At 41.2% G+C, this 57,671-nt stretch carries 59 protein-coding genes and 1 pseudogene (1 of these 60 running past the window's edge); 41 read left to right on the top strand and 19 right to left on the bottom strand.

What is annotated here, in order from left to right:
- Positions 1–383, bottom strand: the 5' portion of a protein-coding gene (locus F8R90_RS24525) for a hypothetical protein (protein WP_196512854.1). The gene continues 226 nt to the left of window position 1, outside the view; only the first 383 of its 609 coding nucleotides appear in the window; the start codon lies at positions 381–383; the stop codon falls past the left edge of the window.
- Positions 384–613: 230 nt separating this feature from the next.
- Between F8R90_RS24525 and F8R90_RS24520 the strand changes: the two genes are divergently transcribed.
- The 7 genes from F8R90_RS24520 (at position 614) to F8R90_RS24495 (ending at position 6,781) form a co-directional block, all read left to right on the top strand.
- Positions 614–1,564, top strand: coding sequence for an ABC transporter ATP-binding protein (locus F8R90_RS24520; RefSeq protein ID WP_196512883.1), 951 nt, complete (start codon positions 614–616; stop codon positions 1,562–1,564).
- A 44-nt stretch (positions 1,565–1,608) separates the two neighbouring features.
- Positions 1,609–3,363 carry an ABC transporter permease subunit gene (locus F8R90_RS24515; protein WP_196512853.1) on the top strand — a complete coding sequence of 585 codons (1,755 nt, stop codon included), beginning with the start codon at positions 1,609–1,611 and terminating at the stop codon, positions 3,361–3,363.
- 156 nt (positions 3,364–3,519) lie between these two features.
- Positions 3,520–4,002 carry a pentapeptide repeat-containing protein gene (locus F8R90_RS24510; RefSeq protein WP_196512852.1) on the top strand — a complete coding sequence of 161 codons (483 nt, stop codon included), beginning with the start codon at positions 3,520–3,522 and terminating at the stop codon, positions 4,000–4,002.
- Positions 4,003–4,067: 65 nt separating this feature from the next.
- Positions 4,068–5,231 carry a formate-dependent phosphoribosylglycinamide formyltransferase gene (gene purT / locus F8R90_RS24505; protein ID WP_196512851.1) on the top strand — a complete coding sequence of 388 codons (1,164 nt, stop codon included), beginning with the start codon at positions 4,068–4,070 and terminating at the stop codon, positions 5,229–5,231.
- A gap of 260 nt (positions 5,232–5,491) precedes the next feature.
- Entirely contained in the window at positions 5,492–6,043 is a 552-nt protein-coding gene (locus F8R90_RS24500; protein WP_230966781.1) for a hypothetical protein, read from the top strand.
- A gap of 27 nt (positions 6,044–6,070) precedes the next feature.
- Positions 6,071–6,334: a hypothetical protein gene (locus F8R90_RS33120; RefSeq protein ID WP_230966779.1), complete on the top strand. Its 264-nt coding sequence runs from the start codon at positions 6,071–6,073 to the stop codon at positions 6,332–6,334.
- 57 nt (positions 6,335–6,391) lie between these two features.
- Positions 6,392–6,781, top strand: coding sequence for a hypothetical protein (locus F8R90_RS24495; protein WP_230966777.1), 390 nt, complete (start codon positions 6,392–6,394; stop codon positions 6,779–6,781).
- A 19-nt stretch (positions 6,782–6,800) separates the two neighbouring features.
- Here the strand turns inward: F8R90_RS24495 and crtH are convergent, their stop codons facing one another.
- Complete coding sequence (gene crtH / locus F8R90_RS24490; RefSeq protein WP_196512850.1) at positions 6,801–8,294, bottom strand: carotenoid isomerase; 1,494 nt, start codon at positions 8,292–8,294, stop codon at positions 6,801–6,803.
- A 278-nt stretch (positions 8,295–8,572) separates the two neighbouring features.
- On the opposite strand from crtH, the gene upp reads away from it, so the two are divergent.
- From upp to F8R90_RS24475, 3 genes are all read left to right on the top strand, one after another.
- Complete coding sequence (gene upp / locus F8R90_RS24485; RefSeq protein WP_190890985.1) at positions 8,573–9,223, top strand: uracil phosphoribosyltransferase; 651 nt, start codon at positions 8,573–8,575, stop codon at positions 9,221–9,223.
- 75 nt (positions 9,224–9,298) lie between these two features.
- Positions 9,299–9,652: a hypothetical protein gene (locus tag F8R90_RS24480; protein WP_190891464.1), complete on the top strand. Its 354-nt coding sequence runs from the start codon at positions 9,299–9,301 to the stop codon at positions 9,650–9,652.
- 127 nt (positions 9,653–9,779) lie between these two features.
- Positions 9,780–10,040, top strand: coding sequence for a YggT family protein (locus F8R90_RS24475; RefSeq protein ID WP_190890983.1), 261 nt, complete (start codon positions 9,780–9,782; stop codon positions 10,038–10,040).
- A 254-nt stretch (positions 10,041–10,294) separates the two neighbouring features.
- Here F8R90_RS24475 and F8R90_RS24470 read toward each other — a convergent pair whose 3' ends face one another.
- Positions 10,295–10,726, bottom strand: a complete 432-nt coding sequence (locus tag F8R90_RS24470; protein ID WP_190890980.1) for a biotin carboxylase — start codon at positions 10,724–10,726, stop codon at positions 10,295–10,297.
- A gap of 140 nt (positions 10,727–10,866) precedes the next feature.
- On the opposite strand from F8R90_RS24470, the gene F8R90_RS24465 reads away from it, so the two are divergent.
- Entirely contained in the window at positions 10,867–11,502 is a 636-nt protein-coding gene (locus F8R90_RS24465; RefSeq protein WP_196512849.1) for a hypothetical protein, read from the top strand.
- Between the two features lie 172 nt (positions 11,503–11,674).
- On the opposite strand, the gene F8R90_RS24460 is transcribed toward F8R90_RS24465, so the two are convergent.
- Together F8R90_RS24460 and F8R90_RS24455 are read right to left on the bottom strand one after the other, a co-directional pair.
- Positions 11,675–12,904, bottom strand: a complete 1,230-nt coding sequence (locus F8R90_RS24460; protein ID WP_196512848.1) for an alpha/beta hydrolase — start codon at positions 12,902–12,904, stop codon at positions 11,675–11,677.
- A 107-nt stretch (positions 12,905–13,011) separates the two neighbouring features.
- Positions 13,012–13,896, bottom strand: coding sequence for a shikimate dehydrogenase (locus F8R90_RS24455; protein WP_196512847.1), 885 nt, complete (start codon positions 13,894–13,896; stop codon positions 13,012–13,014).
- An 86-nt stretch (positions 13,897–13,982) separates the two neighbouring features.
- Between F8R90_RS24455 and F8R90_RS24450 the strand changes: the two genes are divergently transcribed.
- Positions 13,983–14,921, top strand: a complete 939-nt coding sequence (locus F8R90_RS24450; protein ID WP_196512846.1) for an alpha/beta fold hydrolase — start codon at positions 13,983–13,985, stop codon at positions 14,919–14,921.
- A gap of 325 nt (positions 14,922–15,246) precedes the next feature.
- Here the strand turns inward: F8R90_RS24450 and F8R90_RS24445 are convergent, their stop codons facing one another.
- The 3 genes from F8R90_RS24445 to F8R90_RS24435 all read right to left on the bottom strand — a co-directional run bounded on the left by F8R90_RS24445 (position 15,247) and on the right by F8R90_RS24435 (position 18,358).
- A complete protein-coding gene (locus F8R90_RS24445; RefSeq protein ID WP_196512845.1) occupies positions 15,247–15,897 on the bottom strand; it encodes a sigma-70 family RNA polymerase sigma factor in 651 nt (216 codons plus the stop codon).
- Positions 15,898–16,116: 219 nt separating this feature from the next.
- A complete protein-coding gene (locus tag F8R90_RS24440) occupies positions 16,117–17,493 on the bottom strand; it encodes a DUF2330 domain-containing protein (protein ID WP_196512844.1) in 1,377 nt (458 codons plus the stop codon).
- A gap of 28 nt (positions 17,494–17,521) precedes the next feature.
- Positions 17,522–18,358 (bottom strand): RnfABCDGE type electron transport complex subunit D, encoded by an 837-nt coding sequence (locus F8R90_RS24435; protein WP_196512843.1) that lies wholly within the window; start codon positions 18,356–18,358, stop codon positions 17,522–17,524.
- A 206-nt stretch (positions 18,359–18,564) separates the two neighbouring features.
- On the opposite strand from F8R90_RS24435, the gene F8R90_RS24430 reads away from it, so the two are divergent.
- From F8R90_RS24430 to F8R90_RS24420, 3 genes are read left to right on the top strand one after another with little or no spacing between them, the layout of a single operon-like run.
- Complete coding sequence (locus tag F8R90_RS24430) at positions 18,565–19,245, top strand: polysaccharide deacetylase family protein (protein ID WP_196512842.1); 681 nt, start codon at positions 18,565–18,567, stop codon at positions 19,243–19,245.
- A 54-nt stretch (positions 19,246–19,299) separates the two neighbouring features.
- Complete coding sequence (locus F8R90_RS24425) at positions 19,300–20,211, top strand: HipA-like protein (protein ID WP_196512841.1); 912 nt, start codon at positions 19,300–19,302, stop codon at positions 20,209–20,211.
- Entirely contained in the window at positions 20,208–20,972 is a 765-nt protein-coding gene (locus F8R90_RS24420; RefSeq protein ID WP_196512840.1) for an HIRAN domain-containing protein, read from the top strand. Before F8R90_RS24425 ends, F8R90_RS24420 begins: the two co-directional genes overlap by 4 nt.
- On the opposite strand, the gene F8R90_RS24415 is transcribed toward F8R90_RS24420, so the two are convergent.
- Positions 20,969–21,946 (bottom strand): carbohydrate kinase family protein, encoded by a 978-nt coding sequence (locus F8R90_RS24415; RefSeq protein WP_196512839.1) that lies wholly within the window; start codon positions 21,944–21,946, stop codon positions 20,969–20,971. The two genes, F8R90_RS24420 and F8R90_RS24415, sit on opposite strands and share 4 nt — an antisense overlap.
- Positions 21,947–22,311: 365 nt before the next feature.
- On the opposite strand from F8R90_RS24415, the gene F8R90_RS24410 reads away from it, so the two are divergent.
- The 4 genes from F8R90_RS24410 (at position 22,312) to rfbB (ending at position 25,890) form a co-directional block, all read left to right on the top strand.
- The gene (locus F8R90_RS24410) at positions 22,312–22,575 is read left to right on the top strand and encodes a helix-turn-helix domain-containing protein (protein ID WP_012410583.1); all 264 of its coding nucleotides are present in this window, start codon (positions 22,312–22,314) and stop codon (positions 22,573–22,575) included.
- A gap of 392 nt (positions 22,576–22,967) precedes the next feature.
- Positions 22,968–23,669: a DUF6391 domain-containing protein gene (locus F8R90_RS24405; protein WP_196512838.1), complete on the top strand. Its 702-nt coding sequence runs from the start codon at positions 22,968–22,970 to the stop codon at positions 23,667–23,669.
- 111 nt (positions 23,670–23,780) lie between these two features.
- The gene (locus F8R90_RS24400; protein ID WP_196512837.1) at positions 23,781–24,776 is read left to right on the top strand and encodes a glycosyltransferase; all 996 of its coding nucleotides are present in this window, start codon (positions 23,781–23,783) and stop codon (positions 24,774–24,776) included.
- Between the two features lie 52 nt (positions 24,777–24,828).
- A complete protein-coding gene (gene rfbB / locus F8R90_RS24395) occupies positions 24,829–25,890 on the top strand; it encodes a dTDP-glucose 4,6-dehydratase (protein ID WP_196512836.1) in 1,062 nt (353 codons plus the stop codon).
- Positions 25,891–25,939: 49 nt separating this feature from the next.
- Here the strand turns inward: rfbB and F8R90_RS24390 are convergent, their stop codons facing one another.
- Positions 25,940–26,260, bottom strand: coding sequence for an addiction module antidote protein (locus F8R90_RS24390; protein WP_196512835.1), 321 nt, complete (start codon positions 26,258–26,260; stop codon positions 25,940–25,942).
- A gap of 245 nt (positions 26,261–26,505) precedes the next feature.
- Between F8R90_RS24390 and F8R90_RS24385 the strand changes: the two genes are divergently transcribed.
- A complete protein-coding gene (locus tag F8R90_RS24385; RefSeq protein ID WP_196512834.1) occupies positions 26,506–27,699 on the top strand; it encodes a serine/threonine protein kinase in 1,194 nt (397 codons plus the stop codon).
- A 35-nt stretch (positions 27,700–27,734) separates the two neighbouring features.
- Here F8R90_RS24385 and msrA read toward each other — a convergent pair whose 3' ends face one another.
- A complete protein-coding gene (msrA, locus tag F8R90_RS24380) occupies positions 27,735–28,403 on the bottom strand; it encodes a peptide-methionine (S)-S-oxide reductase MsrA (protein WP_196512833.1) in 669 nt (222 codons plus the stop codon).
- 174 nt (positions 28,404–28,577) lie between these two features.
- On the opposite strand from msrA, the pseudogene F8R90_RS24375 reads away from it, so the two are divergent.
- Positions 28,578–29,012 (top strand): annotated as a pseudogene (locus F8R90_RS24375) (YidH family protein); the annotation flags it as partial.
- 124 nt (positions 29,013–29,136) lie between these two features.
- Here F8R90_RS24375 and F8R90_RS24370 read toward each other — a convergent pair.
- Positions 29,137–31,314 carry a recombinase family protein gene (locus F8R90_RS24370; RefSeq protein ID WP_196512831.1) on the bottom strand — a complete coding sequence of 726 codons (2,178 nt, stop codon included), beginning with the start codon at positions 31,312–31,314 and terminating at the stop codon, positions 29,137–29,139.
- A gap of 87 nt (positions 31,315–31,401) precedes the next feature.
- Here F8R90_RS24370 and F8R90_RS24365 point away from each other — a divergent pair, with 87 nt between their 5' ends.
- Both F8R90_RS24365 and mltA read left to right on the top strand, forming a co-directional pair.
- Complete coding sequence (locus F8R90_RS24365) at positions 31,402–32,748, top strand: proton extrusion protein PcxA (protein WP_442946758.1); 1,347 nt, start codon at positions 31,402–31,404, stop codon at positions 32,746–32,748.
- 106 nt (positions 32,749–32,854) lie between these two features.
- The gene (mltA, locus tag F8R90_RS24360) at positions 32,855–34,147 is read left to right on the top strand and encodes a murein transglycosylase A (RefSeq protein ID WP_196512829.1); all 1,293 of its coding nucleotides are present in this window, start codon (positions 32,855–32,857) and stop codon (positions 34,145–34,147) included.
- A gap of 130 nt (positions 34,148–34,277) precedes the next feature.
- On the opposite strand, the gene F8R90_RS24355 is transcribed toward mltA, so the two are convergent.
- Entirely contained in the window at positions 34,278–34,511 is a 234-nt protein-coding gene (locus F8R90_RS24355) for a DUF3134 domain-containing protein (protein ID WP_190890926.1), read from the bottom strand.
- A gap of 184 nt (positions 34,512–34,695) precedes the next feature.
- Positions 34,696–35,124 (bottom strand): hypothetical protein, encoded by a 429-nt coding sequence (locus F8R90_RS24350; protein ID WP_190890924.1) that lies wholly within the window; start codon positions 35,122–35,124, stop codon positions 34,696–34,698.
- 963 nt (positions 35,125–36,087) lie between these two features.
- On the opposite strand from F8R90_RS24350, the gene F8R90_RS24345 reads away from it, so the two are divergent.
- The 9 genes from F8R90_RS24345 to F8R90_RS24305 all read left to right on the top strand — a co-directional run bounded on the left by F8R90_RS24345 (position 36,088) and on the right by F8R90_RS24305 (position 45,926).
- Positions 36,088–36,708, top strand: coding sequence for a hypothetical protein (locus tag F8R90_RS24345; protein WP_190890921.1), 621 nt, complete (start codon positions 36,088–36,090; stop codon positions 36,706–36,708).
- 14 nt (positions 36,709–36,722) lie between these two features.
- Positions 36,723–37,094 carry a hypothetical protein gene (locus tag F8R90_RS24340; protein ID WP_190890919.1) on the top strand — a complete coding sequence of 124 codons (372 nt, stop codon included), beginning with the start codon at positions 36,723–36,725 and terminating at the stop codon, positions 37,092–37,094.
- Complete coding sequence (locus F8R90_RS24335; RefSeq protein WP_196512828.1) at positions 37,048–39,795, top strand: hypothetical protein; 2,748 nt, start codon at positions 37,048–37,050, stop codon at positions 39,793–39,795. The genes F8R90_RS24340 and F8R90_RS24335 overlap by 47 nt, the downstream gene beginning before the upstream one ends.
- Before the next feature lie 114 nt (positions 39,796–39,909).
- Complete coding sequence (locus F8R90_RS24330) at positions 39,910–40,725, top strand: hypothetical protein (protein ID WP_190890915.1); 816 nt, start codon at positions 39,910–39,912, stop codon at positions 40,723–40,725.
- A gap of 127 nt (positions 40,726–40,852) precedes the next feature.
- The gene (locus F8R90_RS24325) at positions 40,853–41,914 is read left to right on the top strand and encodes a hypothetical protein (protein WP_196512827.1); all 1,062 of its coding nucleotides are present in this window, start codon (positions 40,853–40,855) and stop codon (positions 41,912–41,914) included.
- 112 nt (positions 41,915–42,026) lie between these two features.
- Positions 42,027–42,848 (top strand): hypothetical protein, encoded by an 822-nt coding sequence (locus F8R90_RS24320; protein WP_196512826.1) that lies wholly within the window; start codon positions 42,027–42,029, stop codon positions 42,846–42,848.
- A gap of 54 nt (positions 42,849–42,902) precedes the next feature.
- Positions 42,903–43,607 carry a hypothetical protein gene (locus tag F8R90_RS24315; protein ID WP_196512825.1) on the top strand — a complete coding sequence of 235 codons (705 nt, stop codon included), beginning with the start codon at positions 42,903–42,905 and terminating at the stop codon, positions 43,605–43,607.
- Positions 43,604–45,235 carry a TrbI/VirB10 family protein gene (locus tag F8R90_RS24310; protein ID WP_196512824.1) on the top strand — a complete coding sequence of 544 codons (1,632 nt, stop codon included), beginning with the start codon at positions 43,604–43,606 and terminating at the stop codon, positions 45,233–45,235. Before F8R90_RS24315 ends, F8R90_RS24310 begins: the two co-directional genes overlap by 4 nt.
- A 118-nt stretch (positions 45,236–45,353) precedes the next feature.
- On the top strand, positions 45,354–45,926 hold the full coding sequence (locus F8R90_RS24305) for a hypothetical protein (protein ID WP_190890905.1): 573 nt from the start codon (positions 45,354–45,356) through the stop codon (positions 45,924–45,926).
- 253 nt (positions 45,927–46,179) lie between these two features.
- Here F8R90_RS24305 and F8R90_RS24300 read toward each other — a convergent pair whose 3' ends face one another.
- On the bottom strand, positions 46,180–46,410 hold the full coding sequence (locus tag F8R90_RS24300) for a hypothetical protein (RefSeq protein WP_196512823.1): 231 nt from the start codon (positions 46,408–46,410) through the stop codon (positions 46,180–46,182).
- A 194-nt stretch (positions 46,411–46,604) separates the two neighbouring features.
- Between F8R90_RS24300 and F8R90_RS24295 the strand changes: the two genes are divergently transcribed.
- A complete protein-coding gene (locus F8R90_RS24295) occupies positions 46,605–46,844 on the top strand; it encodes a hypothetical protein (RefSeq protein WP_196512822.1) in 240 nt (79 codons plus the stop codon).
- 63 nt (positions 46,845–46,907) lie between these two features.
- Entirely contained in the window at positions 46,908–47,165 is a 258-nt protein-coding gene (locus F8R90_RS24290) for a hypothetical protein (protein ID WP_196512821.1), read from the top strand.
- A gap of 53 nt (positions 47,166–47,218) precedes the next feature.
- On the opposite strand, the gene plsY is transcribed toward F8R90_RS24290, so the two are convergent.
- The 4 genes from plsY to F8R90_RS24270 form a co-directional block, all read right to left on the bottom strand.
- On the bottom strand, positions 47,219–47,899 hold the full coding sequence (gene plsY / locus F8R90_RS24285) for a glycerol-3-phosphate 1-O-acyltransferase PlsY (RefSeq protein ID WP_196512820.1): 681 nt from the start codon (positions 47,897–47,899) through the stop codon (positions 47,219–47,221).
- A gap of 84 nt (positions 47,900–47,983) precedes the next feature.
- Positions 47,984–49,258, bottom strand: a complete 1,275-nt coding sequence (locus F8R90_RS24280) for a DUF3086 domain-containing protein (protein WP_196512819.1) — start codon at positions 49,256–49,258, stop codon at positions 47,984–47,986.
- A gap of 137 nt (positions 49,259–49,395) precedes the next feature.
- The gene (locus F8R90_RS24275; RefSeq protein ID WP_190890895.1) at positions 49,396–49,812 is read right to left on the bottom strand and encodes a DUF3119 family protein; all 417 of its coding nucleotides are present in this window, start codon (positions 49,810–49,812) and stop codon (positions 49,396–49,398) included.
- A 116-nt stretch (positions 49,813–49,928) separates the two neighbouring features.
- A complete protein-coding gene (locus F8R90_RS24270; RefSeq protein ID WP_190890893.1) occupies positions 49,929–50,723 on the bottom strand; it encodes an MlaE family lipid ABC transporter permease subunit in 795 nt (264 codons plus the stop codon).
- Between the two features lie 447 nt (positions 50,724–51,170).
- Between F8R90_RS24270 and F8R90_RS24265 the strand changes: the two genes are divergently transcribed.
- From F8R90_RS24265 to F8R90_RS24235, 7 genes are all read left to right on the top strand, one after another.
- On the top strand, positions 51,171–51,467 hold the full coding sequence (locus F8R90_RS24265) for a hypothetical protein (protein ID WP_190890891.1): 297 nt from the start codon (positions 51,171–51,173) through the stop codon (positions 51,465–51,467).
- 545 nt (positions 51,468–52,012) lie between these two features.
- Complete coding sequence (sppA, locus tag F8R90_RS24260) at positions 52,013–52,834, top strand: signal peptide peptidase SppA (RefSeq protein ID WP_196512818.1); 822 nt, start codon at positions 52,013–52,015, stop codon at positions 52,832–52,834.
- Between the two features lie 201 nt (positions 52,835–53,035).
- Positions 53,036–53,449, top strand: a complete 414-nt coding sequence (gene aroH / locus F8R90_RS24255; RefSeq protein WP_196512817.1) for a chorismate mutase — start codon at positions 53,036–53,038, stop codon at positions 53,447–53,449.
- A 71-nt stretch (positions 53,450–53,520) separates the two neighbouring features.
- A complete protein-coding gene (locus F8R90_RS24250; protein WP_230966775.1) occupies positions 53,521–54,075 on the top strand; it encodes an opioid growth factor receptor-related protein in 555 nt (184 codons plus the stop codon).
- A 302-nt stretch (positions 54,076–54,377) separates the two neighbouring features.
- Entirely contained in the window at positions 54,378–55,358 is a 981-nt protein-coding gene (locus F8R90_RS24245; protein ID WP_196512816.1) for an ABC transporter substrate-binding protein, read from the top strand.
- Between the two features lie 9 nt (positions 55,359–55,367).
- Positions 55,368–57,155 (top strand): diguanylate cyclase domain-containing protein, encoded by a 1,788-nt coding sequence (locus F8R90_RS24240; protein ID WP_196512815.1) that lies wholly within the window; start codon positions 55,368–55,370, stop codon positions 57,153–57,155.
- A 204-nt stretch (positions 57,156–57,359) separates the two neighbouring features.
- On the top strand, positions 57,360–57,671 hold a 312-nt coding region (locus F8R90_RS24235; RefSeq protein ID WP_196508892.1), incomplete at its 3' end, for an IS5 family transposase.

Below are 57,671 nucleotides of genomic sequence, written 5' to 3'. Positions count from 1 at the left end.
TGTGATCCTACTTTAGTTCCTAATTGATTAGCCAGTTCAGATACACTCACTCCAGTCGCAGCAGCTAAAACTAATACTCGTGCAGATTCGCTTCTTGTATCAATGCCATAAAGGGCAAAAAGAGCTGATGCTAATCTTAAACTGGAATACAGAGTGATCGTAATGTCAGTGGGTATTCCGGCTAGTCCTATAAATCCACTGAAAATGCCGTTGCCTACCGACCAAGCAGTTGACTCTAATATCATCAGGTTTGCAATATTATCTCTATTACCTACCCAATAAAAATTGTTGGCAAAAGATAGTCCCCATTGCCTACCATCTTCAATAGCATAGGCAATAGCTTGCCCAATAGCAGGCATATTCATAATCGATTCAAAATCCATACAGCTTTTACCTGATTAACTAAGAAGACCTAGAGATTTCTAGCTTTAGTATTCCCCGTAGCAAAACTTAATATTTGGTATTATTTAAAGCTTTGATGAAGTGGTGTAAATAATGCCCATGACTCAAAGCAGCTTTAGATAAAGTCAGTTTCAATTTCCGAAACCAGCCTGACATAAGTTGTAGAAAAAGGTTACGTTAAGTGTTAATCACAAGCCGCACCCCAGCAGCGATGGTAAAAGAATTAGCAATTTGCACCCGTGGACTAACTAAGCAATTTGACCGACATGTTGCTGTCAATGATGTTGATTTAGAAATCCAGGCGGGAGAAGTATACGGACTGATTGGGCCGAATGGCGCGGGTAAAACAACTCTTATCCGAATGTTGGCAACTGCTGAGGAACCAACTACGGGTGAGATTTATATTAATGGCGATCGCCTACTCCGTGACAAGAGTAATCCCAAACTTAAGCGTCGTCTAGGCTACTTACCTGATGACTACCCATTGTATGAAGATTTGACAGTCTGGGACTACCTAGATTATTTTGCACGTCTGTATCGTTTGCGAGAACCACGCCGCACTCAACGCCTGCATGAAGTTTTAGAATTAATCCAACTTGGAAATAAACGTAATAGCCAGATTTCTACTCTGTCGCGGGGGATGAAACAGCGCTTAAGTTTAGCGCGAACCATTATCCACGAACCGATTTTACTACTACTAGATGAGCCTGTTTCTGGACTTGACCCCATTGCCAGGATGCACTTCCGTGAAATTATCAAGGCTTTGCAAGAAGCTGGGATGACTGTAATTATTTCTTCCCATGTTCTTAGTGATTTAGCGGAACTGTGCACTTCTGTGGGAATTATGGAACTTGGCTTTTTAGTAGAAAGTACTTCCCTAAAGCAACTTTATCAACGTCTTTCCCACCAGCAAATTGTGATATCAACTCTGGGGAACCTAGAAGCACTATTAAGGGAATTGAAACATCATCATTTAGTAGAAGAGTGGGAGGTGATATCAGGAAAAAACAGTATAAGGGTGAATTTTTCGGGCAAAGATGAAGATAGTGCTGAGTTGTTGCGATCGCTCATTAAAGCAGGGATTCCCCTGACTGATTTTCACTGCACACAAGAAGACTTAGAAACTATTTTCTTAAAATTAGGTCACAAGCAAGCATCTTAATTCGTCAATAAATATCACTCCCCATTTTTGGAGAATTTTTTGCTATGACGCTCAATTTAATAGACAAAATTGGCGATTGGAATCCGCAACTATTGCGGGAACTCAAAGGACGGCTGAAATTTTTTAATGTAGCGATCGCAGTTGCAACATCCTTATTACTGCAACTGGTAGTTTTTTTATATCAGTTCCGCGATTTTCCTAGTGATGAATACTCTCTTACTGGCGAATACTGTCGTTTGCGTAAAGTATATCAATGGCGGCAAAAAGAGATTTACCAACAATCATCTCCATCTAAAATTAATGATTTCAATGATTTAATCTCAAATAATTTTTGCCCACAAAATGAAATTGATTGGCAGTCGTGGTGGCGAGACCATTGGGAATATATATTCCTATCGTTTAGTGTAATTTTTGTATTTACACTATTAGTTGCAGGGACTTATTTATTAATCAACGACTTAGCCAAAGAAGAAACTCGCGGTACGCTGAATTTCATCCGTCTCAGTCCCCAATCAGAAACAAGTATATTGGCTGGCAAGTTGCTAGGAGTCCCGATTTTAATTTATCTCGTTATCTTAGCAGCAATTCCTTTACATTTGTGGGCTGGGCGTTCTGCCAAAATTACCTTTAGTTACATTTTGAGTTACTACGCAATTCTTGCTGCTAGCTGTATTTTATTCTACAGTGCTGCATTACTCTTTGGCTTAGTTAGTCGTTTGTTCAGCGGTTTTCAGCCTTGGTTAGGTAGTGGTGCAGTATTGCTTTTCTTGTTCACAACGATATTGATGGCATCGTCTTATAACAACGGTTTAAATAATTCAACTGCTTGGTTAAGAACTTTCGCTCCTTGGGATACAGTAAATTATCTTTTTCCTAACTTGTTACATGTCTCCAATGGTTCTCCCATGAAAAACTTGGAGTTTTTCTATTTACCATTAGGAAAAAATATTGTTAGTGTTGTTGGCTTCTATCTATTGAACTTGGGATTGTGCAGTTACGGAATTTTGCAAGCTCTCAAACGTTGCTTCCGTAATCCTCAAGCCTCAATAATCAGCAAAAAGCAAAGTTATTTACTAGTAGCATTTTGCCAGTTGATGCTCTGGGGATTTGCTCTACAACTTGGTAAAAATAATCATAGATGGGTTGAACAGGTTGGAGAAAATTACATTTTGCTGGCACTGTACAACTTGGTGTTGATTTTAAGTTTAATTGCTGTTCTTTCGCCTCATCGTCAAGATGTACAAGATTGGGCAAGATATCGACATCAGGAAGTTTCTAGCCACAAGAGTGTTTGGCAGGATCTAATTGTGGCTGAAAAAAGTCCTGCACTTGTGGCGATCGCAATTAATCTTACAATTGCTACTATCCCCTGGCTAGTTTGGATTTCATTTACATCTGTTTTTGATGCAAACGATGGCCAAAATGATATTTACAGGTTGAAAGTAATTTTAGCTATAGCTTTGTCTATTAGCTTAATGATGATTTACGCTACCATCGCCCAATTGATACTTTTGCTGAAAACTCCTAAGCGTTCTTTTTGGGCAATTGGGACTTTAGGTACAGTAAGCTTCCTACCACCGATGATTCTAGAATTTATTGGTATCTCGTCGTGGAAACATCCTACTGTCTGGTTATTCTCAACTTTTCCTTGGGCAGCTATAGAATACGCTGGGACGACAACAATTTTTATGGCACTCCTTGCTGAGTTGAGTGTTCTAGCGTTGTTAAACTTCCAGTTAACAAGGCAGGTGAGATTAGCAGGTGAGTCTGCGACGAAAGCATTATTGGCAGGACGTTAGGTAAGTAGTTATCTCTAAATTTAGAACCCCGATTACTTTGAAAAATCGGGGTTATTGTTTTTCATTAATGATTTAGGACTGCTATCTTATCTATTATTTACTGACATCATCTGTTCAATTTTTAATCTTTTTAAGTATCACTACAATCATAAAATCATGTTAAATCACCGTACTCACGACCTACGCCACACAGCCATTCAGTTTTTAGAACAAAGTCCTCCACAGCGTCTGCAAATTCTTAAACAATTGGGTATAGCTCGTTATGACTTTTTAACCAAGATACGACTAAATGAAGCAAATATCATTTGTATGATGCGATTTTTTAAATATCCAAGTCAGCTAAAATTTCCTAATCTTATAGGAGCAGATTTATCTGGTTTAATTTTAGATGGCGTAAATTTCATCCGAGGAAACTTATCAGGAGCAAATTTACAAGGTAGCAGTTTAGTCAATGCAGACCTATTATTTGCAAATTTTACGAAAGCCGACTTGAGAAATGCAGATTTACGAGGTACAACTCTGAACGAGACTATTTGGTTAGAGACTTTAGTAAATAACTGTCATCTTGGCATAGGTACTGGTTTAAATCATCTGCAACGTCAAGATTTACAACTACGCGGAGCTAGATTTAATTCTTAAGAAGATGGTAATTAAAACACACAAAATTATAAAATTATTAAATTGAGATTGACCTGGATAAGTTAATGAGTATTAAGTTGCCCCAAAAATTGATGTTGCTGGGTTCAGGAGAACTAGGCAAAGAATTTGCGATCGCGGCTCAACGTCTTGGTAATTATGTGGTTGCAGTTGACCGCTATGCGAATGCTCCGGCGATGCAAGTTGCTGATGCTTATGAAGTTATTTCTATGCTCAGTGCTGATGATTTAGAAGCTGTAGTGACAAAACACCAGCCAGATATTATCATACCAGAAATCGAAGCAATTAGAACAGAAAAACTGCTCGAATTTGAACAGCGAGGAATTACAGTTATACCGACTGCGGCTGCTACTAACTATACAATGAACCGCGACAGAATTCGGGAACTGGCACATCAACAATTAGGCATCAGAACGGCTAAATATGGTTATGCAACAACTCTAGAAGAATTAATTGCAGTTTCTGATGAAATTGGGTTTGGTAATGTTGTTAAACCTGTGATGTCATCTTCTGGTAAAGGTCAGTCTGTAGTGCAGGATAAGGGTGAAGTTGAGAAGGCTTGGAATTATGCGATCGCTAATTCTAGAGGAGACAGTCAAAAGGTCATCGTAGAAGAATTTATTAACTTTGAAATTGAGATAACTTTACTGACAATTAAACAATGGAATGCACCGACAATTTTTTGTTCTCCTATTGGTCATCGCCAAGAAAGAGGCGATTATCAAGAATCGTGGCAACCTGCACTAATTTCTGAAGACAAAATATTAAAAGCTCAAGAAATAGCCATAAAAGTTACTGATGCATTAGGAGGAGCCGGAATTTTTGGCGTTGAGTTTTTCATTACTAAAGATGAAGTGATTTTTTCTGAACTTTCTCCCAGACCTCACGATACGGGAATGGTAACATTAATCTCACAAAATCTCAATGAATTTGAACTACATTTAAGAGCTATTTTAGGCTTGCCAATTCCTCATATAGAACAGCTAGGAGCATCAGCCAGTGCAGTAATTTTAGCTTCAGAAAAATCTGATTCTATTGCTTTTGGTGGTGTAGCTGATGCTTTGTCAGAAAAAGATGTAGATATTAGATTATTTGGTAAACCTAATGCTCATCCATATCGGCGAATGGGCGTAGCTTTAGCGAAGGGTGTGAATGTCCAAGAGGCTAGGGAAAAAGCTACTAGAGCCGCAAATAAAATCATAATTATTTAATTTGTGGTGAAGTCCAGATGATTGCGATCGCGAGCAAAATGCCAATTAGCGATCGCAGCAGCTTTGACATTGGAGCCAAACAGGAACAAACTTAAAAAACTAGGTAAAAACTGAGTAAAAACCAGCTACATTTCCAAATGTGTTCTTTATCTATGTCTATGAGAGTTTTCCATATCCAGAAATTCAGCTTATGGAAATTTTGTATAGTAGCCTGTACTATCAGTTTCAGCATCAGCGGTTGTACGCCTCAAAAAAGAGCAATGCTGCGAGTAACTGCCGAGAATTTTCGCGATCGCGCGGCTGATGCTATTACATCGGTGAAGAAAATCTATCAACTTGATGATTTACCTAGAGATGATAATTTAGTGATTGAAAGATTACTAAATGATCCCAGTATTAAATTTGGAATTCCTAGAGAAGTAAATAGAATTATTACAGGAGAAAGTCAGCAAAATATCCAGTCATCAGATGTTGATCAGGTACTCGATGACTTGAAAGCAGAATATGACACAGCAACAGAGGTATTTAACAAGCTTGAAACAATTGATTATGAAAGTGCAAGGATAGTTGCTAAAACTGCCCAGCCAGCACGATGTTTAACAGTAAAAATGCTACTTTTAGCCAAAAGAATTCAGGAAAGTCCACCAAGACCAAGTGATCCACAACGAGTACTCATCAGCTTTGAATTAAAGCGTCTCGGTGAACAGTATAGAAATTTAAGTATATCCTCACAATCAGAAGCAGAAGAAATTAAGCGCCAAGTTGCTAAACAGATAGATGAGTGGCGAAAAGTTAATTTTTCTGAACAATAAAGTTTAAATGAATCTATCTCTAAACTTTTGGTAGCAGCTGACACTGGAAGACAACTCTCAGAACTTATTGATGACTACCCTAATCTTAACTTTGAAGTTATTGCTGCTAGAGTTACTCAGATTGTTGGCGTAGCTAGCAGTTTTACTGATAACGACTACAGTTCAACATTCACCAAGATTAACACTCTTGAAAAAGAAGTTAACCAAGATCAAGTGTTGAAAGAATTTATGAAAGAAATATCTCTTAGAAACAGACATATGCAACCATCTAACTCTCAATTATGCCAATAAATTTTAGAGCGCAACTAGCCATGAAAAATTTTCACAATTTAACTGAATATATAAATCATGGCAAACGATAAAATTTTAGATGATTTTGCAGAAATAATTTCTCAGTTTCAAGCAATCTCTGGTAATCAAATCAACTTAGAACAATTCAATAATACAGAAGAAAAATTACGAGATATTCTGTCTCAGCTTCAATTTGAACTTTTAAACGCGCAACAAAAAAGAAACTGGGAGGAAGTAAACAAGTTGGAGTTGGCGCTTACAGAATGCCAACTTACTCTCAATAGGGTAACAGCAGCCATTATAAATGTTAGTATCGTCGGAATTAATCAAAAAAATTTAGCTGAGATGCAAAAAATCTTACAAGAAATTGACACTGCACGTAAAACTCAGGTAAACATAGATTTTGCTATCCGCTTACTAGGCTTTTTACGGAGGCTGTTCCTGTAATTACCTTGATTGATGTAAGTTAAAATCCTAAATCTACGGCAATACGGTGAGCACAAGCAAATCCAGAAAAAGCCACTGCATTCAACCCTTGACCAGGAAAAGTACTATCGCCTACACAATAAAGTCCTGGAATAGCTGTGCGATTAAAGGGCATACTTAATAACCCCCGCAACTTGCGCCGGGGAATTGGCCCATATGTGCCATCCTGACGACCCAAAAAGCGGCGGTGGGTGCGCGGTGTGCCTACCTCCAAATAATCCAATCCGGCATCTAAGCCTGGAAAAATCTTCTCTAGTCGGTCAATAATTCGCCAAGCCGCCTCTTCTTTCTTCGCTTCGTACTCACTCGGAGAAAGCTTTTGCCAATCCTCAATCAAGTGAGGCGTGAAGGCATGAATGATGTGATATCCACTTGGTGCTAAATCTGGGTCAAGCAATGTGGGAATCGAAACAAAAACTGTGCCTTCTGCTGCTGTCATCCTTTCCCAATCTTCCAGCAAAATATGGTGACACTCTGTCCCCGCAGGTAAAACTGACTCCTTTACCCCGATGTGTAAACTCAAGAAGCTTGGAGATTTTTGATAATTTTGTTGCCACTTTTTCTCATTATGTGGCATTGCTTCTGCTGGTAATAATTGTTCAAATGTATCCCAGCGTGTAGCATTAGAAACTATGCGTTTACCCCGATATACTTTACCATTAGCCAGTTGCACACCTACCGCTTTTCCCTGTTCTGTGAGAATTTTCGTGACTCTAGCTTGGTACTGAATCTTACCTCCAGCCTTCTCTAGACCTTCCACCAGTTTTTGGGCAATTTGTCCCACTCCGCCTTTGGGATAATTAACTCCGCCATAATGCCTGTCAGAAAAGACCATCCCAGCATTAATCATTGGTGTCATGTCCGATGGAACCACCGACCAGCAATAACATTCCATATCGATAAATTTCAATAATTGCGGGTCTTTGATGTAGCGTCGCGCCACGTCGCCAGCATTTTGGGGCAGATACTTAGCTAAACCGAGACATGCTAAAGGATGCTGGAAAAATACCCGCAGTAGATACCGAGGTTCTTCCAGCGACAGCAAATCCATGCTGTTGAGGCACTTGAATACTTTTTGGCATTCGTCATAAAAGCGACGAATCCCCTGTTCTTCATGGGGAAAATGAGCAGTAAGATTTTGCAAAAATTTTTCATAAACCCGGTTAACCTTCAGGTCTAAACCTTGGGGTAGATGATAGTGAATCTGCACCGGATCTGCGATCGCTTCTTGGCTGACATTTACAGCTGATAATGCACGGGTGAGTAAGTTGGTAGTACCGTTTTGTCCCAACCCAAAAATCATCGATGCGCCAACATCAAATCGATAGCCTTGGCGTTCAAAATAACCAGCGCTACCACCTGGAATCAAATAACGTTCCAGTACCAGCACTTTCGCTCCCTTCGCTGCTAGCTGAGTTGCTGTTACTAATCCGCCAATCCCAGACCCAATCACGATCGCATCAATATCTTGCATTTTTGCCTTTTGTCATTAGTCTTTTGTTTATTTTCCAATACCCAATGACAAAAAAGAGGGACGAGCCTGCTGCTGCTGGCTAATCCCGTCTGCCGATCCTTAAAAGAGAGGAGAACACTGTATAACAATATAACCTTGATTGACAATTAATGTCAACTATTAATGAAAATTTTTATCAATAAAAATGAGAGTGTTAATTTTTAGCTGTCAGCCGGATGCAGGAAAGAGTATTATGGTGTTTCAGTTCTTATACAATAAAAAAGCCCCTATTTCTGGCTATGACGCTACAATTGCGCGTTTATGTTCCACCCCATCCCCTGATCAAACACTGGCTGGCAGTTGCCCGTGATGCAGGCACACCTTCAGTCCTATTTCGCAGTGCAATGACTGAGTTGGGAAGATGGCTGACTTATGAAGCTGCGCGAGACTGGTTGCCGACCCAAGAAACAGCGGTGCAGAGTCCCTTGGATACTTGTCCAGCAACGGTGATTGATCCGCAAGTGCCTATGGCAGTAGTGCCGATTCTGCGGGCTGGACTAGGATTACTTGAGGGAGCGCAGACTTTATTACCTTTAGCATCGATTTACCACCTTGGCTTGGCGCGAGATGAAGAGACACTGCAACCTCATTGTTATCTGAACAAGTTACCAGAAAAATTTGACCCCCAAACACGAGTGTTGATTACCGATCCAATGTTGGCAACCGGGGGATCAATCATGGCAGCAATGGCCGAATTGACACAACGGGGTGCTGATCCAGCCTTGACGCGGATTATTTGTGTAGTAGCGGCTCCACCAGCTTTGCAAAAACTGAGTGAAGCTTATCCCGGTTTAATAATTTACACCGCGACTATTGACGAAAAACTGAACAGCAAGGGGTATATTGTACCGGGATTGGGAGATGCAGGCGATCGCATCTTTGGGACTTAAGCTAGTATGCAGCTAGGGCAGGAAAATAGCATAACTACTGTAAAAGTTGCAAGGTTTGTTGAAGGCGGTAAAGATATGAGTCAACGAGATGGTTTTGGCAGTGGTTTTTTAGCAGGGGCGGTTGTCGGTGGCGTATTTGGCGGTGTTATCGGCGCACTGATTGCTTCTCGACGCGATCCAGAATTGCTAACGGAGGAGGAGGCAGAACTAACAGATAGCCAACTCGAAGCGAAGAAAATAGCGGCAAAGCGTCGTCAGATGAAAGCCTCAGAAAGTGAGAGCATTGGCATAGAAACGGCTAGGCGATCGCTAGAAGATAAAATTGCCCAGCTAAATGCCACAATTGACGAAGTGCGAAAGCAACTAGGAAATGTTAATGGCGGTTCACCCCAAGCAAGCAATGAACGCACCCTCACTAAAGACTCCTGAGGTTTGTTCAGGCGTGGTGAAAGTGTCAAATATGGTAAATGTGGAATCCGCAAACACCATGACATGGACTAAATTAAAATTAAAAGATAAGACCGCGTTTGACACTTAGTAGGAAACCAAACTATCCATGAATCCTCTAGAGTTACTGATTAACACTCTGGCTACTTTTACGCAGATTTATACTTTTCTGCTGCTGATTCGCGTGCTGTTGACGTGGTTCCCGACGATTAACTGGTATGACCAACCATTTGCTGCTTTGAGCCAGATAACTGACCCCTATCTGAATCTATTTCGCAGAATTATTCCCCCATTGGGCGGCATTGATTTTTCGCCAATGTTAGCGATTATACTGCTTCAAATAGTAGGTGGTGGTTTGCAAGCCGTCTGATAACACAGAACTTGCATTTTATTCCATGTTCATTTAGGTCTGGGCTAACCAGCTCAGACTTATGCAAGGTCAAGTACCCCACAGCGATCTCTTCATTAGAGAAATACTGCTAAAGTGGGATTTTACTATGAAAGAAAGCAGCACCGCTACACGCTACATTCTGTCAAGGTACTATTCCTATTTATCCGCTATTCATCCCAATACCGAATATTTCGATAAAGTGCGAGACTTTTAGCCGTAAAAGTTAAAACTTATTACCTACGCACTTGACCACTAAACCCGGCAGCCTTAAATTGCTTTAGCTTCAACGGAGTAGGCTGATTCGCAGGTACAGAAATCCTCAATTCAAAATCGCTAATGCCTGGTGGCACCTCGGTAATAGAACCTAAGCGAGTCCGGTTTTGCATCACCGAGTCATTATTGGCATCATAGATGCGTCCAAAAATATCTGCGTCGTAGACTGTCTTATTAGTGCCATTTTCTGCTTTGCCAATGACAAGAAAACAATTGGCAGCGGCGCTACCACTACTGATAACAGCCCCTTGTGCTAGTTCTGGTGGACAATCTTTATAAGAGACATCAAATAGTTTAATCTGTGTCAGGGCTACAGCTGGGGGAGTAATCACCCACGATAGAAAGGTGATGAGACAGGAAATAAAAACGACCGTGAGTGAACGCAACTGCATAAAAGACCCCGTGACTTAATTTAACAAACAATATGTAACTTATAACCTCAGCTTACCTGAATTTAACTACAGGGTAATTAGAGACTTTTATTTAACATTTGTAATAATTAGGGAAATAAACCCTTAATTGCTATTAACTTATGACTCCAGATGAGATTGAAACAGCTATGCTTGCAGCCTTTAATCGTTGTGATGTAGCAAGCTGTCCTCTCACTGACACGCAGAAACAGATATTACTGCAAGTGGTCGAGCAAATTCAGGGAAATTCTACCTTTGGGATGTCAAATATTGCTAATCCCTTAGACGAACTTACCCCAGAGGAGTTAGAAGCATTTTTACAGTTTGTTAAGGATGAAGAACAACGTAACCGCACTTGGAAAGTGCAATTACTCAATGACTGGTTGCTGGAAAACGACTCTGGAACAGTACAATTCATTCGCCAACGTTATGGTTTACAGTGGCTGAATCGGGTTGAGTCATATCATTTTGATAAGTATTCTTATTTTGAGGATGCACTAAAGTTAAGAGTAGGCGATCGCATTGAAGTTTCCAATGCACTATGGGAATGGGTGCAAGAAGATGGGCCTTGTAAGCGCGAATGGTTTCCCTGTATGGTGATTAAAGTCGAGGAAATTAGCGATGTCTACGACGGGCTACACCTACACGATGATACCTCTACTAACTGCGTCGTCCGCTTCTTCAACGGCTCTGAGTATGAAATTCAAGGAATCTACGAATGGAATCGCTATAACTGGCGCTGGCCGCAGAAGGAGTGATATCGTGTCCGGTTAAAGACTTATCATTTAGAACGCAGGGGGCAGGGGGCAGGGAGCAGGGGGAAAGAGGCTTTTGCGCTTTTTGCACAGATGCGGGAATTATAACTAATTAGGCGGACATGATATGAGGAGTTAGGAGTTCTGATAAAGCTCAATGAGTCTTTAAACTTCGTTAATGAGCCTTTATACTCTGATTGCTGCTGTACTTGAACAACGCCCAAGCCAAAAACCTTTCGGTATGATACAAGGCTAATTGATTGCTTACACCATTAAAAACAGCATCAAAAGCGTGTTCTGCCCAAGGAATTTCTAGAAAAACCGCAGTATTGCCAGAATCATGTAAACGTTCATACATCCGTCTGCCAAATCGTGCTTCTACCAAATGGTCACGACTGCCGTAAATTAATAAAGTTGGTGGTAAAGGGTGCGTCAGATAATTTATTGGTGAAGCAATTTTATACTGATTCGGTAATTCTTCTAAAGAACCACCGAGAAATGCTTTTAAAACAGCGCGGGTGTTGATAGGATCGGGATTTGGTGGTGTTTTGTATCCCCCTGTTAAGTTAACAGGCCCGTAATAGTTCACCACAGCCCGAATGGGTGGTGCATCCGCTTGATAAGCCGCTAGCATTGCTAGGTGCGCTCCCGCAGAACGTCCTAAAAGTACCATACATTCTGAATCAGCTTCATATTCCGCTGCATGTTTGCGAATAAAATTCAGGGCTGTACGCACATCATCTAACTGAGATGGAAACCTATATTTAGGTGCGTGTCGATAGTCGATCGCAAATACCGTATATCCCTGATGAGCGATATATTGATTAAACTCAGAATTGGCATGAGGATTGCCATATTGCCAAGCTCCACCATAAATTACCACCACTGCTGGATATTTCCCTACCTCTGCGGGTTGGTAAACTTCCATTTTTAAAGGCACTCCCGCAGGAGAAGCAAAGAGAATATCTTTTTGATGACGCGTTTTACCTAATGGAATACCCCGGAAAAAATTAACTAAGTCAAAGGAATGGGTTTGCATCTTTGCCCTTACTTGGACTGGAATTTGCTCTAGATAATTTGTTCCCAGCCCTTGTTTCATCGCTTTAGCCATCTGCATTTGAGTTAGTGGGATATTCACTAGCACCCATCCACAAATTAGCAATCCTATCAAACTGAAAATATAAGCTAAACGCTGTAGTTTACGGCGACGGATGTAGAACAAAGAAAGCAATAAAGATAGCAAACTTAATAACAATAACCAAGGACTGACTTCTGGCGCTCCCACTGCTAGGGTGAGTAAAAACATATTTGGAGCAGGAAGAAGAATCCAAGAACTAAGAAATAGACTTGCAAAACTTAGTAATAATACAAGCCATGATAAAAGTATTTTGGGTTTAGCAAACATAGACGAAAGGGCGGGACAAATGACTTAAAGAAGTACAATCTATCCGCCAATGCTAAGGTTGGCAATAGATTTATCTGTAAATAGTAAATAAGATAATTATTTCTCCATCACCCTAAACCTAAATGCTTTTGCAATGCTTGGCGCATCACTTCTACAGGTACAGTTTCCTGCTGTAACCAAATTTTTAATGCTGCTACCCCTTGTTGAACTAGCATTTCTAAGCCATCGATCGCAATTGCGCCTTGTTTTTCTGCCTGCTGAAGAAATTGCGTTGGTTTAGGAATATATATTAAATCGTAAGCGATCGCACCCTTGGGTAAATTTCCTATTTCCTCTAGACTTAAAGGCGACTCATCAACCTTGGGATACATACCTATGGGGGTTGTGTTTACCAGCAGATTTGCTTGAGGAATTAGCTTTGGTAATTCCTCCCATTGATGAACTTGTAAATTTTCGCTTATGGGTGAATTGCTCCAACTATTAGCAAATTCTTGTAATCTCTGCATATTACGCCCAACAACATGAATTTTGGCAAAACCTAGTTGGTGACAACCTGCTACAACTGCTCTGGCCGCGCCACCATTGCCTAAAATTACCGCTACCTTCTGGCTCCAATCCTGCTGATACGTTGTCTGCAAAGGAGCGATAAATCCTTCTATATCTGTGTTTGTCCCCACCCATTGATTATTTTGGCGACTAACAGTATTCACTGCGCCTATAGTTTGAGCAAGAGGGGTAATTTCTGAGAGGAGGGGCATGATTGCCTGCTTATGAGGTATTGTCACGCTAAAACCGACAAGATCAATAGCTGCGAAACCTGCGATCGCCACCTCTAAATTCTCTGGTGCTATGGGAAAGGGAAGATAAACGTAATCTAATCCTAAATGAGCGATCGCAGCATTATGCATCGCTGGCGATAGCGAATGCTCCACTGGATGTCCAATTACCCCTAGTAGTTTAGTTTTGCCTGTAATCAATTTTTCTGTAGTCATTAGTGATTCCCCTCCAGTCTCCCTTGCTCCTTCACTCCTTCGACTAGCCTACAATTATTAAAAGCTACTTAACAATTCTTTGAATCATGCAGGCAACTACAGCCCTCTCTACAACCCCAATTCCTGGTAAATATTGGCAGTGGCGCGGGCACAACGTTTACTATGTGCGTGCGGGAGAGAAGCAAGCGCAACGTCCGCCTTTGCTTTTGGTACATGGATTTGGTGCTTCCACAGACCACTGGCGCAAGAATATCACAGGATTGTGTCAAGATTTTGAAGTATTTGCGATCGACCTTTTAGGATTCGGGCGATCGGCAAAACCGAAATTGCAGTATAGCGGCGACTTGTGGCGTGACCAACTCCATGATTTTATCAGTGAAGTAATTGGTCAAAAAGCAGTATTAGCAGGTAATTCCCTTGGTGGCTACGCTGGCTTGTGTGTTGCAGGGCAACGTCCCGACAGTGCGGCTGGTTTAGTTTTGCTCAATAGTGCAGGGCCTTTTAGCGAAAGCCAGTCTACATCTGAGCCTGAAGCTTTACAATCAGAAATTCAGGCTCCAAAACAATCCGCTACTTTGCAGAAACTTCTTGGTGACGGCACTAAGTGGATTTTTCAACAACCTTTAGCCCAGTTTTTGTTATTTCAATATGTGCGACAACGTTGGGTAATTCGCCAAACTCTAGAAAAAGTTTATCTTGACAAAAGTGCCATTACAGACCAATTAGTAGAAGAAATTTCTCGCCCTGCTTATGATCCTGGTGCAATGGAAGTATTTGTGTCAGTCTTTAGCACTCCTCAAGGGGAAAAAGTTGATGTGCTACTAAAGCAATTAACTTGTCCTCTGTTGATGTTGTGGGGAGAAGCTGACCCTTGGATGAATGCTAGAGAACGTTCTCAAAAATTTCGTCAATATTATCCTGAACTCACAGAACATTTCTTAACAGCTGGTCATTGTCCCCATGATGAAATACCCGATAAAGTAAACCAACTTTTAGGCGATTGGGTTTTGTCTATTACCAAGTGATACGAACCTATCCCAGCTTTGAACTTTAGTTCAAGCCTATCCCTCTCGCCCGTGGGAGAGGGACAGGTTTTATGTAGTAAAACCTCTTAGCTCGACTTTATCCAAAATTAAGAGCTTGGTTTTCTTGATACGGCAAAACCCTAGCTTTTTGGCAAAAACTTTTTACATATCACTAATTTTCGGTGAAATCGAAAAAGTAGAACTACTGTCCTACAAAGGTTTCAGCGTCAGCTTGAGCGTTGCCAAAGAAATGGATAAAGTCGAGTTTAGAGGTCTTTTTATTTTTGGGAGAGTTCGCAACCGACTGGCTTTCCTTCTTTCTTGTTTATAACAATCCCTCAAATTCGGCGAATTTACGCAAACGTGGTAGACACTGGCGCTGATAAAAACTGCTTAATGTCGGAATTGACAACCCAAATTCCTCAGATAATTCTCTCCAGCTAACTTCTGGAGGTAGGCGTTTGAGAATTAACATCTGACAATTGACATCTGGATGTCCTTTAATGTAAGTGCGGCGCAGTTCTCCTTCAGAATCTGTCTTAGCCCATATCTCCAAGTCTTCCAGAATGGGAGGTGTTTGGGGGCTAGCTGGGAGGTTATCTACAGGATCAATGGTTTCACTTATTCCACCCGATGTAGACTGACGAACCCGAAGAGGGACTGTTATGGCTTGTTCCCGGTTCTGGTTAATGTAAAAGTCTTGTAGTCTACGTTTTAGGTAAGCATTCAGCCAAGTGACAACACTGCCATAATTGGGGTCATAGATTTGACCTGTCAAACCTTCACAAACATTGCGGCAGAAATACAACCAAGTTTGTTGTAATGCATCTTGATAGTAGGGAGTACTTTCCCTCCAGAGTCTATTTGCTGTCAAGCGAATAATTTGCGTGAGCAGCTTCTGACGCTGAGGGCTTCCAGGTGGGTTTCCACAGGCTTCGGTAACTAAGCCGCGTAGCTGTTCATCGAATTGAACCATGACAATCTTCGGACAGAAAGCAAGAATATCTTAGTATTGCCTATAACAACGCCCTAAAAAATTACCTTTCGTCAAGATGCTATATCTTTTTTCAAAGGGCATTGGGCATTGGGCAAAAAAGTTCTGAGTTCAGAGTTATGAGTTCTAAGTAAAGAAGTGAGATTCCCCACTCAGCACTGGGCACTCAAAACTCGCTTATCTCCACGCTCGCCACGATGACTATAAACCCAGCCAGGAAAATAAAGTTTCCCACCAGGAATATGTCAGATTACCAACACTCAGCTTCATTTTGTTACGAATGTCTTGGATTTTCCAGTTGGTTAGTTTAGCCAGAGTTTGTGCCTCTTGTTCAAAACGCTTGGGTAAAGACCGTTTATATTCTCTACCCGCCTGACATTTCAGTTCCCCTTGGAACGGATGTTGCAAAACATAACGCCCTTGGAAAGATTCACTGTTGGCAGTTTGTTGGAACATCAAGTCTTCAGGGAATTTGTCGCGGGTGTAGCGAACATGCAACCGGGAGATGAAGACATTACTTCTAGGAAAGGGACGACGAAAGCCGGGGCGTACTGGTACATTGCTTGCAGAATTATCATCTAGCCAAAATACGCCTGCTTGCTTGAGTTCCTCTTGGGTTAGGGGATCGGCAGAACAAGGATCGCAACTACCCATATCCCAAGCGTATTCTAAAAAACCAACTTTCCTGTCTTCTTTGGTATAGATAGTTTGAAACATGGATTTGTAGAATTCACCAAATTCATCTTTGACAAACAAGGGAATGTTTGTGTTGGAGGGAATTTTTACCGTCCGGTAGTTAGTGATTTCTGCTTGTCCTTGGGGCGAGAGGATGTACACAATCAAATCCTGCTCTGTCGTAGCATTGATCATGCCTAAACGAATTGGCAGCATGAATTTAGGAGACTGGTAGGAAATTTGTAGCGGACGAAGGAACTGATAGCCAGATTTCTCAAATTTATCCAAGTTGACTTTGGCAACAAAGAATTTCATTGAGGAGCGGATGTAAGGCTGAAGTAACTGTTTTGCACCTCTGGGGATTTTGTAGCCATTGCGTTTGAGCCAAGTTTCCAGTCCGCCAGATTCTTTAGCACTGAGAATTAGAATGTCATATTCCCCCACATTGAAACGTGCTTCCACTGTCACGCCTAAACTAGCATCACGGCCTCTGGTACTTCCTGACTCAAGGCTTGCTGCTGGTCTAGGTGCAGCTTGTGGTAAGTTTTCGTTGTAAACTTGGGCACAAGGATCTGAGTCAAAATATTCTACTAATCGCGGCGCACTAAAAGCATCCAAACGCTCGACAATCTTCGGTTCAGCCACGCGAACTTGCTCTTTTTGCAGCACCGTTGGCACAGGAACTACCATTGCAAAATCTTTGACTTCGCCTTGAAAGTCGTTTGCCATTGTTAGGACAGTGCGATCGCCATCCCGCGCTATTACCACCTGAGAAGCTTTGTTATACAGTTTTGTATCCGCTTTGGCTACATAAAATCCACAAAATGCCCAAGCTGCGGGTGCAAAGCACAAAACAGCTACAATTGCCAACAATAATGGCGTTAAAAGTCGAAAAAACTTCATTTTATACCTCTACTTTTTTAGTGCTGAGTTAGGAGTTAAGAGTTAAGAGTTTTCCTTCCACCTCCTCTGTTCCCTTATCCCCTTCTTGCCAAGCAAACCTTGGGGCTAACCAGAGAACATCAAATAAGATGGTCAATGGCGCAAGGGCAAACAGCGCCCAGAAAACTGCTGTGGAAATAAAGAAATAATTTCGCAGGATAAAAGTTAATCCGGCAATGCAGATTGCCCAAACTACACGCCCAATTCGGGAATTAGGAATAGATCGCGGATCTGTAATCATAAATAGGGCAAACAGCAGCAAAGACCCGCTCATCAATCGATGCCAGTAAACATCCCAAGTCCAACCTAGCCAGAGATTGCGAATCGCCTCTAGCAAAGAGTAGGAACCCAAAAAAGCTGCTGTGGTGTCCCAGCGACCAACGCGCTGCAAAATCATGCCGCCAGTTCCGGCAAATAATAGCCCATACCACCACTCTTCACCCCATTGTCCCGGCGAAACCCAAGCATCAGGGGTCAGAATCAAGGCAGATATGATGCCAAAATTGGTAGGATTAAAGAAATGCTTATCGCCAACTTGAAAGATAAATTTGCTAGCGATCGCAATTACTGCGGCTATTGCCATTGTTGTCCAGTGATCAGCACGCAATAGCAGTCCCAATCCCAGAGATGTAATTAAAGCACTCCGAAGATTTGCCATTTGTTCTTTGCCAGTAACTAATGACAATATCCATTGGGTTGCCAGACTGGTTGCGATCGCTACCCCAATTAATTCTGGTCGCAGCGTCCAATCTCGTGTGCCGATTCCCAAGACTAGAAATAAGCCCAGAAAGAGAATTTGATAATCACGTATATCTTTTAGCAACATTACCCCTTTAGTCAGGGATTACTCGTAGATTTCTCCCCAATTTAGTCGAGAGTTAGCTGCAATAACATTGCTGTTACAGATTTTGTTACAAAATAGGATAGTTAAGTCTAAAAGCCCCCAAGTATGAGGTCAGATATAGATTTTAAATTAGACGGTTTTGAGAAATGAATGTATAAAATTTCTTGAAAGCTACGGAAAGGCTCAAAATGCAATTTGCACCTCTATTCCCAATTTTCTACCGCATTCTCCAGCCGAGTTTTCCCAATTGCCTTTGGAATGGAAATCTCCATGCTAAAGCGATCGCACTGACCTTTGATGATGGGCCGCATCCTCAATACACACCCGAAGTCTTGGCAGTGTTAGATCGTTACAATATTACAGCGAGTTTTTTTTGGTTAGGTGTTTGCGTCAACCGTTCACCAGCCATTGCTAAAGCCGTTAGCGATCGCGGACACTGGATCGGATTGCATGGTTACGATCATCGCTCTTTTCCTATGCTTTCGCCAAATGACCTGAAGGACAGTTTAGAAAAAACCCAAGCTGCTATCTACAATGCCTGCAACCTGCAACCTGAACAAGTGCGAGATGTCCGCCCCCCCAATGGTTTTTTTACACCTGCTACTTTAAAATTGTTCTTTCAGTGGAATTACCGCCCAGTTATGTGGAGCGTTGTACCAGAAGACTGGGTGCGGCCAGGCGTAACCACCGTGGTAGAGCGAATTATGCAGCAGGTCAAAAATGGTTCAATGATTGTTTTACATGATGGTGCTTGCGGTGGACAAGATGTTGCTGCCACAATCCAAATTCTCATTCCGAAACTGCTACAACAAGGTTATGAATTTGTGACTGTTGATACTCTATGGCAGCAAGCTAAAACCAACCATTGACTGTTACACATTTAAGAATAGGTAAACGCTCTAAATAAGGCTTTCCCATCAATTATGCCAGAGCAGTTTCGTCTCATTGAGGTTCCCCTAGATGCCCCAGAGGCTGATGAGGATTTGGGAACAAAAGAAAAGTTCTGGTTTCGTCATCACGATCTAGGTCGTTGTCTATTTAAGAAAGCTAGACCAAACACAGGAGAAGATTGGGCAGAGAAGATTGCAGCCGAGTTGTGCGAGTTGCTTGGGCTACCTCATGCTGATTATGAACTGGCGGTATACAATGGTGAAAACGGCATCATTTCACCCTCATTTTTACCGTCTCAAAAAGGTGGAATCCTCACCCTTGGTAATGAAATTCTGGCGCGGATAGTATCTCATTATCCACAAGATTCTAAAGACCTGTCCCAACACACCATAGATAATGTGTTCAATGCTATTGGAGATGCTTCAGTCAATTTGCCTATCGACTGGACACCACCAGAGGGAATTAGTCATGCGACGGAAACTTTTGTTGGGTATTTACTTTTGGATGCTTGGATCGGGAATAGTGATCGACACCATGAAAATTGGGCATTCATCAGTTTGGAAGAGAATATCTATTTAGCACCAACCTATGACCACGCCTCATGTCTTGGTAGGAACGAGTCTGATTCTAAAAGAAAAAGTAGGTTAACCACAAAAGACGCTGGCTTTTCTGTACAAGCATATGTGGAAAAATGTAATTCTGCCTTGTATGCTAGAGTTGGTGACCAAAAAACCCTCAAAACTTTTAATGCATTTCGTGAAGCGCAACAGCGCTATCCAGATGCAGCGAGGGTATGGTTAAATAATTTAGCAAGGGTGTCAAGAAATGATACGTTAGAGCTTTTTGAGCGTATTCCATCTAATCGCATATCGCAAACAGCAATTGAATTTGCACAAAAGATATTGGAATTAAATCAAAGCAAGCTGCTAGACACCCTACTATGAAAACACTTTTTTTAGCTTGGCAAGATCCTAAAAGTCGGGCTTGGTTTCCCATCGGTCGCTTAACATTTGATGGAACAAAATACCAATTTGTGTATACGCATGGTGCTGTAAGAGCTCAAGATAAGCACAGGTTTCAGCTATTGTATTCGTTTCCAGACTTGAACAATGTATACACATCAGTTGAACTTTTCCCCTTGTTCTCTAATCGATTAATGCGACGCTCCCGCCCAGACTACAAAAATTATATTGAATGGCTAAATATTCCTGAAGATGAAGATGATCCAGTTACCATCCTTTCTCGGAGTGGTGGACGAAAGGTAACGGACAGTTTTGAAGTTTTCCCCTGCCCAGAATCAGATGAAAATGGTTTATACCACATCCATTTTTTTGCACATGGACTGCGACACCTTCCTACTTCTGCAACTGAACGGATTAATCAATTACAAACGGGTGAATTGTTATATTTAGCGAACGAATTTCAAAATCCCTATGACCCGCGTGCATTGCTCTTATGTACTGAGGATCATTACATCGTAGGTTATTGCCCTCGATATATTGTGGATGATGTATTTAAACTGAAGAACAAAAATCCTGCGCTTGTAAAAGTACATGTTGAGCGCGTTAACCCAGTACCAACACCTCTCCAACTACGTTTATTGTGCAATATGACCGCAGAATGGCATGAGGATTTTCTTCCATTTTCTAGTCAGGAGTATCAGCCTTTAGTGGCTGATATCCCAATGGCTTATACTAGTTCCTAAAGTTGATGTGAGGCTAGAAAAGTTTCGACTTCAGCAGCAGTAGGTTGAGAAGCGATCGCACCTGGTTTAATGGTAGTCAGTGCCCCAACAGCACTGGCATAGGTGACGATGCGTTTTGCTGTTTCTGCATCCCGCAAGCTGTGGATGCCATGCTGACTCAATTGGTGGATGAATCCTGCCAAAAAGCTATCCCCTGCACCAGTTGTATCAACTACAGGGATGGAAAAGGAAGGTAATTTGCCTTCGTTCTCACCCAGACAGTAGCTGCAACCGTTTTCTCCATCTGTTACTAGTACTCCTTCAATGGAAGCCAGGCGGTAAGTGATGGCTCCGGGATCTGCGGTTTCAAATAGCCATTCAGCTTCTTCTTTGGAGAGTTTGAGGAAATCAACTCGCTTAAATAATTCTGGAATTTTTTGATGAGCGATGTTTGGTTCGTCCCAAAATACAGGACGCCAGTTCACATCCAGCACAATCTTCAGGTCGTAATGTTCTGCTAACTCTAGGGCGCGGTGAATTGCCTGTTCACTTTCAGGATAGGCTAATTCCAAAGTACCCAAAACTAGAAAATCTGCCTCTTGAAACAGCGAATTTGGCAATTGTTTGGCTTGCAGGCGAGTATCGGCAAATTCTGCGGTGTCATACTGACCAAATCCAGCGAAGGTGCGATCGCCAGCCAGATCCCGTGTAACATAAACTTGCCGCGTTGGTGCCGTGGGATGGCTTTGTACCCCCGTTGTATCTACACCTACATCTTGTAATAGCTTGACCAGTGCATTCCCTGGTTCATCTTCACCAACGGCTCCGATAAATCCTGCTGGCGTTCCCAGCTTGACTAAAGCACAGGCTACGTTAGCTGGTGCCCCTCCTGGATAGGGAGTCCAAGATTTCACTTCTTCCAGCTTTAGCCCTAATTGATCGGCTAAACAATCAAACAAAACTTCACCGAGGCACAAAACACGGGGATTGCTCATTTCATTTTAGATTTTAGATTTCGATTTTGGATTAGGAATTTACAGTATAAAATCTACAACAATTTTTGCTAATCTGTCGCCAGTCCTTCATAGAATTAAATAGCAATTTTTACTACTCCCGTAACATCTATATGCTTCTGATTATTACTAAATTTTTCCCAGCATTTATTCCTAATATATTTATAAAATATTGTATTATATAATACTAATGTAAATTTATGCTTTATATTCTTACCAACTTGAAATCCAAAGAAAATATTGACAATCGTATTACTGCTAACACTTGAAACCCCTCCCAACAAAAGAATCTTCTAGAATTAGAAAGAGTGATTAAGTACATATACCAAGGGAGGATAGAAATAGTCATGGCTGGTGGCAAGTCTGAGACCCCCGTTAGTCTGTCAGACAGAGAACTGCAAATTATCGACTTAGTAGCCGCTGGCTTAACTAACCAAGAGATTGCAGGAAAACTGGAGATTAGCAAGCGTACAGTTGATAACCATATCAGTAATATTCTTACAAAGACCGAGACAGAAAATCGAGTAGCTCTTGTCCGCTGGGCTTTACAGTGGGGCAAAGTCTGTTTGAATGATGTCAATTGCTGTCTTCTGCCTAACCAGATCGAATAAACAATTTACTAGTAGCAAGGTAATTGCTTTGGTCTGGTATACTCACAAACCAATTTTGAGGTTTAGTGATTGTTTCCCTCCTCACGCCTAAGTTTTCAGTGTGAACACTCTACCAAAAGTTCCGAGTCCTTCACTCAGCCGGAGTTTATGTTAGTGGAGCCAGCTGACCCTCGGACTCGGAAACTATAAAGATCAGAATTCCTTTCCAAATTCAGCAGAACAGATTTACAACTTACGCACAGGAGCAGAAGGGCAGAGGAGATTAATTAATAACCAATGCCCAATGCTCAAACTCAACCATCATCCACAAAAATTAGCAACAATTCAGTGGTACAAGCGTTACATTTGAAAGAAATCTATGTTGCCCCATCGGCTTTGGGAGTAGTGTTCCAATGAATACTTCCGCTTCTTTTCAGGGTAGCTCGTCTCCCTTTAAATTTTTTAACTTTGATTTTACGACACCTGTATCTGAAAAAATTCCGAGTCTTGAAGACCGATTTTCAGGCTTTGTGCAACCCACACAAGATGCCGACTTACTCAGACAGCTATCGTTTATTCCAGGGTTGCAAGAAATTTTAATGATACGGCAGGTTCACGCCTTAGAACACGCTACTGTTTGGGTTCTTAGCGAATCAAAAAGTTCTTATTCTCCTAAAGGAGAACCTACTAACGTTCAACTAGATAACGAACTATTAGGCGGTTTGTCTACTGAGCAGGGATTTTACCTTTATGGTGAGGTAAATATTAGTGATTTGCGGCGTGCGGTCATACTGGCTCGACATCGCCTCACGAGTGGAGAATGGGATTTGGCTGTACATCCCCGTTGTGGCACCAATTTATCAGTAGCAATGCTCTTAACCGCTGGACTAGCTGTCGGCGTGCATCTGCTACTACCATTTCGACCAATCGAGCAACTTATAGGTTTGGGGTTAGCAGCGACGACAGCCGCTGAACTCGCACCCGATTTAGGTTCTATGGCACAGCGTTACCTAACAACTGCCATTCCTTTTAACCTAACAATTGAAAATATTACCCGTAGACGTGATGTTTGGGGGCGTGAGGCACATTTTGTTAAAGTGGGCTGGCAAGAATGAAGAGATTTCAGGGAATGAGGAGGACAAGGAAGACAAGGGGGACAGGGTAAAATTTTCTCCTTTGTCTCCCCTATTCCCCATTGTCCACTCCCTACTCTCCTAAAAAAAATTATGAGAAAGCTTTACTTTTTACTCCCCGGTACAGATGGCAAATTTGCCTGTGGTGGTCTTTGGGCTGAGTTAAAAGCACTTAATATGGTGCAGCAGTTCTGTAGTGCTGATGTTGTAACTTACCGCCAACGCGAAAAAGGTAAGCTTTTTATCGATGATTTGCTAAAAGAGGAAAATTTAAATGATGTAATTTTTGTCATCAGTTGGGGATTTGATATAGCTCAACTCGTGGTTAAACTTAAGCAATACAATGTCGTTTACCATGCACATAGTGCAGGTTATCCATTTAAGCTACCTGCGAGTATTCCGATCATCACTGTTAGCCGCTATACAATGGGATATTGGGGAGAAAAATCACCTAATTCCCTGATTTATTATTTGCCGAATCAAATTTCTGATGAGTTTGAAAATTTAGGTCTTGAACGGGATATTGATGTTTTAGTTCAGGCTCGGAAGTCTTCTGAGTATTTAATTAAAGAATTGATTCCAGCGTTGCAAAAACGTTGTAAAGTATTGGTTGTTGATTCATATATAGAGGATTTACCTGGACTATTCAACCGAGCGAAGGTTTATCTTTATGATTCGGCTGAGTACTGGGCGCAACAGCGTGTTAGCGAAGGATTCGGTCTACAACCAATGGAAGCTCTTGCCTGTGGTTGCCAAGTATTTTCTAGTGTCAACGGTGGACTGGCTGATTACTTAGACCCTGGATTTAATTGCTATAAAATTGCTGGATATTCGCAAGAATATGATGTCCAACGGATTCTGAAGGTGATTGATTCTTCAGTAGCTTTTAGTTTGTCTGAAGAGTTTCTGGCTGAATATCGAACTGAAAATATTATTAAGCGTTTCCAAGTAATTTTGGATGAGTTAAATGAGTTTTTTGATCACAAGATCCAGCAACCATCTAATATTAAGAGTTTGACGAAAATACGTGTGGCGAAATTACTCGCTCAGAGAATATATGGGAAGCTGAGGAAGAAATATTTTAAGTAATAGAAACGCACCGCAGAGGCGCAGAGAACACAGAGAGAAGAGAGGAAATTTAATGAGTCGGCGGTTATTAGTTACTGGGGGTGCGGGGTTTATTGGGGCGAATTTTGTCCATCACTGGTGTCAGGTTTATCCAGATGACCGGGTGGTGGTGTTGGATGCGCTTACCTACGCGGGAAATCGTCTGAATTTGGCGCTGGTTGAGGGAAGAGAGAATTTCCGGTTTGTGCAGGGGGATATTTGCGATCGCACCATTGTAGACGAGTTATTATCAACTGAAAATATAGATACCATCGCCCATTTTGCTGCTGAGTCTCATGTTGATCGTTCAATTCTTGGGCCGGCTGCTTTTGTGCAAACTAATGTAGTGGGAACTTTCACACTGCTAGAAGCTTTTCGGCAACATTGGGAGACAAAAGCAAAGCCATCTGATTATCGTTTTCTACACGTTTCTACTGATGAAGTCTACGGTAGTTTGGGCCCAGATGATGCAGCTTTTTGTGAAACTACACCCTACGCTCCCAATAGCCCTTATTCAGCTTCGAAAGCCGGTAGTGATCACTTAGTGCGTGCTTATTACCATACTTACAACCTCCCAACTATTATCACAAATTGCTCTAATAATTACGGCCCTTATCAGTTCCCCGAAAAGCTAATTCCTTTGATGTGCATCAACACTTTGATAGGTAAGCCATTACCTGTTTATGGTGATGGTAAAAATGTGCGCGATTGGCTTTATGTGGGCGATCATTGTCGTGCTTTAGATGTGGTAATTAATCATGGTCAACCTGGAGAAACATACAATATTGGTGGTAACAATGAGGTAGAAAATCTCAATCTGGTGCAACTTTTATGTCAGATGATGGACGAATTAGCGTCTGATTTACCAGTGCATCCGGCAAAAGAATTGATTACTTTTGTCAAGGATAGACAGGGACATGATCGGAGATATGCAATTAATGCGAACAAGATTAAAACTCAGCTTGGTTGGACGCCTTCAGTAACAATTGCTGAGGGTTTACGTTTAACAGTTGAATGGTATCTCAATCATCGTGATTGGTGGGAACCTCTGCTGTCTGCGGAATATCAAGCTTACTATCGCAAAAATTATTTGTAACCCACATTCTGCACCCAATAATGTCACAATCGATAATTACTGTTGTGATTCACTCTGCCGCTGGAGGCATAATTTTTTGCGGCGTAAGACAATATCCCAGCGCCTTCATAATGGAATTGACGTTTTCAAGACGCGGGTTGCCATTGCTGGATAAAGCTTTTTGCAATCCTCGGCGTGTCATGCCTGCTTGCTCGGCTATCTCACTAATTCCGCGTACACGAGCAACGACGCGCAAGGATGCCAATAATGCGCCGGAATCGTTGTCTTCTGCGTATTCGTGAAATATCTCGGTCAAATAATCGTCGATTTCTTCTGGGTTGTTACGGAAGTATTCTTCTTCAAATTCATCGAGTGTTCTAAATTTTCTCACGGCTTAAATACTCCTTCCAGTAAGCTTTTGTCGCCTCCACACAGTATGACAACAACATTTTCAGCATCTTCGCCGAAATAGACACGATAACCGGAACCAAAGAAAATTCGCACCAATCTCCTAGGGAACCTCAAAGTTGAAATTCTCAACTGCTTTCAAAAAATTATCTGGCTCCCACAGTTTCTCTAGATAATGACTATCCTTGAATAGTAAGGGAATCAGAGTAAATTGCCAGCAGGTGTAAGATGCTGCAACCAGAACAGATATTACAAGATCGTTATCAAATCCAGCGCCAACTCGGCAACAATGGAATTCGTCAAACTTGGCAAGCATTGGATTTACAAGCCTCTGATGGCGAAAATTCGACCGTTGTGGTCAAACTTTTGGCCTTTGGCGGTACTGTACAGTGGGATGATTTGAAACTTTTTGAGAGGGAAGCACAAATTCTTAAACAGCTAAATCATCCCCGAATTCCCCGATATATTGATTATTTTTGTATTGACGATCGCACACTCTGGTTTGCCTTAATACAAGAATATATCCCTGGTGAATCACTCAAGGATAAACTTGCTGTTGGCAAAAGGTTTACTGAAAAGCGAGCTAGAAAAATTGCTGTTGAGGTTTTAAATATTCTCACGTATCTACATGAGTTGAATCCAGGGGTGTTGCATAGAGATATTAAACCGAGTAATTTAATCTGGGGCGAAGATAACCGGATTTATTTAGTCGATTTTGGCGCAGTTCAGGATAAAGCGGCAAAAGAAGGCGTTACTTTTACTGTTGTGGGTACTTATGGTTATGCCCCAATGGAACAATTTGGTGGTCGAGCGGTTGCGGCTTCAGACCTCTATGCACTCGGTGCAACCTTAATCCATTTGTTAACTGGAACTTGCCCTTCTGATTTACCCCAGCAGGATTTGCGACTGCAATTTACAGACCGAGTGAACCTGAGTCCCAGTTTTGTCAGTTGGCTACAAAAGTTGATAGAACCCGCTCCAGAACAACGATTTACTAGTGCCCGCGAAGCGCTGAATGTTCTCAAATCTGGTCTGGCTGTCAAATCTGCAAACAGGAATCAACTTGTACCCCTAAAAGAAATAATCAACAATTCTGGATGCGGGATCAATAATTACAATGAAACAGTTCCAGAGGAAATTCTCGGTTGGAATTGGGGGGCATTTTTGATGCCTTGGCTGTGGATGTGGCCTAATCAAGTGTGGTATGGGCTATTCTGTTTTATACCCCACGGATGGTGGTTAATGGCGATCGCACTTGGTGCTAAAGGCAATGAATGGGCTTGGAAAAGTAGGCCGTGGCGCAGTATTGAACAATTCAGAGCGCATCAAAGAGGCTGGGCGATCGCTGGTATTCTACTGGGAGCGCCTATTAGTATTATGTTGTGGATTCGCGCGATCGCTGTACTCAAATCTGTATTTTAAGTAGAAGCGCACAGATGTGCGCCCCTACTCTATTTCTAACTACTAATTTGCGATTCAACTACACCAACGGGACAAGAAACATTTGTCCCTCCTAAACCACAATACCCATTGGGATTTTTAGCTAGGTATTGCTGATGGTAGGCTTCTGCGTAGTAGAATTCCGGCGCATCCAAGATTTCCGTAGTAATCTTGCCATAACCTGCATCGTTGAGAGCTTGCTGATAAGCTTCCCGCGATGCTTCTGCTAGCTGCTTTTGAGTTTCAGAATATACATAAATTCCCGAACGGTATTGAGTGCCAGCATCATTACCTTGGCGCATCCCTTGGGTAGGATTGTGGCTTTCCCAAAAGACTTTGAGCAGTTCGGCATAACTAATCACTTTGGGATCAAACACAACCAACACCACCTCATTGTGACCGGTTCGCCCACTACATACCTCTTCATAGGTGGGGTTAGGTGTGAACCCAGCAGCGTAACCTACTGCGGTGGTGTAAACTCCTTTAAGTTGCCAGAATTTGCGTTCTGCACCCCAAAAACAGCCCAAGCCAAAGATTACCTTTTCTAATCCATCGGGATAAGGAGGTTTTAAAGGATTCTTGTTGACATAATGAGCAGCGGGTACTGACATAGATTGTGCCCTTCCTGACAAAGCTTCCTCAGGCGTGGGCATAACTGCCTTTTTGCCAAATCCGAATAGTCCCATTGATTTTGACTCTGATATATATCTTTACCTTATTTACTATTGTAAAGATTCTAGCGATCGCTTGGGGTTTTCTCAGAGTCTTTACTGGACTGTGTTGACCTTATGGCGGTAGTCCATGCTATTCATCAATGTTATGAATACTTTTCAAGGGTAAATTGCCGTCAGAAGATACTCATGGATAAAATACCAAAAATTGATCGTCAAAGGGAGCATCAAGCGAACGAACGTACCTTTCTGGCTTGGCTACGCACTTCTATTTCATTGATTGGCTTTGGTTTTGCTATTGCGCGGTTTGGTATATTTCTGCGCCAGCTTAATATTGCTATTACTCAACAAGAAACTCCAGTAAATCCATTATCAAACTCTGAAAATTTGGGTCTTGCTTTGGTGATTTTTGGAATTTTGGCTGTTGCGTTAGCTGCGTGGCGATACAACCAAGTTTTCTGGCAAATTGAACGAGCAGATTATAAACCAAATAGGTTAATGGTTTGGATAATGACCGGAGTAGTAATTATTTTGGGACTTCTCAGTATTCCTTTGCTCTTAACGCGTGATAAAGTCCCTTTTGGTTCTCCTGTTCCAACTCAACCACAGTCCCGAAATTTGCAAAGATTAACCCCAAAACCCAATGCAAAAAAGGGGACAATTACTACTTTATACAAACAAATATTTTATAATATCCCCGGCTTCTTAAAGAAGTCGCGGATCTGAGCTTTGCGAAAGTAGAAGAGACTCAATTAACAGTAGTCTCAGAAATAACAGTTACACAAGCATTTACTAAGGGTAACAGCGGCCCTAGTTGCTCTTGTCCATTTACGGCTAAATCGCTGTGACACAAATAAACTCTCTCGGATACACGAGAGAGTAAATCTGTCAAAATTCTTCGCAGTCTTTGTTCTTCTGCCAATTTTTCATCTTCTGCTGTCCAGGGTTCGCCTAACCTGTCTCGGAGGAAAAACGGCGCACCGAATAACGTCGCCGCACCACCTTTGGCCCATAGAGGTGAACCAGCATCTAGCCAAAAATGCCAACGGTGCGATCGCCTACTAGATCGATATTGAAATATAGTTGCTAGTGTGACAGCTTTTCTGACTCCACCGATAGGGCGCACAGGGTAAGGGTTGGCGGTAATAGTCCCACGTCGTAATAGTTGAATGAATTCGATAATAGTTGTGTGAGGCGTTGTCTCCACTGGGGCAATTTGTCGTAATCTGGTGTCAATTTCCCAGTAGTGTTGGGCGGTTTCTAATAATTCTCGTAATGCTGCTAGCTGTTCGTAGGGGAGATTGCTACCATTCCACAAAAAGCGCTGAATTGCCCTGTCTAATAGGGAAATGGGACTGGGAATTAACCGCAGTTCTTGTTGCGATCGCTGCTGTTCTAACCACTCTAATATCTCATTATAGGCTGTAGTAGCCGCATAGCCGATTCTATCCCAGCGCTCGAAGGCTGATACTGGTAGCAAGTTGGGGCGATCGGGATGCGGTACAAAGCAATAATCTGCAATCAAACCAGCACGTACCGGGTCAATATCAGTAGAGACGCGATTAATCGCGTCTGTATAGTTTTCTGGTGCTTGTTGTTTCCTACTCAATACAACCAGCATTTCTGCGACGGCATCCCGGTCTACGAGTCGTCCCAAGCCGGGATAAACTAGTGCCAGCATGGTGAGTAATGCGCGAATGACTGGTGAACTAACTAAGGGACGTTGGTCATTCAGTGATTCTACTTGGATATTTTGCTTAACGAGGATTTCTACTAGAGTATAACGAGCGATCGCATCTAAACCTGGTGCAATAATCGCCACTTGTTCTGGTTGTACTTGCTGTGATTGGATAGCATTAGCAATTACCTCTGCTGTTTGTCGCAATAGTTGAGCGCGGGAGGTGGTTTGAATTGAATGCACAATCTCAGGTAAACTTGACAGCACCATTGGTTCTGTGACTAATTCCACCATCTGTTTAGCTTGCTCTCCAAGGGACTCTGGAGGTGGCCCGGTCAAGATTTCTACCCGACAACGTTCTGCTAACCCTTCTAGATAGTTGGGGTCTGCTCCCAATCCCAATCGCACTGCACCATCGGGATTGTAACTAAATGCCCCGATTGCGCCTTGATCTAATAGCAAGTCAAACAAAAGACGCGCTACGCTGGGATAATCATCTACATCATCAGCTAGTACCGCCTGATAGCGTTTAGTTAGGTGCTGTTGGTAATTGCGATCGCTTAACAAGTGCTGACTATAAAGTTCAGTAATAATGCCATAAGTTAGTAACCCCCTTTCTAAACACCAGTTACGCCAATCTAGCAACAAAGATGCCAAAAATTCCGGCTCTAAAGTTGTAGTATTTTCCCCAAGACCCCTTGTCAAAATCTGGGCAATATCTTCGCAAGGTACACCACTGTAAGCTGCTAATTGCAATAAATCTAGGATGCGACGCACCAAGCGAGACTCATTCACTCCCGCAATCCGTAAAATTTCTTCGTCTAATTGGGGATGCCAGAGTTTACTTGCTAACTCTTGTTCGGTTTCTGGTCGCAATCTTACCGGAAACTGTGCCTTCAAGTTCAACGAGTTAATTAGCAACGGCCAAAATAAAATAACTTCATCCTGGAAAAAACCTAGCGGCGTTTTGGCACGCACCGGATATTTTCCTAAGGTAGATGTAACAATTGTATCTCCCAATTCTCGCCGATTATCATCATTAGCAGCTAAGACTAAAACTCCTGGCTCTGTTTGTTTAAGATATAAAAATTCGGGTATCTGACTGCCTTTTTTACGTCCTGGTGTTTTAGTATAAAATGATTCAGTATATTGCTTCTCAGGTTGTACCCAACTACAAAATTGCTCTACCAAGCGAGCCGTTTTACCAGTGCGGCTAGTGCCAACAATCCAAACCGAATGAGAAATCACAAACTTTCTCCTTATAGATTTGCTAGTATACTTCGTGCGTTAACTTAAGGTTAAGAATCACCAAATAATGCTGGATGATTGTCTCCAATGAAAAACTCTGTTTTTAGCCAAAAAATCTATTCTTTCTTACTTGATACTTACCGATGGTACTTACAGACTCCTGAACGTTCTTTACATCAAGCTTACGATGCAGCATTAAAAATTAAGGAAATAGAAAATAAGCATTTCAATGGTAATAAAATAGACATTGACTCAGCCATATACAGTAACAGCGTGATGGATTATTTTGAGTCAGACCTAAATAAGCTATTAAAAACTGCCAAAATGCGGCTGACAGAGTTTAGAGCAAGCCGTTGGTTTCTAAATGAAGAGAATCAAAAAGCTGCTCAGAAAGCAGGTATAGAGCATCCCAGTCCTTCTTTGGTTTTGGAAAAGCTAAACTTTATCGATCAAGTTATATCCAAATACACAACAATTCCTGATCAAATAACTTCTAAAGCTTTAGTAGTAAAACCTCAAAATCCGCCAGTTAACTCTGCGATATCTGATGAGAAGTCGCTGCTTGTAAATACTCCAACAGTACCACCAAAAATACCAATCCAAGACTCGGATCAAAAACCAAAACTAAAACGTAAAGCTGATACGATGGGCGTTTTACCCCGCTCTATTTTAAGTACTATCAATCGTTTGCAAGTTGAATTAGACCCTAATTCTGAACAAGAGGTAATTCATAGTTTTCGTCAAGCTCAAAGAAGAACAATAATATCTATCAGATTTATTTTACTATTAATTATCGTACCATTACTAACGCATCAGATAGCAAAAGCTTTCGTAGTAGGACCGCTTGTTGAGAACTTTAGAGACAATCAGCAAATGCAGATATTCCTCAATTCAGAAATGGAAGAAGAAGCCCTTGTAGAATTACAAAGATTTGAAGAAAAGCTCAAGTTTGAAAATCTTCTTAGAAATGCCCCTCCACTCTTGCCTGAGCGGATGGAAATTGAAATGAAAAAGAGAGCCATTGAACTGGCTGAAGAATTTCGTCACGAAAGTTCTAATGCCATCAAAAATGTTTTTGCAGATATTTTTTCAGTCGCTGCTTTTATATGGCTTTTAGTCGTTAGCAAGACTTCTATTGCTGTAATTAAAGATTTCTTTGATCATATTGTCTATGGACTTAGTGATAGTGCCAAAGCATTTATCATCATTTTGTTTACCGATATATTTGTAGGTTTCCACTCTCCTCATGGTTGGGAAGTTCTCCTAGAAGGAGTATCTCGCCATTGGGGATTACCAGCAAATCGAGATTTTATCTTCTTATTTATTGCTACATTTCCAGTGATTTTAGATACCATTTTCAAATACTGGATATTTCGATATTTGAACCGAATATCACCTTCAGCAGTTGCCACTTATCGTAATATGAATGAATAAGGATTGGGGGCTGGGTAGTAGTAAAAATTGTTGTTTTGAGAAATTAAATTATTTTTGTTTTTTGAATTTGAGGGAAATGGGATAATATCAAAGATTTTAAATTTTGATGAATAAGACACTTGCTAGGTTAGCAAAGTTTAATAAAGTTATCGCTATCAGCTTACCTGTGGTTTTGTCGATTTTGCTGGTGCGGATGCAATCTTTGACGCATCAGGAACTTAGTCCGCCAGAATGTCGCGTAAAAAAGTGGAATATACCAGTTTCCTTGACTGCTGAAAATCAAGATGCATTTACACAAAAACAAAAAACACCATTGATTCAGAGGCTACCAGTTACTTGTTGTCAGGATGATGCTTCTTGTTTAGATGAGGTTCTATATGGAGAAATACCAGACAAAAAGGCGCTGGTGAGTGCGATCGCTCGCAGTCTCCAATACCTGCAAACGGCTAATGCTGCGGCTACTTATCAAAACTATCAGGTGGCTGGGATTACGCGCGATCGCGTCATCAAAAGCTTGAAAAGATTCCGCGAACTTTTATTAAAAACTAATTCTGCAACAGAATTACATCAAGCCATCGAGCGGGAATTTGTTCTTTACCAGTCAGTTGGTAACGATACCAAAGGTTCTGTTTTATTCACCGCCTATTATGAACCGCTTTACGCAGCCAGTCGTGTTGCCACAGCAGAATATCGTTATCCTGTTTATCGATTACCTCCTGATTTAAACTCCTGGAGTAAGCCTCATCCTACACGCGAAGAATTAGAAGGAGCAGATGGTTTACAAGGCGCAAAAGGGAAATTACGAGGATTAGAGTTGTTTTGGTTTCGCGATCGCCTCGAACCATATTTAGCTCAAATTCAAGGTTCAGCGAGGCTTCAGCTTCCCGATGGGACTCAGACAACAATCGGCTATGCGGGTAATATCGCTTATAACTACAAAAGCATTGGGCGAGAATTAACGAATGATGGCAAATTACCGCTAGAAAGGATGACTATGCCAATTATTCTCGACTATTTTCAAAAGCATCCCCAAGAATTAAATATTTATATTCCGCGCGATCGCAGTTTTGTTTTTTTTCAAGAAAACCACGGTGAACCAGCCCAAGGTTCTATCAACGTACCATTAACAGCAGAGCGTTCGATCGCTACAGATAAATCTCTCATGCCTCCTGGTGCTTTAGCGTTCATTCGAGCTTCCATTCCCTTTGCTAATCCTACCGGAAAAATGGAGGAGCGCATCGTTAGTCGCTATGTTCTTGACCAAGATGCTGGAGGCGCAATTAAAGGTGCAGGTAGGGTAGATTATTTTTTAGGTACTGGGAAATTAGCAGGCGATCGCGCTGGTGTCACAGTCAGCAATGGACAATTATTTTATCTATTACTCAAGTCCAACAATTAAACACACTCACATTTTAATACTAAGAATCCCGACTTATCTAAAAAGTCGGGATTCTTAGCCTTTCAGCGTAAATGAAGTACAGATTCCAAATCAATGAAACCCTTCAGGTAAGTAATTACGAATTACGCTACTAGGCTTCTATATCCATGTCAGAATCGTCATCGTCATGATCGTAAGGGATATCGTCAAGGTCTATCATTTCTGAAATCTCTTCTACTTCATTTAGATACTCAGATTCTTGATGTTCCCGCTCTATCAGACGACCAGTTGACTTTAACCATTCTAAAAGAATAAATTCATTACTTGTACGAATTACAGGCGCTCGCTGGTTACGAGGTTCTTCACGTAAAGGACTTGTAGGCATAAAAAAAACTCACTTTGAATTATGGATCACTGTGCAAAAAGGGTTAAAAGTCTTGTTATACAAGACTTTTTTCAACAGATGAAGTATGAAGCATTGAGTTTTTAATCTCAAGTCCGTCTAGTTACTTACCATTAAAATCTCTTTGTGTCAGTCCTAAATAATAAATATTCAAGCGGACGCAATATTACAAGGCATTTGGTAGCTTGGCGAGAGTTTCATACATATTAGAGGGTAATGCAGACAATCTGTTTGCTACAGCGACTGCATCAGCTAAGTTGCTAAATTGACACCGGACAATCTCTTGTCCGTTTCCTGAGGGGAATCGTTTCCTAGCTTTATTAGATACAGCACAAATAATCGCTAAAGCTTTGGCGAAGCCATCTTTTGTCAATATTGTTTCTTTAGCGAACCCTTCAACTGGGATCAGGCAAACCTCAAACCGATAGCCAGGTCTGGGAGAAACAGCTATGTCGATATAGGGTTTATCTTCTTTCCTGATTCTGCGTAAATATTGGGCTGTCGAATTAGTATCGTGCAAATCAGTCCCAAGGGCATAAGTAAAGAAGCAATCTTCTGTAAGTGACTCAGGACGGGTAATTATATCCGTTGGCATAAGTTCAAGTAGTAACCGTATATTATCTGGGCTTGTGACACACTAAACTTGTCCGTTCCAATAGCACATCTTGGGACAGTTAGATGTATCAGTTTTACACTAAATATTCCAATACAGTTTGGCTAACTAAAAATTTCAATTTTTGCAATGCTGAAGACTCTCATCTCTAAAGGATAGATTGGCAATATAAACTGACATAAAACACCCCCAGAATCAAAGGGTGTAGAGATTTAGATTCGGAGAGGTGTCTATAATAGTCAGTTACATGACCGAAAATATTTCTCAACTATCTAATTATAACATAGTTGACGGGTGAACTTTTTTAACTATTCTGACCCATAGATATTAGGGATATTAGACCAGCAACAACAGCAAGGTTGTATTGAATTCCGACTTTTAGACAACTAAATACGCTTGTTAACTAGTTTTAATTTTTACCAATTGTAGGTAAAAGAAGAGAATAAATACTTACTTTGATAGCATTATGTAGTAGTGTTCATATAACTTAAGATATGTCAGTATGAGATATAACTATCTTGGCGCAAATTTCTGTACAAATTCTGTATGAATAATGCTGCTAACCTTGCTAGGCATTACTTACATGGTCTTCTGAAGGTTAAATATAAAACTCACACTTTAATATGCTCCCAAACATTATCTCCCGTTTTTACTGCATTCCCTAACCTCTAAGTGAGGCTAAATCACTAGCAGGGCAAAACTTGAGGAGGACTGTGGGAGCGAGTTCTGGTTTGAGGCTCACAACCTAGCTTCTCAAATGACGCATACTTGCTTTTAAATAAATATTAATATTTATTTAACTTAATAATAGTTGTATATAATGTAAGACTTTACTGCAAGTTCAGAAATTTGGTTAAAAATAAATGTTAAATCATGTTAAATTGATTTAAACATTGTAAATTTTTAGACAACCAACACTCAAGTACATCATAGGAAAATTAGCAAATGTCTAGACAAAGTTCTCATGGGAGAAACTTTTTCAAAGCTTTAACTGGTAGCACAGTCAAAGGATCTCATAAGTTAAGACTGGGGCTGAAATCCAGCTTGATGATTCTGGTTGAATCTATACCCTTTTTAATTGCTTGTGCTGTACTTGTAAGCGTTATCAGCCTAAAAAGTCCTATCCTGCTTTTTTGTTTACTAGTTGGTAGTTTAATTACAGTCATCACCCAGCAAATTGGGCAGCAGGTGAATTTACCAAGGCGATCGCTAATATTATTACAAATTTTAGCAGCAGCCATCATTCTGAGTTTATATTGGTTAGACTGTTTTGCAGCCCCTGCACAAGCACAGTTTTTTGGGGAAGCTGAAAAGTTTTTCAAAAAAACCTTACAAGATGGCTCGTCAACAAATGCTGGTGGTAGCGACACAGCAGTAAGTTTGATATTTAATGTGTTGCGGGCAATTTACTTACTCTATATTGCAATTTCTTTGGTTGGTGTGATTAACGCAGTGCGTAAAGATGAAGATTGGCAAAGCATTGCCAGAACACCCTTATTAGTGGTTGTTGCTGTTACCATTGCTGATGTACTCACACGCTTTGTAATTGGCGATAGCAGTAAATAATTCAGAAATTTCAAATGTCTCAAGAGCGGGAACAAGAATTTCGTCCAGTCAACCAAGTTCTGGGAAGCCAACCCTCACTAGGCCCAATTCCGGCCGATCAAATTCTTCCTTGGACAGTAATTGCCTTAGCCTCCTACTTTATTATCAATGGAATTTTTGGGGGTCTTTTTGAAGAAGAGTTTCAAAAATGGCTGTGGACAGTACTAATGACTGGTTGGGGAATAGGAACTTGGTGGATATTAACTGGTGGTAGGAGTTGGAGTTTTTTAAGTAAATTTATTGGTGTTCCCGCTTGGACAAGAGGCTTTGCTCGTTATCAAAGCTTACTGGAAGTTAACCATGAAGCAAAAAATCGGAAAACAAAGCGTCGGCGTCGCCGGAAATGAAAGTAGATTAACGCCATTTGAAGATGCCTTACACTTGGCGACAATGCTACGTGTAGCAATGAATGGACGTGATATTGGTGCTTACCTTTTAGCAAAAGGCACTCAAAAAGATCGGTTCTGCTTTGTTTTTGGTTTTGACTGTAAGGGAATTCATACCACTTTAAGACCCGAACAAATCGATACACTCTTTAATAACATTGAAGCTGGATTGAAAGACATCCCTAGCGGTGAAAGAATGACGCTGCATTTGGGATCTTTTAGTTCCGACAAAGAGCGCCAAAAAGAATTAGCATCGCTAATCAAGAATGCGCCATCACGAGATATCAAATATTTGTTGATGGCAGAGAGAGCTAGAATCAAAGAACTGACTATTTCTGGTGTTCGAAAGCCAAAATTCTTGCGGATTTATGTCACTTACACCGTTGAATCTAACTCCGCAAATGCAGATGATTGGATAGAGAAGCTTTTAGTCAAAGCTGAATCATGGTGGTTGAAATTTAAAGGTGAACTCTCAGAAGTAGAAAACCAACGCATCGAAACCCTGATTACAAATGCTTACAAACAGGGTTTCCTGCGCTGGGAACAAATTTTATCTAACCAAATGGGATTGGATGTAAAGCCTTTGACAGCTGATGAACTCTGGGAGGACATCTGGAAAAGGTTTAATGATACACAGCCAATAGAGATTCCCCAGTTAATGACTTTAGATGAACAAGGACTGCACGAGCAAGTTAATTCAGATTTAGCTAGTAGTAAATTGCTGATAGACAATATCCACGGCACAACTTTGCTGATGGAGTCTAGCGTACCTTGTGCCGATCGCCGCTGGGTTAATGTTAACAATCGTTATATTGGCGCACTGTCATTTCTCGAAAAACCCGGGGGTTGGCCAAATAAATCTGCTCAACTGCGCTATTTATGGGAATTGTTGGCTAGAGAAACAGTAGTAGATACAGAAATTTTTTGTGAGTTGACTGCGGCAAATCCAGCATTGGTGAAAACTACTTTGCAACGAGTGCTGAAACAGTCAAACATGACGACAATCATGGCTCAAGAAAAAAGCAAAACTATTGATGTCAATGCTCAATTAAAGTTGAAGAAATCGGTAGCAGCACAAGAACAATTATTTGAAGGTGCAGTCCCGATTTATACGAGTATCGCTATTTTGGTACATCGTCCAACTGTCGAGAGATTAGATGAAGCAACAAGATATATTGAAAACTGTTTTCAACGTCCAGCAAGGGTAATTAGGGAAACTGAGTATGCGTGGAAAATTTGGCTGCAAACTCTACCGATAGTTTGGGAAGGTTTGTTGGCAACACCCTTTAACCGTCGCCAGCTATATTTAACAAGTGAAGTTCCCGGATTGATGCCTTTAGTCTTAACTAAACGTGGTGATAAACAAGGCTTTGAGTTGATTGCTGAAGAAGGTGGAACACCCATACATTTAGATTTGTTTAATCAACACAAAAATTTAGCTTTGTTTGCCACAACTCGTGCTGGTAAATCGGTTTTGGTATCAGGGATTTTGACTCAGGCGTTGGCGCATGGTATTCCTGTAGTGGCGTTAGATTTCCCTAAACCTGATGGTACATCTACATTCACAGACTATACAGAGTTTATGGAGGGGAATGGAGCGTATTTCGATATCTCCAAACAATCGAATAACTTATTTGAACAGCCAGATTTACGATCGCTAGATCCAGAACAACAGCGCGATCGCTTTAACGACTATACCGCCTTCCTAGAATCAGCATTGATGACAATGGTTTTAGGATCATCGACTGAAAGTCAAATTTTATCGCAAACCGTGCGATCGCTGCTCAACTTAGCATTAGAAGCCTTCTTTGCTGATGAGGGCATACAAGAGCGATATCGACAGGCGATGGCGGGAGGATTTGGTACCCAGGCTTGGCAAAAAACCCCTACTTTAAAAGATTTTCTCTATTTTTGTTCCCCAGAACACTTGCAGCTAAGTACTTTAACTGGCAGAGTAGAAGACGCTCTCAGTCAAATTCAACTCCGGTTGCGGTTTTGGCTTTCTAGCCGTGTGGGACAAGCTATTTCTGCACCATCCAGCTTTCCTACCGATGCACAACTTTTAGTTTTTGCTCTCAGAAACCTATCAGATAGTGAAGATGCAGCCGTACTATCTTTGAGTGCCTATTCAGCAGCACTACGACGCGCATTAAGTAGTCCAGCTTCTATATTCTTCATTGACGAAGCACCAATTCTATTTGAATTCGAGCAAATTTCTGACTTAGTTGGGAGAATTTGTGCGAACGGTGCTAAAGCCGGCATCAGAGTCATCTTATCAGGGCAAGATCCTGATACTATTGCCAAATCTAAAGCTGCATCTAAAATTTTGCAAAACCTGACAACACGGTTGATTGGACGCATTCAGCCAGTTGCAGTGGATAGTTTTGCAGATATCTTAAAGTATCCCCGCAACATTATTGCTCGTAATGCCTCAGAAAGCTTTTTTCCCCGGAAAGAAAGTGTTTATAGCCAATGGCTATTAGATGATAACGGTATTTATACATTCTGCCGTTACTATCCAGGTTATGAACAATTGGCAGCAGTTGCGAATAACCCCTATGAACAAACTGCACGTAGCAAAATGATGCAACTTCACAGCGATAAATATGAAGCAATTTCTGCATTTGCACGTCAGTTAGTGGCTACTTTACGTGGAAGTTAATCGTGTATTGTAAGCAGTTAACAATGGGTTAAAAAGAAAGTTATAAATCATAGTTAAAAAGCTAAATTTACGACTCAATACTCAATTTAGTCTACCTTTTTCAGGCACAGATGTATGAGAAAAACAACCATTTTTACTTTTACGCTGCTATCCCTGGCAATCCTACCAGCAATGGCACAAGTTCAGACGGGATTAGGCCAAGTTTGGACTGATTTTCAATCATATTCCACAGATTTACAAAACTACCTTCAATATAATTTGAGCGACAACTTAAAGCCTGTGGAAGTACAAAGTCAAAATGCTCTAAGTAATTCTAGGGGAGAATTGAATATACCTAACCCTGTTGATGCTGGACAAAAGGTTCGTGATAATTTGATTCTCTATTCTAAATCAGACCGCTTTGAAAATAATTCCGCTGTGCATGGAAATTTAGTTAGTAATGAACTCAATCGTGTAATCACCCGTGGAGCAGCGGAAGGCGTACTTGGTGAGAATGGACAAGTTCGGACAAAAGTAAAGCTAGAAAATATTCAACAAGCTCTTGAGAGTGTTACAGATGTAAATCAGGACAATGAATTAATGAACGAAATTGAGAAATTTAGGCAAAGTGTTCTAGGTGGTGTTAAGGATAAAAATGGTATTGTTGACACTGTAGCAACAGTACTTTCTCAGGGTTTAGCACCATTGTTAATTACCAACCAAGAATCACTGAAAATCCAAAAAGAGCAGATAAAAATTGTTGGAGAATCATATGCAAAGTCTACGCAATTAGAGCAGTCTTTGCAATATTCCAACTTAAACTTGGCAAACATTTCTCAACAGGCAGAAGAGGCGAATCGCGCTCGGAGAGTAGAAACATCTACAGAAGCTGCGGGACTTTTACGCGCTACTTCTCAACTAGATTTGTTTGGGAGAAAAGTTGATAAATAAGATTTTATGATTAGCCAGAGGCTTGGAACGAGAGAAAGCTTTTTCGCTTACTGACTTTCACCTGAAGTTGAACAATTTTGTCCCTTAGTGAAAGCAAAAAAATCTAAAAAATATTCAAAAACGCAAAATGCAACTTGCTATTCAACTAATTTTTGCCCAAGTAGGCATTCAAGTAGGCATTGATGAGATTCTCGATAATGGCACTGCAACTTCCCAAAGTATTGCTGAAGGTTGGGACAAACAATGGCTGGATTTATTACAAAACAACACCAGTGATAACTTGTATGGAGCGCTGACAAATCTGGGTATTTTTTTTGCGGTAGGTACCCTGTTATTTTTTATGGTACAATTCCTCAAAGACTTAATATCCTACGAATATACCCGTCCCATATCAGCTTTAATTTGGCCTTTCCTAGTGGTGATCCTGTTAAGTAATTCAGGTAATGGAAGTATACTTTCTAACCTGACATTGGGAATGCGGAATTTTTTAAACAGTGTAAATCAGCAAGTAGTGGTATCAGCAGATGCAGATAAAATGTACCAGCAAGCACTGAATATGAGTGTTGCTGAAGAAGTAGCTGGTTCTTTGCTGCGCCCTTGTCAATCACTTACTGGTGAACAACAAAATCAATGTTTTGCCAAAGCTGCCGAAAAAGTTAACACTCTCTGGCAGAAATATAGAGATACATACGGAAATAAAAGCTGGATAATTAGACTACAAACGAAGGTAGATAGTATCAGATATGGCACTGGCGTTGTATCAGAAACCTCATTTAATTCTTTGTTAGGTTCTACAGTCCAAACGAGCATCAAAAACTTTTTAGTTTCCTTACAATATGCCTTCCAGAATTTGATAGAAGCTACTATGTTGCTGATAGCAGCTTTAGGGCCAATAGCTGTAGGTGGATCTTTACTACCTGTAGCTGGTAAACCAATTTTTGCATGGCTGACCGGATTTTTATCTATTGGAATCGCCAAGATTTCATTCAATATTATTGCTGTACTGACTGCCGCAGTTATTGTAAATGGGCCAGGTCAAGATGCTAATGTTGATCCAGACTTAATGTGGTTTATAATTTTTCTGGGAATTTTAGCACCAATTTTATCCTTACTTGTGGCTGCTGCTGGCGGTTTTGCAGTCTTCAGTGCTATCAGCAATACGGCTTCTTTAGTAAAGGAAAGGATATAAGTAATTCAAAATTCCCTAAGAAGAATCTAGTATTGGCTAGTTTCCTGACTGCTGAGTATATGCAAATCATCATATATAATAGCTGAAATTTTTTGCAGGAGGAGATGAGTAAATGGTGCGTTTACTAGAAAAAAGACAAAGAACAGGAAGTGTTTTGACAATTTTTGCGATCGCTACCTTTAGTTTACATATCTTAGTTTTACTTTTATTCATATTCCAAGGGATAAATATTCGCCAACTCAGTCTGAGAAAACCTCCCAACTTTGTACAATTAATAGATGGTAAACCAGTAGCTGATATTGATGATTTAGAAAGAGAACCGGAAGCAATTCGCCGATTCATCAGCAAAACGATGATATCAATGTTTAGTTGGTCTGGAACCTTGCCAGCACAAACTATTGAAGAAGTTGCAAATCCCAAATCAGATTTAGGAATTCTTATTAGAACACCTCAAGGTAGTAGCCAAAAAATTAGTACCAGCAGTTGGATAGCTAGTTTTGCCTTATCAGAAGACTTTCGCAAAGGTTTCTTAAGCACAGTTGCAGAAATGACACCGCCAGAAGTTTTCTCTGAAAATGCCAATCAAGTTATGACATCACAATTAGTTATTAAGCGGGTTTATCCACCAAAACAAATTGCCCCAGGTAAGTGGCGAGTGGGTATGGTAGCTGACTTAATTCAAAAAAACCGAGTTGGTGGTGCAGAACTCATAACTCCTTTTAATAAAGATTTACTTGTTCGTGCAACAGATTATTTTGCTAATTCACAAGCAGGCAATGGTACTACCCTGCAAAAAGCAATTTATAGTATCCGTGCTGACAAATTAGAAATTTATGAAATTCGTAATCTATGTTTGCTAGATGACTACAACAATCTGAACGAAGATAAATTAAAAGAATGCGGAAGTAGAACATCTGATAACTTTATAAGATAAACGATTTCTAATTCATTTGATGTTAGTTCAATCTATATAATTAATAAAATATTAATGCAGTTACTTAAACCAGAAAATAAGAAAAATAACCCCTTACCACTGTTGGCAGTAGGAACATTTGGTTTAAATGTGTTTACCTTACTGTTATTGATATTTCATGGGTCTATGCTACAACAGTTAGGTCGGCAACTCACACCTCAAAGTTTAGTCCAACTTGTTGATGGTCGTGTTATAACCGTAGACCCCCAGCAAAATTTAGAGCGACAACCAGAAACTATTCGGCGCTTTGTTGGTGAAAGTATGAGCTTAATGCTTACATGGTCACCGCAGCAACCGCCAACAACAGTCTGGGAAATTAGTTCCCAACTGGTAGCTGAGGATTTTCAGCCAAAACTTAAGTCACAACTGATTAACTTAAATCCAGATAGTCAATTTGAAAATGTTAATAGAGGAACTGAAAATGTATTAGTCATACAAAAAGTTTCACAACCTACAAAAGTAGGCGACGGAAAGTGGAAAGTGGAGATGCTTGCCAATCAATTAGTTTTTAGCGGTTATGATAAGTTGGGAAAATCAATTTCGTTTAATAAACAAATTTTAGTTAGAACAATAGATGAACCAGCAACTTCACTACCAAATGCAGCACTCCCATCGCACTTCGCAGCTTACCGCCTTGGTGAAGCCAGGTTAGAAATTTATAATGTCTGTGAAATCCAAGATAAAAATTGTTCTGGAAATCCAAACCAAGGTCTACCATGACTCGATATTCAATTCCCACAGAAACTCCTCCACAAAATCTATTGACTCTAACTACCGACGATCGCCAACAAGATGTAGAATCTTTTGATTGGGAATCGCGGATGGCAAGGTTGGTCGGCTTTGAAGAAGAATCTTCTTCTACCGATACCCAAGCATCAGAAGACTCTGCAACACCGCAGGAGTCGCTATCTCTTCCACAAGAAGTTCAGACTAAGCAACCCCTATCATCTAACCCCTTTGCAAAATTAGGCTTGGTAGGGGCTGCTACCTTAGCCATAGTTTTGGTTGGTGGTGTGTTTTTGTCTCAGTTGATGAACACCAGCAGTCAAAAGCCAAAAAATATTGTTTCTGAGCAAGTGCGATCGCAGCCAATTAATCAATCTAGCTCTCAACAGCTAGAAGGTGAAATAGATACTCTAAAAACGAAATTAGCCCTAACAGAACAAGCAGAGTTGGTGAAAGCCGCCCAACAAAAGCTCAGAATTGCAAAATCAACACCGACAGTAGCCGTACAACCAGAACCGTCAGTTTCTTCTAGAGGTAGACAGAGAGTGATACCAACAACACCCCCACCAACAGCTTACGTGCCTCGAACAGTTACAGTTGAGCGCATCGTTAAAGTTCCTGCTTCTCAACCTTTGCCAATAGCCCAGCTACCAGTTGTGAAGCCAGACACTCAACCCGTAGTCAGTACAACTCCACCACCTCCACCAAGTCCACTTGAAGAGTGGGCAAGGTTAGCAAAGCTAGGTAGCTACGGTCAAGTCAATGTCGATGATAAAGCTAATACCGTGGCAGGTAGTTATCCACCTCCAAGCGATACCCAGGTGCAACAACAAACACCAAACCCCAATCCTGAACAAACACCAAACCCCAATCCTGAACAAACCCCGCAACCTGAAACTCCTGCCCCTGCGGTCAATCAAGTGCAACAGCAGGGAGAGAAATCCGTAGCAGTAGGAACTAGTGCCAAAGCTGTGTTGGCAACAGCGATATTTGGGGAAACTTCTAGAGGAAAGAATGGCGAAGGAGACGAAGAGAAAAACATATTTGTTATCCGGTTGAAAGAACCGCTAAAATCTACGGATGGTGAGATCGCTGTACCTGCGAACACCGAATTTCTCACTGAAATTCGTTCACTTTCCGAACAAGGTCTTTTGCAGATGAGCGTAGTTAAAGTTATCTCGCAAAATGATGGCAACCTTACAGAACGAAGCTTACCCAACAATACAATTCTTGTTCGCGCTTCCCAAGGTAAACCTTTAATAGCAAATAGATTTCCTGGTCAAAGTTCGTCAATAGCATCAATGGATGCAGGACTATTTGTTTTGGGAGGTATTAGTAAAGCCGCAGAGTTAATAAATCGTAGTGATACTGAACTCCAACCACTTACTTCACAAACTACCGTTGACGGCAATACCAGTAGCAGCACAACTCTTACTACTGTCACCAAGAACAGACGCAACCTTGCAGCCGGGATTGTGGAAGGTGGTTTGAACTCTGTAGTACCCCAAATTGCCCAACGTAATCAACAGGCGATCGCCCAAATGTCACAACAAACTAATGTTTGGTTTTTGCCAGCAGGCACAAATATTGAAATATACGTTAATCAAGCAATGCAGTTTTAGGAGATAGTATTTACACCAATTTTGGATTTTTGATTGAGTAATGGTAATTGGTAACTAGTTTTCTCGCCATTTTTTGCATCTCCCCTTGTTTTCTCTACCAATCTCCCCATTTGCAACCATGAAAAAGAATACTAACTTGTCAGGAAATACCCCAGATAATTATTATTTCCTACCGATAGCTTCCTTTGTTTTCTCGGTTGCTATGTTGTTTTTGGCAGGTCGCGCTGTAGCTAATAACGCCGTTCTGCGTTCCATGTTTTCCTGCCAAGCGCAAGGCTTAGGGGGGCTAATACCTACGATCAATGTTTCCTATCAGCAAGGAACAAACTTAAGCTTTATTCAGGCTGGAGAAGTAATTAAAAAAGTTTGGTTAAACGATCCATCACAAGTAACTATGGATTTTGATGGGCCAGTATGTATGCAGTTTGGCCCAAAACCTAATACTAGTACAGGAGATTGCAAAAACTCAGCAGCCAATGTAATTCAACTCAGACGAATTCAAAAACTGAATATTCCTGGACTTCCTAACACTAGCAATACACTTTTAACAGTTGTTACAGAAGGGCAAGGTAAGAACAAGTTGTATACTTTCCGAGTGATATATGGAACAGATAACCCCGGATATCACACTTTAGCAATTTTTCCCGATCCTTCTGGACAAGAAGCGTCTTGTGTAATACGTTCAAAATAAACTTCTATAGCAATCCGAATTGAAACTTGAGAAAATACGGTAAGAAAAATTACGGATTTATAAGCATGACAGCGATTTTGTCTCTCACGAATGATTTAGGATTGCTATAGTCAAAGTACTCAATAGTAAAAACGACTGAAGGTTGATTCCACAAAAAGCGCTGATTGACGTATGTCTGCATTGTGGTTTTTCAAAAGCCTTGTTCTAATTCCCTTCTTGTGAAGGCTACGGTATACACACAAGTCCTAAAAACCTAGCTTGATAAGGCTTGACTCGTTCCCAGTCGGAGACTGGGAATGCATTCATTGAGTCTCTGACTCAATGTCTGACTTGAGGCGGCAGCCCCTAATAACCCATTCCCATGCTCTGCATGGGAACAAGAGAAATCCACCTTTTTCGCCTGGAAACTAGCTCTGGGTCTACTTGTGTGTACACCGTAGCCTTGTGAAGGAGAGTTGGAGAGGATGATAATGTCTGACAGCAATTTTCTTTCTTTATAGACCACAGGCAGGGAATGGGGAGTGTTGTATTTCAATCAATTGAAAAACCGCCATAACTTAACTGTATTGGCTTACTCAGGCATTTTTAGCTTACATCTTTATAAATCTTCAGATAAAAACTGACCACAAATTCCAAATCTGTGTAAATATAAAGAAAAGCTTAAGAGGTTACAGACTCATGGTCACTGCCAAAATGATGCAACAGCTTTGGGCTGTAATCGAGTCTACCCAGGTCAACACCCTGCTCCAATTTGACGATGCTGCTTTAGTACAATTGCTCCTCCAGCAGTTAAAAGCGAAGCAGGGGCTTGATGCCCAGGCAGATAGCACGCTTAATACTTATATAAAATCTAAACTACCCCTCATTCGTGATACGGCCGAAGGTAGATTATCCTTCGGGCAAGGCGGCAATCATTAGCACGATAAATCAAATGATTGTTCATTGTCAAGTATACGCTCAGAGTTCAAACAGTTGAATATTATGAATAACTGGCTAGTAATTGCCCTAGTAGCTTATCTAATTGGAGCAGCGATTGAAGGGGTGAGTACAGCCAGTCAGCTATCTCATTCAGTGCCAGAATTAGCTAAAAGCACAGAAGCTCATCCTTCAGAGTCTGCTAGTGGGACTAGTTCGACTTGGCGAGTTGTGGCCGCCATCGCCTCAGTAAGTATTTGTGGAGCTTTTTTGTGGCCTTGCCGCCTTTTCCACCGTTTAATGAAAGGCAAAGTTAGTTCGTAAGCTTAACCCCGGCTGAAGCAGAGGGGGAAAAATATCTATTTGCAGTTAGTCAATTATGCCGTTTGTTCTGGTTCCGTCGCTACATTTTGACCAATTTTTGGCTCAGTACCAGCAAACAGCCGTTCAATATTAGTGCGATGACGCAAAATCACATATAATCCACCAGCAATGCCAAACAGAATATAGGGTAACGGTTGATGTAAAAGTACCATGAAAATGGGAACAGCGATCGCACCTGCAATTGAACTCAAAGAGACAATCCGCGATATTGCCACGACGACAGCAAACACACCGACTGTTGCTAAACCTACCTGCCAACTCATGGCCAACAAAATCCCTAAGCTGATAGCAACAGATTTCCCACCGGTAAAGCCCAAAAAAATCGATTTACTGTGTCCCAGAATGGCAGCTAACCCAGATATTGTTACTAGCCACGGTTGCCAAAGTTGTGCATCTACCGTTGGTGGGATATAATTTTGAGTCTGGTCAAAATTGAATAACCAGTAAACTAGAGCGATCGCTAATACTCCCTTTAAAGAATCAAGTACTAAAACGAATGCTCCTGGCCCTTTCCCCAAGGTTCTTAGTACATTAGTTGCTCCAGTGGAACCTGAACCAACTTCCCGAATATCAATACCTTTTAACTGCTTTACAGCGATGTACCCAGTGGGAAAAGAACCCAGTAGGTAAGCTATAACCGCAATTGCGCCGCACAGAGTTAACCAAATAGCCATAATGCAATTCAAAATTCAAAATTTAAAAAAGTCAAGAGTAATACCTCTTGACCAATGACCAATGACTAATGACCAATGACTCATTTAAAAGTCATCATCATAGTTTCTCACGGTTTTGGGGTCAGGAGCGAAGGCTAACCACAAGGGAAATTGCAGCAGTGACAGACTGATTTGCTCCTCTGAATCGTCAATGATAATTAAGGGCAATTGATTGGCTTTGGTCAATCGCTCTGCTTTCTGAGCCAGAGCATCAGATGCCTCAAATAATACCACGCCTCGGTCTGGGCCGAAATCTGGGCGGCCGATTCCCAGACAGTCTTGCAAGCCGCGCCGCCATTCACCCAATCGCTCCGGTGTATTAGCTAAGACTAAAGTACGGACGCGATCGCCATACAGCTTGTGTAATATCGAAATTGCAGCTGAGGCAATCAAAATATTCTGTAAGCGGCTACCCATTGTCCGCAAACCACCCCGTCCCCCTTGGGTAAAAAACCAGTTAGAGACTCGTTCCGCGTGGATTGGTTCAAAAGTACGGCGTAGTTGCCACGCTGGCCCGTAATAATCTGGTTTATTCCGGTATTGGTCAATTAGGCGGCGAATTTGCTTTGTAGTATCTTGAAACTGCTGTTGGGCAAATTGCGGTATTCCAGGTTGGGTTTCAACTGGTTTAACCTCTTTTACAGATGGTTTTTCTCGTTCCACCACAGTTGGCGTCAGTTGCAACTGTTCAGCGGCAACGGCCAAATCCTGTAAGCTACCCGTGAGATAGTCTTTAAAACCCTGCACCCGAATTGCCAAGTCTTGGGATGTACCAGCAAAAGTGGTTCGCATCTCGTTGCGGATACGTTCTTGACGGCGTTCTAGTTGTTCTACAGAAATTTGCAGGGTTTGTTTGCGTTGTTCTAACTGCACTAGCGACTCTTGCACAAGTCGTCCCAGTGAGGTTTGAGTTTCACTCACTTGTGCCTGAAGGTTTTTGTAAGAAGCTTGCAGCTTGGCTATTTCTTCCTTAAGAGCAGCTTCAGCGCTCTGCAACTCTGCCACTCGCTGCTCTGCTTCTGCATATAATGAATGATTACCTGTTCCTATTTCTGACCCCAGTGCGACGTTTTCCGCTTCCGACTGCGCTACAAAATCGCCATTTGAATTTTCTGTTAGCTCTACTGTAGAATCTACCACTTCTGCATTGGAAATGAGTGGCTCAATACTTGTGTAGTTTTCTGATGAGCTAATGGCTCCTGTTTCTACCACTGACTCAACAGATGGATTGACTGGATGTTCAACTGCATTGTTCTGTTCTTGTTTTTCTGCCAACCGCTCATCAATTGGTTCTGGGGTTTGAGATGCCTCTGGGTTCATAAACAATAGTGTAATTCCTATGACGCGAATAAATAGCTTTCAGAAATATTACAACTGACCTGCCATAAAATTCTTGAGTTACGAGTGCTGAGTTATGAGTTTAGATCAAAATGACTCAGCACAGATGGAACTCAGCACTAAATACGCGGACAACGTTGTTCCAAGCAACTTTTCAAGGTGTTGGGGTCAAATAAAATTGGCAAAAAGTGAATACTTTTAATTTCTTTAAAGTAAAACAGTATGGGGACTCCATTCCAGAAGATCCGCCAGTTTTGCCATTCCTGGTAGGGAAAGCGCCGAATCAATTTTTCGCCTCTGTAAATATCTAAGTCGGTGGCGGTAAATTGCAAACGCAGCGTTAATGCCTGAAACATGAGAAACAAACCAAACAGTGTGAAAACGGAGCCTACCCACGGTTGTACCAACAGTAGTGGAATAGCGGCAATCACCAACACTATAGGTATATTGTAACTAGGCTTGAGTTCCACAGTTGATGTGGAGTTAGGAGCAAATGAACTGGTCACAGTCTTAAATCCTGCTTTATTAGTAGGCATCTCTCCTATTTTAGGAGTCAGGAGTTATGAGTTATAAGTTATAAGTTAAAACTCCTCACTTATAATCCGGAACCGGAGACGCTCCGCCCCCGCTTTTTACTCCTAAATCATCAGTTTTAGAAGCCTAAGAAGGCATTGCCAGTCCCCTGAAACATTAACCAAGAAAGGAAGAAGTTGCTAACAAATATAATCAGCAAGGCAGTCACAACAGCAGTTGTGGTTGACTGTCCTACACCTTTGGCTCCTCCTGTTGTCGTTAACCCCCAACTGCAACCAATTACGGCAATTAAAATGCCAAAGCAACACGCCTTAATCATGGCGCTAACAATATCCCAGATACCAAGAAAGTTACGGGCTGAGTCTAGAAATACCGTATCAGACAGGTTGTAGATATTTGTCGCAATTATTAATCCCCCGAACATCCCTGTTACCAAAGACAGGAGGGTTAAAATTGGTAGCATTAAACAGCAAGCAAGGACGCGGGGAATAACCAGGTAATCGATAGGATCTGTTCTTAACATCAACATGGCATCGATTTGCTCTGTGACCCGCATGGTACCGATTTCGGCTGCAAAAGCAGAACCGACTCGCCCCGCCAAAATCACTGCTGTCAACACGGGAGAGAGTTCTCGTGTCAAAGCTACAGAAAGCACTCCGCCGATAATGTTTCCTGCGCCAAAGTTGATAAATTCCCGCGCCACTTGAATGGTAAACACCGCACCAACGAAAATAGCCGTCAAGAGGGCAATAAATAGGGAATCTGGCCCAACTGCTGCCATTTGTTCTAAGGTGTTGCGCCGATGGATTTTGCCCCTCAATAGGTGAACTAGTACTTGCCCACCCAGAAAAATCGCTGCCAGCAGTCGCTGACTCCATTCTCCTAAACTGGATTTGGATGTAGTCTGGTTCAATGTTCTGTAGCTAACTCGGTAACTGCCTTAAGAATAGCGGAAGTCATTGGGATAGGGAATGGGGAATGAGGAATGGGGCATTGGGCAGAAGAGAAAGATTTGCTGTAACCTTTCTCCCCTGCTACTTTGCCCCTCATCTCGCCCACTTCCAATGACGCTGAATATTAACTTAGATTAAAGATGCTCTCAGAAAATGAAGCTGTTATTAAACGTGCTGTAAACCAATAAGGAGGTGCTAATCTAGGCTATAACCTTTATTTTGCAAGGGTTTTGTAGATGAAAATTCTTTCTGATATCACCTGCATGTGCTGTAACTGGTAGTTGTTTATTTTAATGAAAACTTAAGATTTTTGACAGATTGGTTGGTCAGGAGCGATCGCACGTATTGTAGAAATTGACAAACTGCTATCCAGCTATTGTCATCTCTACTCACGGAGTTTGTCCTAAATGACTATTTTTACTAACTTTCTCCGCTCTTTACTACTTACAATCATTTTTAGTTTTGTCGCTCCCATATTCCTAGTTGGTGGCGGACTGCTCCTTCTATCCCTCATCGGTCACTTCCCTGGTTTACAAGAGTTACCTGAGGCGATCGCTACTCAGATTATCCATTTTCTCGCCACCTTTGGCAGCGGGACTCCCCTGCGTGGATTATTTGTGATTAGCTTGACCTGTAGTTTCGTAGGGGCACTGTTTGATATGTACGCTTATTATCGGTGTCAAATTTTACGAATAGATTCATAACTAGTGGAAATAGCTTCCTCAGGTTTTCTATAGGCTGCACAAGAGAAGAAAAAGTAATATTTCCAAAAGCGAAAGTACTACTGGTCTTAACCTAAATAAAGATTAGTATTGCGGAATGGATTTTTATTAACTAAATTGATGACCGAAGTTATCGATTAAATACTTAATTATAAATTAGTTATTAGTTATTAATGACTGACAACTAGCGCAGGTGTATTACTGTAATCAAGCAATCCTAAAAAACCCAAAAAGGTTAAATATCAAGGCTTTTAGAATTTTGAATTATCCAAAACAGCTAAAATAATCTGTGCTAAATCATCACGTTGGGCGCTAGACTAGATTTTGGCATTTTGTGTTGGGTGCAATATTCAAGGGATTGATTAGTATCCATTGAGAATATCAAAAAAAACTCTCTGTAAAATATAAAAATTTCCTTAAAATCCTGATTAGCACCATGCCTGCTCATGTTTCTTAACAGAGCAAAGCAGGTCGTCTGACCGCTGGGCATCTTATATTAAGTTTATTACGAGGTATGTTGACAGATCATGGTTTGGCCGTTTAAGCCCAAGTTTAGAAAACAAATTGCGCGGATTGAAATTACTGGTGCGATCGCGGGTGCTACTCGCAAACGCGTCCTAGAAGCCCTGAAAACTGTAGAAGAAAAAAAGTTTCCGGCATTACTGCTACGGATCGATAGCCCTGGCGGTACAGTCGGAGATTCCCAAGAAATCTACAGCGCTCTGAAGCGTCTGCGCGAAAAAATTAAAATCGTCGCTAGCTTTGGCAATATATCGGCTTCTGGAGGCGTCTACATCGGCATGGGAGCCGAACACATCGTAGCTAACCCAGGAACAATTACGGGTAGTATTGGTGTGATTCTGCGTGGGAATAACTTGGAACGCTTGCTAGAAAAAATTGGTGTTTCCTTTCAGGTAATTAAGTCTGGCCCTTACAAAGACATATTGTCTTTCGATCGGCAACTGACTCAACCAGAAGAAAGCATTCTGCAAGAGTTGATTGACACAAGTTATCAGCAGTTCGTCCAAACAGTAGCTGATGGTCGTTCTTTAACAGTAGAAGCTGTGAAAAGTTTCGCCGATGGCCGGATTTTTACTGGACAGCAAGCCCTGGAATTAGGTGTTGTAGATCGCCTGGGCACAGAAGAAGATGCCCGCCGCTGGACAGCCGAACTAGTCGGACTTGATCCAGAAAAAACTCTCTGCTATACCCTAGAAGAACGTAAACCCTTATTGAGTCGCCTTCTACCAGGGAGTCGTCAGTTTTCATCAGGAATTGGGGCTGGTATTGATTGGCTCGAATTTGAAATGTCTACTAGTGGTTTACCGTTGTGGTTATATCGACCTTAATATGAGTTAGGAGGAGCCAGTGCGGTCTTCTCCCTTGGCGCTAGCCTCTCCCTTTGGGAGAAGGGGAGACGCTCAAAGCGATGGGGTTTCCCCAAGTGGAGCAACTGGCGTTTAGGAGTGAGGAGTTAGGAGTTAATAACTCTCAATTTCTTACTCTTAACTCCTAATTCCTAACTTTTATGTTTTAAGGAGGATTTGGGCGTGGAGTGGCAAATGCGGGCTATTCGCGGGGCAACAACCGTTTCAGAAAATACTGTTGAGGCAATGCGAGAGGTAGTGACAGAACTACTAGATGAACTAGAGAACCGGAATCAATTCCAGCCGACGGACATGATTAGTGTGACTTTCTCAGTTACACGCGATTTGGATGCTATTTTTCCAGCTGCGATCGCCAGAGCGCGTCCTGGTTGGGATAATGTAGCAATGTTAGATGTGCAGCAAATGCACGTTGAAGGCAGCTTACAGCGCTGCATTCGCTTCTTAATCCACGCCTATCTACCAGTCTCCGCCTCAATTCATCATATTTATTTACGCAACGCTGCTAGCTTGCGTCCCGACTGGTGTTTGCCCCAGTCTTTACAAGCATCACAGCCAGTAGTTAAGTCAAAAGTGTAAATTATTTAAAAAAATTCATGTAAAAAACTACAAAATTAGCTACTGTTGTTGATTTGTGAAGGTAGTTTGCAATGAATCATGAAAAACAACTCACTGCAATGCTTGTTCCGTTCTACTTAGGGGAGGAGCAAAGAGATTCAGAAGGTCGCATGATTCAAGATATTTGGACTTGGAATTTTGAAGAATTAGAGTGCGTCCACAATTACATTCAGTGGTTGTTCCCTTTACCTGAGCGAAGTGCATTCAATCATGATGCACCCATTGTTGATGAGGAAGTAATTCAAGCATTTCAAAGCAACCCACACTTACGTCGAAATTTGCTGCACTCCTTCACTGTCATGCTTCAGTTTTATGGATTGCAACGCCACAAGAATAATGACGGAAAAATATTTGTCAGCCAGTCAGAAGACTATCCAAATCGAAAACGCGAATGGGTCTGTATATTTGACCACAATTATCTTCGGATAACTCGCATCTTAAAGTGTTTAATGACATTTGGATTGGAGAATGAAGCCCAAGCATTTTATGAGTGTTTGCGGCAAATATACCGTGAAAATAGTGATCAGATTGGAGGTGAAACATTTCAGTATTGGACAATTGCAGTCAAACCTAATGCGACAAGGTAACGAAACATCTGGGGATTTATTATATATGCTGAAAATAATTCTTCAAATTTGGAATATACAGAATAAAAATACTTAATATTTTACAATCTAATTTGTATGTCTCAATAAGAAATTAATCAATTCTATAAGGCTGTTTTAGAAGCAAGCACTAATTTTGTTATAGAATTAATTATAAAAAATCCTAAAATACAAACTTCTTCAATTTAATATTTAACAAAACTCGCCCGTAAAATTGAATTTGGACAAATAGTTGATTTAGTTGAATATTTGATTGACAATTATTAAAAAATCTCAAGTATTCTATGTTTAAAATAGTCAGATATATTAGTATTTTTTTCATTACTGCCTGTTTGCTATTTGCTTGTCATGCTTGGGCACCGACCGAATTAAAACGCCCTCCCTTGAAAGTGATATTTGGATCTTTTATTGGGGAGTATCCAGGCATCATTGCTCAAGAAAAAGGATTTTTCAAAGCCCAAAGAGTAGATGTAGAACTAATTTATAAACTATCTCCCCAATTGGAACGAGCAAATTTCAGTGCGGGTAAGTATGATGGTATGACATTGGCCTTGGGAAGTTTTATAATCTTGAGTGCCGCAAATCCAGATATACAAGGCGTGATTGTTATAGATGAATCAACAGGAGCAGATGTAGTAGTCGCCCAATCACAAATTAAAACCGTTGCTGAATTGAAAGGGAAAAAGCTGGGTGCAAATCTAGGCGGTTTTAGCGAAGTTTTTGTGACTGAAATGTTGAAAACTGCTAACTTAACCAGCGATGATGTGAACTTAGTTAAATTAGAGGCTTTAGAAATTCCTCAACACCTGACAAATAATGTTATTCAAGCTGGACATACTTGGGAACCTCATGTTTCTAAAGCTATGAAATTAGGGGGACATATCCTATTTACCAGCAAACAAACCCCTGACTTGATTTTAGATATCATTGTTTTTCGTGGTGAGACAATCCGCGATCGCCCCGAAGACATTCGTGGATTTGTGCGGGGATGGCTGGAAGCTGCAAGCTACTGGAAAGAAAATGTTCAGGAAGGAAACGCGATCGTCAGCAAAGCATTAAAAATTCCTAGCAATACAATCGCTCTGGATGGAGTAAACCTAACTGATTTAGGTGAAAATAAAAAATTATTTCAATCTAGCAACCCTAACTCCATCTACAAAACTGCCAAGATATATGCAGACTTTTTTATTCGTTCTGGAAACGTGACGCGCATTCCTGAGCTAAAAAGTTTGTTCAATTCTTCCTTCTTGAACCCTCCGTCCTAGTTTAAAGCCATGCAGCACAATCTTTTGGGCAGCATCCGTACAAGGTTGATCGCTTCGTTTCTCATTGTTGCTTTGATTCCTTTGCTGTTATTGGCATTTATCAACAAACAGACAACTGAAAAAGCGCTAACTGACAACGCGAAACAAGCGCTATCTGCGGCGGCTAACGAAACCGCTAACAGAATAGATGCCTTTATTGATGGAAATCTCAATGCCGTGCGCGTAGAGGCGATTTTACCAGGTTTGGCACGCTATCTCAGCCTCACTCCAAAACAGCGAGATGACAGTCCCGAAATGCAATTAGCGATAGAAACATTAATCCGTCTCAGTCGCAAAGATATGCTCAATGTTCTTTCATACGCTTTGCTCGATTTAAACGGGAAAAATGTATTGGATACACATACATCGAATATTGGCAAAGATGAATCAGTTCAAGATTATTTTAAAAACCCACCGCAAACTGAGTTATCCTTTGTTTCTAGCATGAAGCAATCGCCGACAATTCCTGACCTTGTTACCCTCTTTTTTAGCAGTCCGGTTCGCAATGCCAAGGGTGATATATTGGGTGTGTTGCGTGTTTCATACAATGCTACTGTTGTCCAACAGTTAGTAACTCGACAAACTGAACGAGCCGGGGCAAAATCATTTGCTATTCTTTTAGATGAAAATAATATTTATCTGGCACATAGCACTGCACCAAATCTACTTTTTAAATCAATTGTGCCTCTGCCTTTGGATGTTGTAACTCAACTGCAACGTGAAGGACGTTTGCCTAATTATCCTGTCAAAGAATTGGTAACTAATGAGTCAAAACTTAAGCAAGCATTGGATCAGAAACAGTCAGATTTAATTGCATCTTTAAAAGCAACAGGTAATCAGGTTAATCTGATTGCGATCGCTCGTTTAAAATATAAACCTTGGTCTGTGTTGTTCGCACAGCCCCTTGCTGTTGCCCTAGCACCTGTAGAAAAGCAAATTCGTGACGCAATGTTTCTATTTGCAATTATTGCTTCAGTAGTGACAATCATCGCTTTTGCCATTGGACAACTGCTAACAAAACCAATAATTTACCTTACGAATATAGTTTTCCAATTTACCGCAGGTAACTTAGATATCCGCGCCAAAATTAGCTCAAAAGACGAAATAGGTCAACTGGCAAAATCATTTAACAACATGGCACTTCAGTTACAAACATCTTTAGAAACTTTAGAACAACGGGTACAGGAGAGAACAGCAGAGTTAGTAATTGCTAAAGAAAAAGTAGAATATGCAAATCAGAAACTAGAACAACTGGTAAATCTAGATGGTTTGACTCAGGTGGCTAACCGTCGCTGCTTTGATGGACGACTACAAGCAGAATGGAAACGCCTTGCACAAGAACAACAACGCCTGTCACTGATTTTATTGGATGTTGATAAATTCAAATCTTACAACGACTACTATGGTCATCTTGGAGGCGATCATTGTCTAATCATAATAGCGCAAACAGTGCAACAGACAGTTCATCGTCCTGCTGATCTAGTAGCGCGTTACGGAGGAGAAGAATTTTCGGTACTCCTTCCTAATACTGACTTAGTAGGAGCGATCAAAGTGGCACAAAGGATTCAACAAGCAATTCACGATCAGGCCATTCCCCATGCACAGTCTGATATAAAGGATATCGTCACACTTAGTTTCGGTATTGCTTCTGTCATACCTACTTGCGACATCAAGCCAAATACACTCATCGCTTCAGCCGATAAAGCACTGTACAAGGCTAAAGAAAAGGGGCGCGATCGCTATTGTACGTTTGGCTGATTTACTTCCAATTGATACCCAGTGTTAGCAGTGTTCTAGCAGCGATCGCTCCACGTGTAATTATTGAAATCAAAGATTTTTGACGCGTTGGCGCAGCCCAACCTAAGCATCGCTTCATACAACAACTCTATTCTTTGTTAGGGCGTGTCATCAATTAGGTAAACTAAAATCAGTGATGCTTGGGATAAGCCAAATAGAGTTCTAATGACTCGACGTTATGCGCTACGAGATGACCAGTGGGAGAAGATCAAAGACTTACTACCTGGACGAAGAGGATATGTGGGTGTGACAGCCAAAGATAATAGGTTGTTTGTAGAAGCAGTGCTGTACCGTTATCGGGGAGGGATAGCCTGGAGAGACCTCCCAGAGCGATTTGGAGATTTCCGAGTGATTCATACTCGTTTTAGCCGATGGTCAAAAACGGGGGTTTGGGAAGGAGTGTTTCAGCGCTTGGCAGATGATGCTGATAATGAATATGCGATGATTGACTCCACGATTGTCCGTGCCCATCAGCAT

This window comes from Nostoc sp. NZL (assembly GCF_015714705.1).
Taxonomy (GTDB): Bacteria; Cyanobacteriota; Cyanobacteriia; order Cyanobacteriales; family Nostocaceae; genus Nostoc; species Nostoc foliaceum_A.
The sequence above is the reverse complement of the archived record's forward strand: the minus strand, read 5'-3'. Positions and strand labels throughout refer to the sequence as shown.

Bases quoted from the DNA above. Each gene is read 5' to 3' on its own strand.
- F8R90_RS24510 (WP_196512852.1), top strand. From the start codon at position 3,520: ATGTTAAATCACCGTACTCACGACCTACGCCACACAGCCATTCAGTTT.
- F8R90_RS24470 (WP_190890980.1), bottom strand. From the start codon at position 10,726: ATGCAGTTGCGTTCACTCACGGTCGTTTTTATTTCCTGTCTCATCACC.
- F8R90_RS24405 (WP_196512838.1), top strand. From the start codon at position 22,968: ATGAATACTTCCGCTTCTTTTCAGGGTAGCTCGTCTCCCTTTAAATTT.
- msrA (WP_196512833.1), bottom strand. From the start codon at position 28,403: ATGGGACTATTCGGATTTGGCAAAAAGGCAGTTATGCCCACGCCTGAG.
- F8R90_RS24305 (WP_190890905.1), top strand. From the start codon at position 45,354: ATGAAAAAGAATACTAACTTGTCAGGAAATACCCCAGATAATTATTAT.
- F8R90_RS24480 (WP_190891464.1), top strand. From the start codon at position 9,299: ATGAGTCAACGAGATGGTTTTGGCAGTGGTTTTTTAGCAGGGGCGGTT.
- F8R90_RS24290 (WP_196512821.1), top strand. From the start codon at position 46,908: ATGAATAACTGGCTAGTAATTGCCCTAGTAGCTTATCTAATTGGAGCA.
- F8R90_RS24400 (WP_196512837.1), top strand. From the start codon at position 23,781: ATGAGAAAGCTTTACTTTTTACTCCCCGGTACAGATGGCAAATTTGCC.
- F8R90_RS24345 (WP_190890921.1), top strand. From the start codon at position 36,088: ATGTCTAGACAAAGTTCTCATGGGAGAAACTTTTTCAAAGCTTTAACT.
- rfbB (WP_196512836.1), top strand. From the start codon at position 24,829: ATGAGTCGGCGGTTATTAGTTACTGGGGGTGCGGGGTTTATTGGGGCG.
- F8R90_RS24340 (WP_190890919.1), top strand. From the start codon at position 36,723: ATGTCTCAAGAGCGGGAACAAGAATTTCGTCCAGTCAACCAAGTTCTG.
- F8R90_RS24440 (WP_196512844.1), bottom strand. From the start codon at position 17,493: ATGAAGTTTTTTCGACTTTTAACGCCATTATTGTTGGCAATTGTAGCT.
- F8R90_RS24240 (WP_196512815.1), top strand. From the start codon at position 55,368: ATGCAGCACAATCTTTTGGGCAGCATCCGTACAAGGTTGATCGCTTCG.
- crtH (WP_196512850.1), bottom strand. From the start codon at position 8,294: ATGCAAGATATTGATGCGATCGTGATTGGGTCTGGGATTGGCGGATTA.
- F8R90_RS24365 (WP_442946758.1), top strand. From the start codon at position 31,402: ATGAAAAACTCTGTTTTTAGCCAAAAAATCTATTCTTTCTTACTTGAT.
- F8R90_RS24520 (WP_196512883.1), top strand. From the start codon at position 614: ATGGTAAAAGAATTAGCAATTTGCACCCGTGGACTAACTAAGCAATTT.
- plsY (WP_196512820.1), bottom strand. From the start codon at position 47,899: ATGGCTATTTGGTTAACTCTGTGCGGCGCAATTGCGGTTATAGCTTAC.
- F8R90_RS24385 (WP_196512834.1), top strand. From the start codon at position 26,506: ATGCTGCAACCAGAACAGATATTACAAGATCGTTATCAAATCCAGCGC.
- F8R90_RS24330 (WP_190890915.1), top strand. From the start codon at position 39,910: ATGAGAAAAACAACCATTTTTACTTTTACGCTGCTATCCCTGGCAATC.
- F8R90_RS24495 (WP_230966777.1), top strand. From the start codon at position 6,392: ATGGCAAACGATAAAATTTTAGATGATTTTGCAGAAATAATTTCTCAG.
- F8R90_RS24410 (WP_012410583.1), top strand. From the start codon at position 22,312: ATGGCTGGTGGCAAGTCTGAGACCCCCGTTAGTCTGTCAGACAGAGAA.
- F8R90_RS24245 (WP_196512816.1), top strand. From the start codon at position 54,378: ATGTTTAAAATAGTCAGATATATTAGTATTTTTTTCATTACTGCCTGT.
- F8R90_RS24310 (WP_196512824.1), top strand. From the start codon at position 43,604: ATGACTCGATATTCAATTCCCACAGAAACTCCTCCACAAAATCTATTG.
- F8R90_RS24315 (WP_196512825.1), top strand. From the start codon at position 42,903: ATGCAGTTACTTAAACCAGAAAATAAGAAAAATAACCCCTTACCACTG.
- F8R90_RS24265 (WP_190890891.1), top strand. From the start codon at position 51,171: ATGACTATTTTTACTAACTTTCTCCGCTCTTTACTACTTACAATCATT.
- F8R90_RS24425 (WP_196512841.1), top strand. From the start codon at position 19,300: ATGCCAGAGCAGTTTCGTCTCATTGAGGTTCCCCTAGATGCCCCAGAG.
- F8R90_RS24465 (WP_196512849.1), top strand. From the start codon at position 10,867: ATGACTCCAGATGAGATTGAAACAGCTATGCTTGCAGCCTTTAATCGT.
- F8R90_RS24515 (WP_196512853.1), top strand. From the start codon at position 1,609: ATGACGCTCAATTTAATAGACAAAATTGGCGATTGGAATCCGCAACTA.
- F8R90_RS24280 (WP_196512819.1), bottom strand. From the start codon at position 49,258: ATGAACCCAGAGGCATCTCAAACCCCAGAACCAATTGATGAGCGGTTG.
- F8R90_RS24450 (WP_196512846.1), top strand. From the start codon at position 13,983: ATGCAGGCAACTACAGCCCTCTCTACAACCCCAATTCCTGGTAAATAT.
- mltA (WP_196512829.1), top strand. From the start codon at position 32,855: ATGAATAAGACACTTGCTAGGTTAGCAAAGTTTAATAAAGTTATCGCT.
- F8R90_RS24500 (WP_230966781.1), top strand. From the start codon at position 5,492: ATGCTGCGAGTAACTGCCGAGAATTTTCGCGATCGCGCGGCTGATGCT.
- F8R90_RS24435 (WP_196512843.1), bottom strand. From the start codon at position 18,358: ATGTTGCTAAAAGATATACGTGATTATCAAATTCTCTTTCTGGGCTTA.
- F8R90_RS24475 (WP_190890983.1), top strand. From the start codon at position 9,780: ATGAATCCTCTAGAGTTACTGATTAACACTCTGGCTACTTTTACGCAG.
- F8R90_RS24250 (WP_230966775.1), top strand. From the start codon at position 53,521: ATGAATCATGAAAAACAACTCACTGCAATGCTTGTTCCGTTCTACTTA.
- F8R90_RS24325 (WP_196512827.1), top strand. From the start codon at position 40,853: ATGCAACTTGCTATTCAACTAATTTTTGCCCAAGTAGGCATTCAAGTA.
- F8R90_RS24320 (WP_196512826.1), top strand. From the start codon at position 42,027: ATGGTGCGTTTACTAGAAAAAAGACAAAGAACAGGAAGTGTTTTGACA.
- F8R90_RS24430 (WP_196512842.1), top strand. From the start codon at position 18,565: ATGCAATTTGCACCTCTATTCCCAATTTTCTACCGCATTCTCCAGCCG.
- F8R90_RS24420 (WP_196512840.1), top strand. From the start codon at position 20,208: ATGAAAACACTTTTTTTAGCTTGGCAAGATCCTAAAAGTCGGGCTTGG.
- F8R90_RS24295 (WP_196512822.1), top strand. From the start codon at position 46,605: ATGGTCACTGCCAAAATGATGCAACAGCTTTGGGCTGTAATCGAGTCT.
- F8R90_RS24415 (WP_196512839.1), bottom strand. From the start codon at position 21,946: ATGAGCAATCCCCGTGTTTTGTGCCTCGGTGAAGTTTTGTTTGATTGT.
- sppA (WP_196512818.1), top strand. From the start codon at position 52,013: ATGGTTTGGCCGTTTAAGCCCAAGTTTAGAAAACAAATTGCGCGGATT.
- F8R90_RS24275 (WP_190890895.1), bottom strand. From the start codon at position 49,812: ATGCCTACTAATAAAGCAGGATTTAAGACTGTGACCAGTTCATTTGCT.
- upp (WP_190890985.1), top strand. From the start codon at position 8,573: ATGACGCTACAATTGCGCGTTTATGTTCCACCCCATCCCCTGATCAAA.
- F8R90_RS24445 (WP_196512845.1), bottom strand. From the start codon at position 15,897: ATGGTTCAATTCGATGAACAGCTACGCGGCTTAGTTACCGAAGCCTGT.
- F8R90_RS24460 (WP_196512848.1), bottom strand. From the start codon at position 12,904: ATGTTTGCTAAACCCAAAATACTTTTATCATGGCTTGTATTATTACTA.
- F8R90_RS24350 (WP_190890924.1), bottom strand. From the start codon at position 35,124: ATGCCAACGGATATAATTACCCGTCCTGAGTCACTTACAGAAGATTGC.
- F8R90_RS24455 (WP_196512847.1), bottom strand. From the start codon at position 13,896: ATGACTACAGAAAAATTGATTACAGGCAAAACTAAACTACTAGGGGTA.
- F8R90_RS24355 (WP_190890926.1), bottom strand. From the start codon at position 34,511: ATGCCTACAAGTCCTTTACGTGAAGAACCTCGTAACCAGCGAGCGCCT.
- purT (WP_196512851.1), top strand. From the start codon at position 4,068: ATGAGTATTAAGTTGCCCCAAAAATTGATGTTGCTGGGTTCAGGAGAA.
- F8R90_RS24335 (WP_196512828.1), top strand. From the start codon at position 37,048: ATGAAGCAAAAAATCGGAAAACAAAGCGTCGGCGTCGCCGGAAATGAA.